This is a genomic window from Citrobacter sp. W9 (assembly GCF_026719375.1).
GTDB lineage: Bacteria > Pseudomonadota > Gammaproteobacteria > Enterobacterales > Enterobacteriaceae > Citrobacter > Citrobacter werkmanii.
The window spans coordinates 287,827-335,701 of record NZ_JAPPTE010000004.1; the positions used below are offsets into that span (position 1 = coordinate 287,827).

At 51.5% G+C, this 47,875-nt stretch carries 44 protein-coding genes and 2 pseudogenes (1 of these 46 cut by a window edge); 17 read left to right on the top strand and 29 right to left on the bottom strand.

The window, feature by feature from the left end:
- The 6 genes from yjiA to symE form a co-directional block, all read left to right on the top strand.
- Nucleotides 1-3, top strand: partial view of a GTPase gene (yjiA, locus tag OOJ59_RS09405; RefSeq protein ID WP_160955839.1) — the end only. Its footprint begins 954 nt before the window's first position; the window shows 3 of its 957 coding nt (coding positions 955-957); the start codon falls outside the window, past its left edge; it ends in the stop codon at nt 1-3.
- Nucleotides 4-185: 182 nt separating this feature from the next.
- Entirely contained in the window at nt 186-1,352 is a 1,167-nt protein-coding gene (locus OOJ59_RS09410) for a restriction endonuclease (protein ID WP_160955840.1), read from the top strand.
- A 95-nt stretch (nt 1,353-1,447) separates the two neighbouring features.
- A complete protein-coding gene (hsdR, locus tag OOJ59_RS09415; RefSeq protein WP_160955841.1) occupies nt 1,448-3,877 on the top strand; it encodes an EcoAI/FtnUII family type I restriction enzme subunit R in 2,430 nt (809 codons plus the stop codon).
- A gap of 74 nt (nt 3,878-3,951) precedes the next feature.
- Nucleotides 3,952-5,421, top strand: a complete 1,470-nt coding sequence (locus tag OOJ59_RS09420; protein ID WP_160955842.1) for an N-6 DNA methylase — start codon at nt 3,952-3,954, stop codon at nt 5,419-5,421.
- Complete coding sequence (locus OOJ59_RS09425) at nt 5,421-7,160, top strand: restriction endonuclease subunit S (protein WP_160955843.1); 1,740 nt, start codon at nt 5,421-5,423, stop codon at nt 7,158-7,160. The genes OOJ59_RS09420 and OOJ59_RS09425 overlap by 1 nt, the downstream gene beginning before the upstream one ends.
- A 215-nt stretch (nt 7,161-7,375) precedes the next feature.
- The gene (gene symE, locus OOJ59_RS09430) at nt 7,376-7,720 is read left to right on the top strand and encodes an endoribonuclease SymE (RefSeq protein ID WP_160955844.1); all 345 of its coding nucleotides are present in this window, start codon (nt 7,376-7,378) and stop codon (nt 7,718-7,720) included.
- 94 nt (nt 7,721-7,814) lie between these two features.
- On the opposite strand, the gene tssD is transcribed toward symE, so the two are convergent.
- The 7 genes from tssD to OOJ59_RS09465 all read right to left on the bottom strand — a co-directional run bounded on the left by tssD (nt 7,815) and on the right by OOJ59_RS09465 (nt 12,359).
- Nucleotides 7,815-8,306: a type VI secretion system tube protein TssD gene (gene tssD, locus OOJ59_RS09435; protein ID WP_121529962.1), complete on the bottom strand. Its 492-nt coding sequence runs from the start codon at nt 8,304-8,306 to the stop codon at nt 7,815-7,817.
- On the bottom strand, nt 8,307-8,813 hold the full coding sequence (locus OOJ59_RS09440; RefSeq protein WP_087857425.1) for a hypothetical protein: 507 nt from the start codon (nt 8,811-8,813) through the stop codon (nt 8,307-8,309).
- On the bottom strand, nt 8,813-9,175 hold the full coding sequence (locus OOJ59_RS09445) for a tlde1 domain-containing protein (protein WP_087857426.1): 363 nt from the start codon (nt 9,173-9,175) through the stop codon (nt 8,813-8,815). Before OOJ59_RS09445 ends, OOJ59_RS09440 begins: the two co-directional genes overlap by 1 nt.
- 278 nt (nt 9,176-9,453) lie before the next feature.
- Entirely contained in the window at nt 9,454-10,518 is a 1,065-nt protein-coding gene (locus OOJ59_RS09450) for a DUF2955 domain-containing protein (RefSeq protein WP_069324120.1), read from the bottom strand.
- The gene (locus tag OOJ59_RS09455; protein WP_160955845.1) at nt 10,508-11,575 is read right to left on the bottom strand and encodes an HlyD family secretion protein; all 1,068 of its coding nucleotides are present in this window, start codon (nt 11,573-11,575) and stop codon (nt 10,508-10,510) included. The genes OOJ59_RS09450 and OOJ59_RS09455 overlap by 11 nt, the downstream gene beginning before the upstream one ends.
- A gap of 6 nt (nt 11,576-11,581) precedes the next feature.
- Nucleotides 11,582-12,046 (bottom strand): MarR family winged helix-turn-helix transcriptional regulator, encoded by a 465-nt coding sequence (locus OOJ59_RS09460; protein WP_137346800.1) that lies wholly within the window; start codon nt 12,044-12,046, stop codon nt 11,582-11,584.
- Between the two features lie 148 nt (nt 12,047-12,194).
- Nucleotides 12,195-12,359, bottom strand: a complete 165-nt coding sequence (locus OOJ59_RS09465; protein ID WP_069324123.1) for a DUF1127 domain-containing protein — start codon at nt 12,357-12,359, stop codon at nt 12,195-12,197.
- 176 nt (nt 12,360-12,535) lie between these two features.
- On the opposite strand from OOJ59_RS09465, the gene OOJ59_RS09470 reads away from it, so the two are divergent.
- Complete coding sequence (locus OOJ59_RS09470) at nt 12,536-13,948, top strand: aminotransferase-like domain-containing protein (RefSeq protein WP_069324124.1); 1,413 nt, start codon at nt 12,536-12,538, stop codon at nt 13,946-13,948.
- Between the two features lie 26 nt (nt 13,949-13,974).
- Here the strand turns inward: OOJ59_RS09470 and OOJ59_RS09475 are convergent, their stop codons facing one another.
- A complete protein-coding gene (locus tag OOJ59_RS09475) occupies nt 13,975-14,937 on the bottom strand; it encodes an Rpn family recombination-promoting nuclease/putative transposase (protein WP_160955846.1) in 963 nt (320 codons plus the stop codon).
- A 230-nt stretch (nt 14,938-15,167) separates the two neighbouring features.
- Between OOJ59_RS09475 and OOJ59_RS09480 the strand changes: the two genes are divergently transcribed.
- The 3 genes from OOJ59_RS09480 (at nt 15,168) to mdtM (ending at nt 18,249) form a co-directional block, all read left to right on the top strand.
- Complete coding sequence (locus tag OOJ59_RS09480; RefSeq protein ID WP_038636922.1) at nt 15,168-15,983, top strand: AraC family transcriptional regulator; 816 nt, start codon at nt 15,168-15,170, stop codon at nt 15,981-15,983.
- Between the two features lie 48 nt (nt 15,984-16,031).
- Nucleotides 16,032-16,682, top strand: a complete 651-nt coding sequence (locus OOJ59_RS09485) for a LysE family translocator (protein WP_085048372.1) — start codon at nt 16,032-16,034, stop codon at nt 16,680-16,682.
- A gap of 325 nt (nt 16,683-17,007) precedes the next feature.
- Nucleotides 17,008-18,249, top strand: coding sequence for a multidrug efflux MFS transporter MdtM (mdtM, locus tag OOJ59_RS09490; RefSeq protein ID WP_038636916.1), 1,242 nt, complete (start codon nt 17,008-17,010; stop codon nt 18,247-18,249).
- 84 nt (nt 18,250-18,333) lie between these two features.
- On the opposite strand, the gene OOJ59_RS09495 is transcribed toward mdtM, so the two are convergent.
- From OOJ59_RS09495 to OOJ59_RS09505, 3 genes are all read right to left on the bottom strand, one after another.
- On the bottom strand, nt 18,334-18,894 hold the full coding sequence (locus OOJ59_RS09495; RefSeq protein ID WP_038636914.1) for a YagU family protein: 561 nt from the start codon (nt 18,892-18,894) through the stop codon (nt 18,334-18,336).
- A 239-nt stretch (nt 18,895-19,133) separates the two neighbouring features.
- Complete coding sequence (gene metC, locus OOJ59_RS09500) at nt 19,134-20,324, bottom strand: cystathionine beta-lyase (RefSeq protein ID WP_038636913.1); 1,191 nt, start codon at nt 20,322-20,324, stop codon at nt 19,134-19,136.
- A 31-nt stretch (nt 20,325-20,355) separates the two neighbouring features.
- Nucleotides 20,356-21,588, bottom strand: a complete 1,233-nt coding sequence (locus tag OOJ59_RS09505; RefSeq protein ID WP_038636908.1) for a dicarboxylate/amino acid:cation symporter — start codon at nt 21,586-21,588, stop codon at nt 20,356-20,358.
- A 219-nt stretch (nt 21,589-21,807) separates the two neighbouring features.
- Between OOJ59_RS09505 and OOJ59_RS09510 the strand changes: the two genes are divergently transcribed.
- From OOJ59_RS09510 to OOJ59_RS09520, 3 genes and pseudogenes are all read left to right on the top strand, one after another.
- Nucleotides 21,808-22,734, top strand: coding sequence for a LysR family transcriptional regulator (locus tag OOJ59_RS09510; RefSeq protein WP_069324129.1), 927 nt, complete (start codon nt 21,808-21,810; stop codon nt 22,732-22,734).
- 75 nt (nt 22,735-22,809) lie between these two features.
- Nucleotides 22,810-24,090, top strand: a complete 1,281-nt coding sequence (locus OOJ59_RS09515) for a DUF445 domain-containing protein (RefSeq protein WP_160955847.1) — start codon at nt 22,810-22,812, stop codon at nt 24,088-24,090.
- Nucleotides 24,086-24,244, top strand: a pseudogene (locus OOJ59_RS09520) (MFS transporter); the annotation flags it as partial. The gene OOJ59_RS09515 and the pseudogene OOJ59_RS09520, both read left to right, overlap by 5 nt.
- A 325-nt stretch (nt 24,245-24,569) precedes the next feature.
- Here OOJ59_RS09520 and OOJ59_RS09525 read toward each other — a convergent pair.
- The 5 genes from OOJ59_RS09525 to uxuA form a co-directional block, all read right to left on the bottom strand.
- Nucleotides 24,570-25,577: a porin gene (locus tag OOJ59_RS09525; protein WP_069324131.1), complete on the bottom strand. Its 1,008-nt coding sequence runs from the start codon at nt 25,575-25,577 to the stop codon at nt 24,570-24,572.
- A gap of 188 nt (nt 25,578-25,765) precedes the next feature.
- Nucleotides 25,766-25,978 (bottom strand): hypothetical protein, encoded by a 213-nt coding sequence (locus OOJ59_RS09530; RefSeq protein WP_370602398.1) that lies wholly within the window; start codon nt 25,976-25,978, stop codon nt 25,766-25,768.
- Nucleotides 25,979-26,605: 627 nt separating this feature from the next.
- Nucleotides 26,606-27,379, bottom strand: coding sequence for a Uxu operon transcriptional regulator (gene uxuR, locus OOJ59_RS09535; protein ID WP_160955318.1), 774 nt, complete (start codon nt 27,377-27,379; stop codon nt 26,606-26,608).
- A gap of 133 nt (nt 27,380-27,512) precedes the next feature.
- Nucleotides 27,513-28,988, bottom strand: coding sequence for a fructuronate reductase (locus OOJ59_RS09540; RefSeq protein WP_160955317.1), 1,476 nt, complete (start codon nt 28,986-28,988; stop codon nt 27,513-27,515).
- Nucleotides 28,989-29,068: 80 nt separating this feature from the next.
- On the bottom strand, nt 29,069-30,253 hold the full coding sequence (gene uxuA, locus OOJ59_RS09545) for a mannonate dehydratase (RefSeq protein WP_085048378.1): 1,185 nt from the start codon (nt 30,251-30,253) through the stop codon (nt 29,069-29,071).
- Nucleotides 30,254-30,514: 261 nt separating this feature from the next.
- Here uxuA and gntP point away from each other — a divergent pair, with 261 nt between their 5' ends.
- A complete protein-coding gene (gene gntP, locus OOJ59_RS09550; RefSeq protein ID WP_038636883.1) occupies nt 30,515-31,858 on the top strand; it encodes a gluconate permease GntP in 1,344 nt (447 codons plus the stop codon).
- Nucleotides 31,859-31,907: 49 nt separating this feature from the next.
- Here gntP and OOJ59_RS09555 read toward each other — a convergent pair whose 3' ends face one another.
- From OOJ59_RS09555 to OOJ59_RS09565, 3 genes are read right to left on the bottom strand one after another with little or no spacing between them, the layout of a single operon-like run.
- The gene (locus OOJ59_RS09555) at nt 31,908-32,603 is read right to left on the bottom strand and encodes a LutC/YkgG family protein (RefSeq protein WP_087857437.1); all 696 of its coding nucleotides are present in this window, start codon (nt 32,601-32,603) and stop codon (nt 31,908-31,910) included.
- Nucleotides 32,596-34,023, bottom strand: a complete 1,428-nt coding sequence (locus tag OOJ59_RS09560) for a LutB/LldF family L-lactate oxidation iron-sulfur protein (RefSeq protein ID WP_038636879.1) — start codon at nt 34,021-34,023, stop codon at nt 32,596-32,598. The genes OOJ59_RS09555 and OOJ59_RS09560 overlap by 8 nt, the downstream gene beginning before the upstream one ends.
- A 10-nt stretch (nt 34,024-34,033) precedes the next feature.
- On the bottom strand, nt 34,034-34,753 hold the full coding sequence (locus OOJ59_RS09565) for a (Fe-S)-binding protein (protein ID WP_160955316.1): 720 nt from the start codon (nt 34,751-34,753) through the stop codon (nt 34,034-34,036).
- Nucleotides 34,754-35,333: 580 nt separating this feature from the next.
- Here OOJ59_RS09565 and OOJ59_RS09570 point away from each other — a divergent pair.
- A complete protein-coding gene (locus OOJ59_RS09570) occupies nt 35,334-36,887 on the top strand; it encodes an L-lactate permease (protein ID WP_160955315.1) in 1,554 nt (517 codons plus the stop codon).
- A gap of 423 nt (nt 36,888-37,310) precedes the next feature.
- On the opposite strand, the gene pdxY is transcribed toward OOJ59_RS09570, so the two are convergent.
- The 3 genes from pdxY to OOJ59_RS09585 all read right to left on the bottom strand — a co-directional run bounded on the left by pdxY (nt 37,311) and on the right by OOJ59_RS09585 (nt 41,005).
- Entirely contained in the window at nt 37,311-38,168 is an 858-nt protein-coding gene (pdxY, locus tag OOJ59_RS09575; RefSeq protein WP_137346797.1) for a pyridoxal kinase PdxY, read from the bottom strand.
- Between the two features lie 11 nt (nt 38,169-38,179).
- Entirely contained in the window at nt 38,180-39,445 is a 1,266-nt protein-coding gene (locus OOJ59_RS09580) for an aromatic amino acid transporter (RefSeq protein ID WP_038636871.1), read from the bottom strand.
- Nucleotides 39,446-39,634: 189 nt separating this feature from the next.
- Nucleotides 39,635-41,005 carry a tyrosine phenol-lyase gene (locus OOJ59_RS09585; RefSeq protein WP_038636869.1) on the bottom strand — a complete coding sequence of 457 codons (1,371 nt, stop codon included), beginning with the start codon at nt 41,003-41,005 and terminating at the stop codon, nt 39,635-39,637.
- A gap of 834 nt (nt 41,006-41,839) precedes the next feature.
- On the opposite strand from OOJ59_RS09585, the pseudogene OOJ59_RS09590 reads away from it, so the two are divergent.
- A pseudogene (locus OOJ59_RS09590) lies at nt 41,840-41,965 on the top strand (hypothetical protein); the annotation flags it as partial.
- Between the two features lie 46 nt (nt 41,966-42,011).
- On the opposite strand, the gene OOJ59_RS09595 reads toward OOJ59_RS09590, so the two are convergent.
- Nucleotides 42,012-42,647: an HNH endonuclease gene (locus tag OOJ59_RS09595; protein ID WP_160955314.1), complete on the bottom strand. Its 636-nt coding sequence runs from the start codon at nt 42,645-42,647 to the stop codon at nt 42,012-42,014.
- Between the two features lie 140 nt (nt 42,648-42,787).
- Here OOJ59_RS09595 and OOJ59_RS09600 point away from each other — a divergent pair, with 140 nt between their 5' ends.
- On the top strand, nt 42,788-43,660 hold the full coding sequence (locus tag OOJ59_RS09600) for a phosphorothioated DNA-binding restriction endonuclease (RefSeq protein WP_160955313.1): 873 nt from the start codon (nt 42,788-42,790) through the stop codon (nt 43,658-43,660).
- Nucleotides 43,661-43,840: 180 nt separating this feature from the next.
- Here the strand turns inward: OOJ59_RS09600 and OOJ59_RS09605 are convergent, their stop codons facing one another.
- From OOJ59_RS09605 to OOJ59_RS09630, 6 genes are all read right to left on the bottom strand, one after another.
- A complete protein-coding gene (locus tag OOJ59_RS09605; RefSeq protein WP_044864458.1) occupies nt 43,841-44,848 on the bottom strand; it encodes a restriction endonuclease in 1,008 nt (335 codons plus the stop codon).
- Between the two features lie 258 nt (nt 44,849-45,106).
- A complete protein-coding gene (locus tag OOJ59_RS09610) occupies nt 45,107-45,448 on the bottom strand; it encodes a TA system toxin CbtA family protein (RefSeq protein ID WP_040196446.1) in 342 nt (113 codons plus the stop codon).
- 20 nt (nt 45,449-45,468) lie between these two features.
- A complete protein-coding gene (locus OOJ59_RS09615) occupies nt 45,469-45,810 on the bottom strand; it encodes a type IV toxin-antitoxin system YeeU family antitoxin (protein ID WP_044864456.1) in 342 nt (113 codons plus the stop codon).
- A gap of 10 nt (nt 45,811-45,820) precedes the next feature.
- Nucleotides 45,821-46,363 (bottom strand): RadC family protein, encoded by a 543-nt coding sequence (gene radC / locus OOJ59_RS09620; protein ID WP_044864455.1) that lies wholly within the window; start codon nt 46,361-46,363, stop codon nt 45,821-45,823.
- A 12-nt stretch (nt 46,364-46,375) separates the two neighbouring features.
- Nucleotides 46,376-46,816 carry an antirestriction protein gene (locus OOJ59_RS09625; protein WP_023329298.1) on the bottom strand — a complete coding sequence of 147 codons (441 nt, stop codon included), beginning with the start codon at nt 46,814-46,816 and terminating at the stop codon, nt 46,376-46,378.
- 30 nt (nt 46,817-46,846) lie between these two features.
- Entirely contained in the window at nt 46,847-47,668 is an 822-nt protein-coding gene (locus tag OOJ59_RS09630) for a DUF932 domain-containing protein (protein WP_023329299.1), read from the bottom strand.
- Nucleotides 47,669-47,875: the final 207 nt, after the last annotated feature.

Consider the following 47,875-nt stretch of genomic DNA (forward strand, 5'->3'; position numbering starts at 1 on the left):
TAATCCCCTGCTGAATTGCCCGGTGACGTGATGTGACCGGGCCTGAAAATCCCGCTCCTTGTAGGCCGGATAAGGCGCAGCCGCCATCCGGCACTGGCCGTTTTCATTCCGATAAATGATTCACCCCATGGAATTTTTCACCTGGTATGGCAAGCTATTGTCATTGCACTCGTTAAGGGATCAACGTGAAAAATTACAAAGTGATTACCCCGCTTTTTCCGACCTACGCCCAGGTTAAAGCGATGATGAAAGCCATTTCAGGCTATTCCCTGAAATCGGTACGCAGCATGATTACCGCCATCTTTGAACAAACCGGTACCCCGCAAAACCCGGTCGACTGGTCAGAACCTGATTTATGGATCAACGAGCGCTTAAGCGGCGAAGATGCCGAAATTGCGCTACGTATCTGGCAAACCGACAATCATATTCTGAACCCACGCCACAGCTACGGCTGCTACCTGTTCCTCAACTACCCGCTGTTTGATCTGATGGCAAGCACCGCCGATGACATCTGGGCACCGACCGCTCGCGGCGAACGTTTTCTGCAAGACGACGACGAAACGCTGCGCTGGCTGGACGACCAAGAAGGGCTGATACAACTGCTGGAACTGCTTGCCGGTCGTGAAATGTCGCGCCGTGGGGATCTGCTACCAGAATGGCTGGCGTTTTTGCATCAGCATTCTAAATTTGCCTCCGACCGCTCGGCAAAAAGCACGCTCTACTCGCGCCTGTATAACCTGATTGACCGCCAGCTGGCGACCAGAGAAGGGATGAGCTACCGCATTACTGACACAGGTCGCCAGTGGCTGACACAAGCGCTGCCAACCAAAAAGACGGACCCGCGTAAGGCGCTGCTCGATGCGGTAAAACGCTACAACGAGCAGCAAAAAGAGGTACTACGCGAACAGCTTTCTACCATGAACCCCTACAAGTTCGAGCATCTTGTGGCGCAGCTTCTTGAAGCGATGGGCTATGAAGAGGTCGAGGTCACCAAAGCCTCTGGCGATAAAGGCGTGGATGTGATTGGTAAGGTGCAGGTGGGCATCACCACCATTACCGAAGTGGTGCAGGTGAAGCGGATGCAGAACACCATTACCCGCCCGTATATCGATCAACTGCGCGGCGCACTGCCTTATCACAAAGCCATTCGCGGCACGCTGATCACCACCGGCAAGTTTGCTGCTAAATGCGCGGAAGCGGCGCTGTTTCCGGGAGCCGCCCCTATCACGCTGATTGACGGCGATCGCCTGCTGGAAATGTTGATAGAAAATAACGTTGGCATTCGACGCAGCAATGCTGTCGAGCTGCTGGATGTCGATTTACAGCTGTTTGATGAGCTGGAGATTGAGTAACGTGCAAAGCGCGGTAGCAAAGCTATTTCTGTTCATGGCTTGCATAACAATATTGTGTAAAATCAGAGCAATCCCATTATCGGTAGAGAACGGACATGGCTGACCTGAACCTGAGTACCCTGACGGAAGCAGACATCATCACCAAACGCGTTATGCCCGCCATCCTTGATGCTGGCTGGAACGACGCAACGCAAATCAGACAAGAGGTCAAACTCCGGGACGGTAAGGTCATCGTGCGCGGCAAAGTCGCGGCGCGTAGAACGGTGAAATCCGCCGATATCGTGCTGTATTACAAGCCGGGCATTCCGCTGGCAGTGATTGAAGCCAAAGCCAACAAGCATGAAATCGGCAAAGGGATGCAGCAGGGCATCGAGTACGCACGCCTGCTGGACGTTCCTTTTGTTTTTGCCACCAATGGCGATGGCTTTATCTTCCACGATGCCACAGTTGCTGACGGCGAACTAATGGAAAAACCGATTACCCTTGGCGAATTCCCATCTCCCTCAGAACTGTGGCAAAAATTATGCTTATCAAAAGGCTATACTGAAGCTCAGCTTCCGGTGATTACCCAGGACTACTACGACGACGGCAGCGGCAAAGCGCCGCGTTATTACCAGCTACAGGCCATCAATAAAACCATTGAAGCCGTTTCCGCCGGGCAGAACCGCGTTCTGCTGGTGATGGCAACCGGCACCGGGAAAACCTACACCGCCTTCCAGATTATCTGGCGCTTATGGAAAGCGAAAAGTAAGAAGCGGATCCTGTTCCTCGCCGATCGCAACATTCTGGTCGATCAGACCAAAAACAACGACTTCCTGCCGTTTGGCACGGCGATGACCAAGGTCACCGGGCGCACCATCGACCCGGCATTTGAAATCCATCTCGCGCTGTATCAGGCCATCACCGGCCCGGAAGAAGATCAAAAAGCCTTTAAACAGGTGGCCCCGGATTTCTTTGACCTGATTGTCATCGACGAATGCCATCGCGGCAGCGCTTCGGAAGACAGCGCGTGGCGCGAAATCCTCGACTATTTCAGCACCGCCACGCAGATTGGCTTAACCGCCACACCGAAAGAGACCCATGAAGTCTCCAGCACTGATTACTTCGGCGACCCGGTGTATATCTACTCGCTGAAAGAAGGCATCGAAGACGGCTTCCTTGCCCCTTATAAAGTGGTGCGCGTCGACATCGACGTTGATCTTCAGGGCTGGCGTCCCACCAAAGGCCAGACGGATAAAAACGGCGAGCTGATTGACGACCGCATCTACAACCAGAAAGATTTTGATCGCACGATGGTGATTGATGAACGCACCGAACTGGTGGCGAAAACCATTACCGATTACCTCAAACGCACCAATCCGATGGATAAAACCATCATCTTCTGTAACGACATCGATCACGCGGAGCGGATGCGCCGCGCGCTGGTCAATCTCAACCCGGAACAGGTCAAAAAGAACGACAAGTACGTGATGAAAATCACCGGCGATGACGACATTGGCAAAGCCCAACTGGATAACTTTATTAACCCCAAAAAGGCCTATCCGGTTATCGCCACCACCTCCGAACTGATGACCACCGGCGTGGATGCCAAAACCTGCAAACTGGTGGTGCTGGACCAGAACATTCAGTCGATGACCAAGTTCAAGCAGATCATCGGCCGCGGCACCCGCATCGATGAACGCTACGGCAAGCTATGGTTCACCATCCTCGACTTCAAAAAGGCCACCGAACTGTTTGCCGACGAACGCTTCGACGGCATCCCGGAAAAGGTGATGGATACCACGCCGGAAGATATCGCCGACCCGGACTCTGATTTTGAAGAGCAGTTCGACGAGCACGAAGAAGAGACTGAAGATGAAATCACCGGTGCTGATGAAGATCCCGCGCCGTATACCATCACCGGCTCAGACGATGTCGGCCCACTGCCGGAAGACGACGAGAACAAAGTGCGCAAGTTTCACGTCAACGGCGTCGCCGTGGGCGTGATTGCCCAGCGCGTGCAGTATTACGACGCCGACGGCAAGCTGGTCACTGAATCCTTCAAAGATTACACCCGCAAAACGCTGCTCAAAGAGTACGCCTCGCTGGATGATTTCACCCGCAAGTGGCAGGACGCCGAGCGCAAACAGGCCATCATCAAGGAACTGGAGCAGCAGGGGATCATCTGGGAAGTGCTGGCGGAAGAGGTCGGTAAAGAGCTCGACCCGTTCGACATGCTGTGCCACGTGGTGTATGGTCAGCCGCCGTTAACCCGCAAAGAGCGGGCGGAGAACGTGCGTAAGCGCAACTACTTCACCAAATACTCCGACGCCGCGCAGGCGGTGCTGAACACGCTGCTGGATAAATACGCCGACGCGGGCGTGCAGGAAATAGAGAGTATTCAGGTGCTGAAGCTCAAGCCGTTCGACAGCATGGGTACGCTGCCGGAGATCATTAAAAGCGGATTCGGCGACCGTAACGGGTATAATCAGGCCATCAGCGAGCTGGAGAGCGAAATCTACCACTTACCGCCCCGCTCCGCGTAACCACTCCCCTTTTGCGCCTTCTGCTGCCGCCGCGTAGCAGAAGGCCTTATTGTTAATGAAACACGGAACACATCATGTCGATCAGCTCGGTTATCAAATCATTACAGGACATTATGCGCAAAGACGCCGGCGTGGACGGCGATGCGCAGCGCCTCGGCCAGCTCTCCTGGCTGCTGTTTCTGAAAATCTTTGACGCCCAGGAAGAAGCGCTGGAACTGGAGCAGGATAACTATCAGTACCCGATCCCGCAGCGCTACCTGTGGCGCACCTGGGCGGCAAACGCGGAGGGCATTACCGGCGACGCCCTGCTGGAGTTCGTCAATGACGACCTGTTCCCAACGCTGAAAAACCTCACCGCCCCCATCGATAAAAACCCGCGCGGCTTTGTGGTCAGACAGGCGTTCAGCGATGCCTATAACTACATGAAAAACGGCACCCTGCTGCGTCAGGTGATCAACAAGCTCAACGAAATTGACTTCACCAGCGCCAGCGAACGCCACCTGTTCGGCGACATTTACGAACAGATCCTCAAAGATCTGCAATCGGCGGGCAATGCCGGTGAGTTTTATACCCCGCGCGCTGTCACCCGCTTTATGGTCGATCGCGTCGATCCGAAGCTCGGCGAGTCGATTATGGACCCGGCCTGCGGCACCGGCGGCTTCCTCGCCTGCGCGTTCGATCACGTAAAAAACAACTACGTGAAGAGCGTGGCCGATCACCAGACGCTGCAACAGCAGATCCACGGCGTGGAGAAAAAGCAGCTCCCGCACCTGCTGGCGACCACCAATATGCTGCTGCACGGTATCGAAGTGCCGGTGCAAATTCGTCACGACAACACCCTCAACAAGCCGCTGTCGTCATGGGATGAACAGCTTGATGTCATCGTCACCAACCCGCCGTTCGGCGGCACCGAAGAAGACGGCATCGAGAAGAACTTCCCGGCAGAGATGCAGACCCGCGAGACGGCGGATCTGTTCCTGCAATTGATTATTGAAGTGCTGGCGAAAAACGGCCGCGCGGCGGTGGTGCTGCCGGACGGCACGCTGTTTGGCGAAGGCGTGAAAACCAAAATCAAAAAGCTGCTCACCGAGGAGTGCAACCTGCACACCATCGTGCGTCTGCCGAACGGCGTGTTTAATCCGTACACCGGGATCAAAACCAACCTGCTGTTCTTTACCAAAGGCCAGCCGACCAAAGACATCTGGTTCTACGAGCATCCGTACCCGGCGGGCGTGAAGAACTACAGCAAAACCAAGCCGATGAAGTTTGAAGAATTCCAGGCCGAGATCGACTGGTGGGGCAACGAGGCCGACGGCTTCGCCAGCCGCGTCGAGAACGAGCAGGCGTGGAAGGTCAGCATCGACGAGGTGATTGCTCGCAACTTTAACCTCGATATCAAAAACCCGCACCAGGCGGAAACCGTCAGCCACGATCCGGACGAACTGCTGGCGCAATATGCCAAACAGCAGGAAGAAATTCAGACCCTGCGCCACCAGCTGCGCGATATTCTCGGCGCGGCGCTCTCCGGCAAGGAGGCTAACTGATGGCGGTGGAAAAACTGATTGTCGACCATATCGACACCTGGACCACGGCGCTGCAAACCCGCTCCACCGCCGGGCGCGGCAGCTCGGGTAAGATTGACCTGTATGGCATTAAGAAGCTGCGCGAGCTGATTCTGGAGCTGGCGGTGCGCGGCAAGCTGGTGCCACAGGATCCGAACGACGAACCGGCGTCTGAATTGCTGAAACGCATTGCGGCGGAAAAAGCCGAGCTGGTGAAGCAGGGGAAAATTAAAAAACAGAAGCCGCTGCCGGAGATTAGCGAAGAGGAGAAACCGTTTGAGCTGCCGGAAGGGTGGGAGTGGACGAGGTTAGGATTTATTTCAAACTATGGTTTTTGTGATAAAGCAGAACCTGAAGACGTAACACCTGAAACATGGATCCTTGAATTAGAGGATATAGAGAAAGTCACATCAAAGCTTCTCAATAAGGTAACTTTTGCAGAAAGACCATTTAAAAGCTCTAAGAATCGATTTTCACAAGGTGATGTACTTTATGGAAAATTACGTCCGTACCTGGATAAAGTGATCGTTGCTAATGAACCGGGTGTATGTACTACTGAAATTATCCCAATAACAAGCTATGGTAATATTTCCCCAGAATTCTTACGTTTATTGCTGAAAGCACCAAATTTCATTACTTACGCAAATAGCTCTACACATGGAATGAACTTGCCAAGGCTTGGTACAGAAAAAGCTCAGCATGCCGTCATCGAATTAGCTCCTATCCAGGAGCAACTGCGAATTGTTTCACGTGTTGATAAACTCATGTCCCTCTGCGACCAACTGGAACAGCACTCCCTGACCAGTCTGGACGCCCATCAGCAGTTGGTTGAAACCCTGCTAACCACGCTAACCGACAGCCAGAACGCCGATGAACTGACCGAAAACTGGGCGCGTATCAGCGAGCATTTCGACACGCTGTTTACCACCGAAGCCAGCATAGACGCCTTAAAGCAGACCATTCTGCAACTGGCAGTGATGGGCAAACTGGTGCCGCAGGATCCGAACGACGAACCGGCTTCTGAACTGCTCAAACGTATTGCGCAGGAAAAAGCGCAACTGGTGAAAGACGGGAAAATTAAAAAACAAAAACCGTTGCCACCGATTAGTGATGAGGAAAAGCCGTTTGAACTGCCTGAGGGGTGGGAATGGGCTCAATTACAAGATATTTGTCATAAAATCACCGACGGAGAACATTCAACGCCTCAACGTTCAACATCGGGACATTATTTACTTTCAGCAAGAAATGTTACAAACAACGGAATTATGCTAGATGATGTAGACTTTGTTCCTACATACGTTTTCAATAAAATCAGGGAGCGATGTGATCCTAATATTGGTGATATATTGATTTCGTGTTCTGGTAGCATTGGTCGAGTAGCCCTAGTGGATAGAGATGATGAATACTCAATGGTTAGAAGTGCGGCAATGATACGCCCAAATAAAAACCTTTATATTCATTTCATTGAGAACGTACTGAAATCACCATTATTACAGTATCAAATGGTTAATCGCTCAAAAAAATCAGCACAAGCCAATCTTTTCCTTGGTTCAATTAGTGCTCTTACAATACCAATCCCTCCATATTCAGAACAAGTAAAGATATGTGAAATAATTAGTGAACTGTTTTCTTATAGTGTTCAGCTTAGGACTAAAATAAGCACAGCCCAACAAACCCAGCTCCACCTTGCCGACGCCCTCACCGACGCAGCCATAAATTAACCCTCCCCCTGAAACCAATAAAGCGGCTAAATAGCCGCTTTATTCCTATCACCAGAAATAATCCATCCCCGCATCCACACCCTTATTTTCATTCATTTTCAGCTGGACTTTCCTTCTATTCCCTGATGATATGTACAGGTATTTAACGCAAGACGCCCGTGCTGCAACACGAGCGCCTCGCTAATCACAATCCCTATTGAAAAGGAATAGAGACCATGACTACCCCGCATTCTATTGCAGAATTCACCGATCCAGAAGTCTCCCCGGCAAATAATCGTCTGGGCACCGTCACTTATGCGAGTCGTTATCTGGATTACACGCATGTTCCGGCAATTATTATGAAAGGCCAGTGGCTGGAAGCCGCCGGTTTTAACACTGGCTGCAAATTCGATGTCAGAGTGATGCCTGGCTGCATTGTGCTGACGACAAAGCTACCGGAGCCGGAAGAACCCGCGCTATTGCAGTCGCTGCGTCGGGTGTGCAAGCTGTCCGCGCGTAAGCAACAGCAGGTACAGGAGTTTATCGAGGTAATTTCGGCGAAGCCGCGCAAGCAGGGATAACTTCTAAGATGCCAGACGGCGCTCAGGAGTATAAGCGCCGTGTATTGATTGCATTACGGCTCAGGGTGACATCATTTTATCCAGAGCCATTTACTCAAGACCCTAAGCGATAATCCCAATCATCAGAGTGGACTATATTCCCATCATGATAGTGCCAGGTAATCTTCTTGTAGCGGAACTGAGCAAGTTCAAGATGGGTCTGTTTTTCGTAATAAGGATCTTTAACATCGTGCATCAGTGAAAAAATCGTAACGACTTTCACATCTTCCAGGGTTATCGTGAAATAGACCTCTTCCTGACCAGCATCATTTATTCGATAGAGATCAATAGCCGCTTTCCTTAATGTTTGTCCGGTACTTAATGCTTTATACAAAAACACACTAGAAGCATCAATTTCTTTTTCAATTAAAAATGGACGATGTTGACGTTTACTCAACACCCTTCCATTATGCAAGTCAGAGTTGTAACTCACATTATGATACAAACCTAAAACCTCGATCTGATTTTCACGGTCTTTTACCATCACACTACCTTTGATAACATTACCAGCATCATCGATTAGTGACATATATCCAGGGATAGCCATTTATAAATCCTTATTAAAGGGAACAGAATTTTCAACAGTATTGATCATAACCGCAATACACCGTTTCCCTTCTGCCGTTTTGATCTTATACATTTCCCTGATGGAGTTAACAAATAGCTTATTCATTTCTTCTTCTGACTCAGGGAAAGAGGCAAATGCACATATCTGCTCAATAGTCAGCAATGGTCTCTTATCGTTGAGAATAGCCAGAACACCGGCGGGGTTATGTGGAATGGCTTCAGATACCGCCCCCTGCAAATCTTCCGCAGTACTGGCATCAACTCCGGGTTCCAAAGCACTTGCCACCGTTAACCAGTCATTATTACCTTTGCTAATTTCAGGAATAATATGGCTCCACCATTCTGATTCATTGTCATTATAAAGTGTGTGTACAACAGCATTTGCTCCTTTTTCATTTATCATCTGCAGAAGCTGAGGTGCAGTATGCTCTGCAGCGCAGGAGGCACCCGAAAGCATAAACAGAAAGAAGATAATAATAAATTTCATTATCTTACCACCAAAATTGTATCACCCGAATCGTAAATGGTTTGGCGCTTATCTTGTCCATTCATAATGATACACCCTGCAGATGCCGTTCCCGGTGGCTGCCCTTTTTTATCGCCATGAATTTCGAAATGATCTCTGCCAAAAGTATTGGTCCCTGCAATAGGTTCAAGGATGATAGCGGAGGGGCTTTTGTGATTATTCCATCCTGCAATAAAATAAATACCTCGAGGAATGGGGCCCTTGTTACGTATGTGTTCACAGTTCGGTTTATCCTTTGATTCACCGGCACCACTGTAGCAATAAGCAATTAACTCACCGTTATGGCTCAATATACCTGTCGATACTTTATATTCCCATGTCATGTGATTTTACCCCCCTTTAAAATATAATAATCATACTTATCATATTTAATCGTAAAATTAAATTTGTTCATAAGGTCACAATTATTAAAATTCAGAATATTTATAATTTATATGTTTTTATTTCTCGAACAAATAAACCATATTCTGAATAATTAGATAAAGGTGAAACAGCAGGTAATCTGAAAAACGCCCGGTGGCGCTGCGCTTACCGGGCCTACAAACCTTCTTCTGTAGGCCGGATAAGGCGTTTACGCCGCCATCCGGCACTTCCCCCCCACTCACTCGGTGATCACAAACCGCGTCGCGGCAAAGCAGTTCAACACCCGGTGCACCAGAAATACCATGGTTAGCGTTGCCACCAGCGCGACGGTGACGGAGGTGATGCGGTACAGATCGCTGAATACCAGGTCCTGATCCGGGTGCAGGTTCTGGCCAAACATAATGCCGATGGTGGTGATGCTGGCAAACCCCACGCCCGCGCCGACTTTTTCCATTACGTGCAGGCGGGCACTGAATGCCAGCCCGAGGCCGATCAGCGGCATCATCAGCACCATATGGTTGCTGAAATCGTAGATAAGCAGCTGCACCAGCAGAATATACAGACAGGCCAGCACCACGCCGACCACACGCCAGATCGAGCTGATCACCGCCCCGCGATAGTGCATCGGGAACAGGATCAAAATGCCCGCCATCAGCGCCGACAGCGAATCACTCAAATCGCAGATCTGGAAGACCACAAAAATCATCGTCGCCACCGTGCCGGAAAGCAGCGACTCGTGGCGCACCCGGGCGGCATCTTTTTCAATGCGCGGCGGCGGCTGGCGGGGTTCCACGTCCGGGATCAGATAATGCAGCAGCGCGCTCAGCGCCACCGCCATGACGCAGGCCTCCATATTGGAGAACATCAGCGTATGCCAGTTGGTGGTGGGATAGCTCATAAAATTGAGCATCGTGCTCTGGCATACCACGCCCATCGAACCGAGCAGAAACAGTGGCCCTTTGCTCATAAAACGAAAACGCATCACGTACAGGCCGAACACCACCAGCGTCATGATCAGCGGCCACTGTGAGAGATAGCCGACGATCAGCACCATTTCAACACAGTTTACCGCCGCGCTGAACACAAACTGTTTTGCCACATGGCGGTTGAATACCGGCACCAGCGACAGCAGCATCAGCGGATAAACCACAAAGAACACGCCGTACTGCACGTTGTAGAAGGTTGAGATGCTCAGCGCGATTGTCCCGGCAACGGAGATACGCAGGGTCTGGCGAAAATCATTGGCGGTGTAGACAATATTCCCGTGCGGCGTAAAGACATGGGCCAGCGTGTTAATAGACATAATGCAGCCAGCTAACGAGGTGGATTTGCGCCCCGGCAAAGGTACGGGCGAACATCCCCTCGCTGTTATACAGCTGTACCGTGGCGCGCGCGCCGGTCGGTAACGGCGTGTCGAGCGGTTCGTTCAGCGCCACATGAATACGCATACGCTGGGCATCGCGCACCCAACGGGTTGACTGTTCAGGCTGCGACAGCTGGCCGTTAACCTGCTCCTGGCCCGCCAGAATACCGGCATCGCTGCTGGTAACGCGGGCAGAAAAAACCTTGCCCGGCATGGCGTCGAACACCACGGCGGCATCGGTATCCACGCGAGTGTGGCGCAGGCTTTTCTCGCGAAAGTCGGCCACGATATCGGTCTGGTGGCTGACCAGCGCCAGCAGCGGCGTGGCGGCGGTGGCGTACAGTCCGGGGCTAAGCTGGAGATTGCTTACCGTGCCATCAGTTTCTGCATACACTTTGCTCCAGCCAAGGTTCAGTTGCGCCTCTTCCAGCGCGTTACGGTATTTTTGCAGCGTCACGTTGCGCTTGTCATCGCGCTCACCGCGCTGGATCAGCAGGTTCTGAATACTGGCATTCAGCCCCGCCACCGACTGCTCACTGGTCTGCCAGGCAGTGCGCACCTTGTCGAGATCGGGTTGCGAAACATTCTGCATGGCACTCAGGCGTTGATAGCGGTCAAAGGTGGTCTTATCGTTACGGGCGTTGAATTGCGCGGTGCGCAGATTAGCGCGCGCAGAGGCGATCTGCGCATCCAGCTGTTGGTTGCTCAGCTTCGCCTGCTCAAGGGCGATTTGCGCCGCTTCGACCTTATTGATAAACGGCGTCGGATCCAGCTCGTACAGCAAATCGCCCTTTTTCACCTGGCTATTGTTATGTACATGCACCTGCGAGACGTAGCCGGATACGCGTGAGGAAACGGGTGTTACCACGCGCATCACCGTGGAGTCCGGCGTCAGCGGGATCCAGATATCGGCAACGATAAACCAGGCGAATATTACCAGGAAAGCGGCAATACTCACCCTTACCCAACGGGCAAATTTTTGTTCTGGGGTCATCATAGTTTTTTAATGTTGATTGTCTTCTTCGCGGATTGTCCGCAAATTGCAGGCGATTTGATTTAACGTCGCGCTGAAGGCGGCAAGCTCCGCTTCAGGAATGGTACAGGTGACGCGATGCTGGTATGTCTCAATCACCCGGTTAAGTACTTCAAGCCTTGTGCGGCCCTGCGCGGTCAGCGTTAACAGTCGGATGCGTTTGTCATAAGGCGATGTGGAACGCAGCAGGTAGCCCTGCTTTTCCAGTAGCGTGAGGGTACGCATCAGCGGCGGCAGTTCAATGCCCTGCACCTGGGCCAGTTCACTGACCGAGACGTTGTCTCCCAGTTGATACAGCTGCATCAATACCGTCCAGCTTGATTGCGTCAGGCCTGTATCGGTGATGGCAGCATCAATAATGGCCCGCCACTGGCGTACCACCATCGCCATGCGCATCCCCATCGGACGGCGGGCAAACAGTTCATCTTCAGTCATGTTTCTTTTTCCTCATTGCTGAGAAGAAAATAATACTTATCAGGGTAAGTATCAAGAAACAGACTATCAACAAGCATAAATTGATAAACACCGTGAATATAAAAGAGGCCGAATGCGCTAACACCCGGCCTCTGTCGATAGAAAATAATTACTCCACCTGATCGCGTCGCAGCCCGACGTCACGCAGCCGCTCATCGCTCATCTGTTGCAACAGACACCGAGTTTGCGCCCGTAGCCGCCATGCTTTGTATGCCCGCCAGATCAGTACAAACCCAATGAACGGCTGCTTTGCTTTATTCTCATGAAATTCCATACCTTGCCTCCCGCCTTGCCAGAGGCTTTATCTTCACGGATTTGGGCCTGAACAATACAGACTCACAAAGTACTTTTATTTAACATACAGATTGGTTAAAAAGAGTTCTGCATCGCTTTTTTCACGCCAATCTGTACTGGTTTTTTTATCTGTATGGTACCCATGAGGGATACAGCATGACGCGTTACCAACATCTGGCCAATCTGCTGGCCGAACGCATTGAGCAGGGGCTGTATCGCCATGGCGAAAAATTGCCTTCGGTGCGCAGCCTGAGTCAGGAGCATGGGGTCAGTATCAGTACCGTCCAGCAGGCCTATCAGACGCTGGAACAACTACAGCTGATCACGCCGCAGCCGCGTTCCGGTTATTTTGTCGCGCCACAAAAAGCACAACCGCCGGTGCCGCCGATGTCGCGTCCGGTGCAGCGTCCGGTCGAGATAACCCAGTGGGATCAGGTGCTGGACATGCTGGCAGGTCATGCGGACAAATCGATAATCCCTTTTAGCAGTGGCGTGCCCGATATCAATCAACCCAGCCTGAAGCCACTGTGGCGCGAACTCAGCCGCGTGGCGCAGCATAATCTCAAGGCAGTTCTGGGCTACGATGAATTACCTGGTTGTCGGGAATTGCGTCAACAGATTGCCCGGCTCATGCTGGACGGCGGTTCGATCGTCAATGCGGATGATATTGTGATCACTAATGGCAGCCAGAGCGGAATGTCGCTGGCGCTGCTAACGGTCTGCCAGCCTGGAGATATTGTCGCCGTTGAATCTCCCGCCTACTACGGCACAATGCAGCTGCTGCGCGGATTAGGGATCAAAGTTATTGAGATCCCGACCGATCCAGATGCCGGGATCAGCATTGAAGCGCTGGAACTGGCGCTGGATCAGTGGCCGATTAAAGGGGTGATCCTGGTTCCTAACTGCAACAACCCGCTCGGCTTTATTATGCCGGATGCGCGTAAACGCGCTGTGCTCGCCCTCGCCCAGCAGCACGATATTGTTATTTTTGAAGATGATGTGTACGGAGAGCTGGCTACAGAATATCCACGTCCGCGCACAATCCATTCCTGGGACAGCGACGGTCGGGTGCTACTGTGCAGCTCATTTACCAAATCCGTGGCGCCGGGATTGCGCGTCGGTTGGGTTATTCCCGGTCGTTATCATGATAAATTTCTGCACATGAAATATGCCGTCATCGGCACTAACGTTCCTGCTACACAGCTGGCGGCCGCCACCTTCGTGCGCGAGGGGCATTATCATCGTCATGTTCGCCGTATGCGTCAGATCTACCAGCGGAATATGGAGATCTATACCTGCTGGGTACGGGAATATTTCCCCTGTGGGATCTGCGTCACCCGGCCGAAAGGTGGCTTTATGCTGTGGGTTGAATTACCACAGCAGGTCGATATGGTCTGCGTCGCCAAACAGCTCTGTCGCCTGAAAATCCAGGTCGCGCCTGGCTCGCTATTCTCCGCATCCGGTAAATACCGCAACTGCGTACGCATCAATTGTGCGTTGCCGCCAGACGAGAAGCATCGGGAAGTCATGCAAAAGCTCGGCGAGGCGGTAAAGGTGGCGATAGAGTAAGTCGGTATACCCGGCTTCGCCTCTGTCTAGTGGCTTAACCCCTGGATATCCTCAGCGGAAAGTCGGGTAATTTTTTGTACCGTGCTGATATCGATGCCACCTGCCAGCATGGTGCAAGCAATACGGAGCGCCTCAGTTCGCTGCCCCTCTATCAGCCCTTCTTGTTTACCTTCCTGTTTACCTTCTTGTTTACCTTCCTGCAGACCTTTTAGCCATCCTTTTTGAAAACCTGCCTCATGCAATCTTTCCGCGATCGTCATCAAATGCTCCTTATGCTGCGGTGAACGTTCAGCGACCCCACGAATAAACTCACTGAATCGAGGTGCATCGCCAGTTTGCAAAATATAATTAAACAGCGTCTTTATCTGGCTGTCATTAGTCAGTCCAGTAAGTAGCAGGGAAACAATTTGTTCAACAAGCCCCATAAGATCGCGCTGACGGATGTGTTTTTGAATTAACTCCAGCAGTGCCATACGCCGATGCTGTACAATTTCATCATCCGGTATGACTGTAATATCCACCAGTGGAAACGCCGCAGTATACAGCTGACGCGCCAACTTCGGGTTCGCAAACTCGTCCAGCCAGCACAGCGTCCAGGGGTATGGACTTTTAGCGCCGTGATAAAACAGCATCGGCACCACCAGCGGCAATTGCTGGTGCCCGGCATCTAAGTGTTTCTGCATGGCCGCAACCGCATAGCGCATCAACCGGAATGCCATATGTGCATCCGGTGTGCTCTGGTGTTCAATCACTACATAAATATATCCATCCCCTTCCGTCGTTTTCACCGACCAAAGCACGTCGGAATAGGACGCGCGTAAATTCTCTTCAATGAAACTATCGGACTCGAGTTTCAGCGTCTGAAGGTCACAAAGTTCGCATAGTGAAACAGGAAGATGTATTTGCAGAAAATCCCGTGCGGTCTCTGGATGACGTAAAAACGTTTTAAAGACCGCATCATGCGGGGTAGAAGTCGTTGCTTTACTCATGGCGATCCGTCACCTGGGAATAAGATGCCGTGAATGTAGCGCTGGTAAACCACACCCTCACCTGCAACTTTCTCTCTTTGCGAGGCGATTTCAGAGATAAAAACGTCCCTTTGTAACGTCCGCATTTATCTGGAACGTATCACGCAGAATCACGACCTCAATATACATTCCCGCTTTTTCATCGCACGCCCTGTGCTATAACAAATCATCACTTTCATGGAGGGCGAGATGTGACGCATACCCGGGATATTCCACAATCGTTCTGGCGTGACGCGCAGTTGCCGTGGCTGGAACTGCGCAGCACCTGGCGTAGTCATCAAGCCTATAAACGTCATCATCATTCTCAGCTCTCGGTTGGAGCGATTCTTGAAGGTGAGACGTGCTGCCAGTGTGATGGCAAAGAATACCTCCTGAGCTCAGGCGACCTCATTGTGATCCCATCGCTGGCACCTCACAGCTGTAACCCTGTGAATGGGCGGTTTCGCAGTTACCATATGCTCTATCTTGATGCCCGATGGTGTCTGGCCCATCTGCCTGCGCTGAGCAGCAATCAGCAGCTTTACCCACGCACTCCCGTTATCCGCGATCCGCAATTATTCCAGCGCTATTTGCGCCTCGTGGCGCTCATGCAGCGGCAACAAACGACACAGATAACCGATGCCGCGCAGGCACTGCTGCGCTCGCTGCCGTTGCAATCGGTAAAAGCGGAAAACCTTAGCGCTGCCAGCGCGTATCTGCGTGAACGGTTGCAGTCCTGTTTGTTTGCGCCCCCCTCGCTGGACGATCTGGCTTATGAATGCCACATGCGTAAAGAGACGCTGATCCGTAACTTTAAGCAGGACACCGGCCTGACGCCGGGGAGTTATCTGAATATCCTGAGAGTTAACTATGCCCGCCAGCGGCTGCGGGCCGGGGACGAAATTGCGGATGTTGGCTACCAGAGCGGGTTTGCCGACCAGAGCCATTTCCATCGCACTTTTGTGCGCTACACCGCGGCTACACCGCGTCAGTATGCATTAGGACGATCAATATCAGACAATAATTAGCGCGGCATTAGGCGTAGGGTGAACTCGGATTCCTTCTCTGAGGTCACTATGTCACTGCTTGCTGAACTTTTTCCGTCTGCGTTTCCCGCGCTGGCGCTGGCGCATTTTGTCGCACTCCTTAGCCCGGGTCCGGACTTCTTTTTACTGGTGGGCTATGCCGTACGTTACCGGATGCGCGGCAGCGCCGGGCTGTGCGTGGGGATCGCCATCGGCAACGGGCTGTATATCCTGCTGGCGATTATCGGTTGGGGGATCCTGCGTCAGCTTCCTCTGCTGTTTACAGTTATTGAGCTATTGGGCGCACTCTATTTATTGTGGATTGGCAGCCTGCTGATACGCAGCCGCCCACAAACACTGACCGGAGCAGACGCCCAGTCGACCTGTCCAGGGTTTGGCAAACAGCTGCTGCTGGGGTTAGCTTCGTCACTACTCAACCCTAAAAATGCGTTGTTTTATCTGGCGCTAATGACCGCCCTGCTCGGCCCGTCGGTGACGTTGCTGCAACAAAGCATGAGCGGGATATGGATGACCAGCGTGGTGCTGTTCTGGGATCTGCTGATCGTCATGTTCATCGGTTTACCGCAGATCCAGCGACGCTTAACCAGAGGGATATTGTGGGTAGAGCGTATCGCCGGTGGCGTACTGATCATCTTCGGTTGTGCCATCGCGCTGCGTTTTTTGCAAAACATCTTACTCTGATAAACGTGGCGATTTTCTGCAAATAAACCGGATAAACTCGTTTAATTAATATCCAATCCACATTACACTGCAAATGGTTGCTACCCGTTCAACTTACTCTTCTTGAGGTGCGATGTGCTGATTGTTACCTGTAATCGTTACGCTTTCTGACCCTGCGTTAGTGAGCGTTTCTCCTGTTTGCGCTTCACGCCGACAGCGTTTTTGATTACATGAAATTCAGTACATTTGCAGTCTGCTTTTATTCTGTCATCGGCCTGACGTCTTAAAGACGGTATTGAATTTCGTTATTCCCGTTGAGGGTTTTCTCCCGACAAGGAGCTGTTTTATGCAACGGATTCTCGCGTTTTTCTCCCAACGCGCTACGACGCTATTTTTTCCTATTGCGTTGATTTTGTATGATTTCGCCGCCTATCTGTCGACGGACTTGATCCAGCCCGGCATCATTAATGTCGTACGCGATTTCAACGCCGATGTCAGTCTGGCGCCCGCAGCGGTCAGTCTCTATCTGGCTGGTGGTATGGCGCTGCAATGGTTGTTAGGACCGCTTTCCGATCGGATTGGCCGCCGTCCGGTACTGATTGCGGGAGCGCTAATTTTTACGCTCGCCTGCGCTGCCACATTGTTCACCACCTCGATGACGCAATTTCTGGTCGCCCGTTTTGTGCAGGGCACCAGCATCTGTTTTATCGCCACCGTCGGCTATGTCACGGTGCAGGAGGCATTTGGGCAAACAAAGGCTATTAAGCTGATGGCGGTAATCACCTCCATTGTGCTGGTGGCGCCGGTTATCGGCCCGCTTTCCGGAGCCGCGCTGATGCATTTTGTACACTGGAAGATCTTGTTTGCCATTATCGCCGTCATGGGGCTTATCGCACTCATTGGACTCACGTTAGCAATGCCAGAAACCGTCCAGCGTGGCGCGGTGCCGTTCAGTGCGCGCAGCGTCTTACGTGATTTTCGCGACGTTTTCCGCAACCGGGTGTTCCTGTTTGGCGCAGCCACGCTGTCGTTGAGCTATATCCCGATGATGAGTTGGGTGGCAGTCTCACCGGTGATCCTCATTGATGCTGGCGGCATGACCACATCCCAGTTTGCCTGGGCGCAGGCGCCGGTGTTTGGCGCGGTGATCGTCGCCAATATGGTGGTCGTCCGCTTCGTGAAGGATCCGACCCGGCCACGCTTTATCTGGCGAGCGGTTCCCATTCAGTTGAGCGGGCTGGCGGTATTGATTGCTGGCAATTTACTGTGGCCGCACGTGTGGTTGTGGTCAGTACTGGGGACCAGCCTGTATGCGTTTGGCATTGGAATGATCTTCCCAACGTTATTCCGCTTTACACTATTTTCCAACAACTTACCGAAGGGTACGGTTTCGGCGTCGTTGAATATGGTGATCCTGACGGTGATGGCGGTTTCTGTCGAAATTGGGCGTTGGTTATGGTTCAACGGCGGCAGGATTTCGTTTCATCTGCTGGCGGTGGTGGCAGGTATTGCCGTCGTGTTCACGCTGGCAGGCTTACTGAAGCGCGTACGTCAGCATGAGGCAACCGCATTAGCCGCAGAGAGTTAACCTTCTACGAACTGCCCCCATTCGTGAACACTGATATTGTGTTTAGCGGTCGGGGGCAATCCATCATAGTGCATCTACTTTTAATCATCTGACGAGAGATAACGGAACTTCCGCATCGGGTTCATGCGTGATCCGATTACGCAGGTCGCGGCGAATCATTTCAATGACCCAAAACCAGAAAATATGCCCAATAATTTCCGACACATATTCATCAAATGGCAGCTGAGACAAGGGCGGCGAAAGATGTAGTGCGGGAATGAAGATGCCATGAACTGCCACCGTCACGATTAAACCTGCCAGTACCCCCTGCCAAAGTTTAACTTTTGGAAAAATTTCAGCTGCAACGCAATACCCGACTGCAAACACTAATGAAAATATGATGTGCGTAACCATAACCGGATTAATCACATGTTCAGAAAAGGTATAGACCGTTTGCGTGGGATCAATCCCCAAATAGTCTCTGAGAAAAAGGTACGGAGGATTAAACTCATTTCTTCCCAGAGAAAATGTCCTGGGTGGAAGTGGAACTTCGGCCCCCCACTTAACAAATGCAGAAAGTACGCCAGACACGATGCCGACTAACACGGCAACGCCATAATGGCGGCGTTCAGTTGGTGTCCTCGTGAATAAATCTTTCAGCTTCATAACTCATCATCCCCTCTGTGCCAGTAACCCTAAAAATCAGTAACTATGCTATCCAGGAGTGATGATAAAAATTGTGATTAAGATTATCTTTGATAAAAAATGATCTAAAATGACTAATTATGAGTTAATTTGATTGTAAATATAACGTCACCGCGTATGTCATGCAGGCGTTTTATCCGGCCTACTGGCTTACGTAGGCCGGATAAGGATCAACGCCATCCGGCAGCGAGTCTGTCACCTCACGCGATGCGCGCAAACCCCGCTTCCAGATCGGCAATCAGATCGTCAACATCTTCCAGACCAATATGCACCCTGACCAGCGTGCCGCTGAAATCAACCTCTCCGGCCGGGCGAATGCTGTTCAGCTCTTCCGGTTGATTCGCCAGAATGAGTGACTCAAAACCGCCCCAAGAATAGGCCATATGGAACAGCGAGAAATTATCGAGGAAATTCGCCATCTGCTCGTCGGTCAGTCTCTTTTTCAGCACAAACGAGAACAGGCCTGAGCTTCCGGCAAAGTCACGTTGAAAATACTCGTGTCCCGGACATTCCGCTAATGCAGGATGATTCACCCGCGCCACTTCCGGCCTTGCCGACAGCCAGCGAGCAATGTGAATACTGCTCTCCTGATGCTGCTTCAGACGTACCGCCAGCGTACGTAATCCGCGGCTACCGTTGTAGGCTGTGTCGGCATCCAGCGTTTGCCCCATCAGATAGGAGTTCTCTCGCAAACGGTCCCAGCAGCGGGCGTTAGACACCGCCGTTCCCAGCATGCCATCCGAATGGCCTATGGTGTACTTGGTTCCTGCCTGAATGGAAATATCCACCCCGAAATCCAGTGCTTTGAAGAGAACACCCGCTGCCCAGGTATTGTCGATCATAATGACAATCTCCGGATTCACCGCGCGGATAGCCTTCACCATTCCCGGTACATCCTGGACTTCCATCGTGATAGAACTTGGTGATTCGAGGAACACCACCTTCGTTTCCGGACGCAGAAGATCAACGATCCCAGCCCCAATCAACGGATCGTAATACGTTGTTTCCACGTTAAATTTACTCAGGATCTTATTGCAAAAATCCTGAGTTGGCTCGTAGGCTGCGCCCGTCATCAAAATATGATCGCCGCTTTGGACGAACGCCAGAATCGCATTGGTCACCGCTGCTGCTCCACACGGATACAGCGCGCAGCCGACACCGCCTTCCAGCTCACTCATGGCTTTCTGAAAGGCAAAATGCGTATAGGTTCCGCGACGACCGTAAAACAGTTCGCCGTTAGCACGGTTGGCGGTGGCAAATTTCTTATCCTTCACGGTATCGAACACCAGCGAAGAGGCGCGTTGGATCACCGGATTCACCGCTCCCTGGGTATAGCGTTTGTCGCGACCAGCAACGACCAGATGCGTTTCAAGCTTCATAGCGTCTTTCATAACTTCTCCTGTTCTTAATCCGTGTGAAAACCTATACCACCGCAGCAGTAGAGTTTATTTCAGTGTTGGTCTGCTTTTTTCCAGCGAACCGTTCGACAATCTGTGCCGCATTCAAATCATGGATGACGTTAATCAATGTAGCTGGCGCATCGGTAATGGTGCCCAGTACCACCAGCATCGGGATCGCTTCCATCGGCAGACCCAACGTGGTGACGATAAAGATCTCGCCAAGGAACGCCCCACCGGGTACGCCGCCGACGATAATGGCGGAGAGCACCGCAATCAGCATCGTCAGGAAGAAGGTTTCGGTGGTGAACTCCATACCCAGCACGGAATAGATAAAGACAATTTTCAGTGCGGCTATCATCGCCACGCCGCCTTTATTCAGGTTCACCAGCAGCGGAATGGAGACATCAACGATTTCCGGGTTGATCCCCATCGCTTTACCGGCGCGCAGCGTCACCGGGAGCGTACCCAGCGAAGAACAGGTCCCCAGCGCGGTTGCAGAGGGTTCAATCGCGTTACGCCAAAAGGCTTTCACCGCCGGAATACCGCCGCCAATGTACGAATAGAGAATAGAGCCAAAAACAAAGTAGACCAGCGTAGCAACCATAAACAGGCCAATGGCGCGGGCAAAGGTTAGCAGCAGAGCAGAGTCCTGGCTGGCCATGGTGGCGGCGAAGTAGCAGCCCAGACCAATCGGCGCAACCTTCATGATGATTGAGACGATCTTCATGATCACCGTGTTGGCATCTTCCAGCAGTGAGGCAATGCGTTTCCCAGCCTGATCCGATTGGCCAATCGCCACACCCGCAATGATCGCCATCACGATCAGCGCCAGGATATTGGACTTAGAAAACAGTCCAATAAAGTCGCTGGTGGTAATCATGCTCACAAAATCCATCTTGCCGCTGCCCGCCTGCACGGACTGCGAGAGATCGATAGTGACGCCCTGCGCCGGGTTATACCAGAGCGCCAGCGCGACGATCCCGGCCGCCGGAATAAAGGCCATCGCGATCGAAACAATAAAGATAATCGCCATAATGCGTCCCAGCCTTTTCAGGTCGGTCATACTGGCGATCGAAGACATAACGCTGATCCCCACCAGCGGCACAATAATCATAAATAACAGGTTTAAGAATATCTGACCTATTGGCTGGAGTTTACCTGCTAACGATGGGGCATAAATACCTAATAAGCCGCCAATCACCAGAGCAACTAATAAAATAATCGACGATCTGTAGGGTTCGAGTCGTGACCACATAATCGGTACCTTTAGAATAATAATTAATGAGATTAAATTCACAATGTGATGAGTTGCCGTTGCGCCTCCTGTTATTTTGTGACGTAACTCACCTAAGTTGTTATTTTTTCATTTTGCCAGTAAGTTGTTTCCTGTGATTCAATAGTTGCATGTTTAAAAGCCGAATGTAACGGCCTATTCGTACCGTTTTTGCAAATCACTTGTGAATTAAAGGAAACTATGAGTACGCCGATTTCACTCAAGCATCTGGAATTTTTTACGAAAATCGTCGATTGCGGGGGGCTGTCAGAAGCCGCGGCGCAGCTCAATGTCTCGCCGTCTGCGGTCAGTAAAAGCCTGGCCGCGATGGAAGACACGCTGGGGACGACGTTAATTAAACGCACCACCCGCAGTATTACCCTGACCGACGCCGGGCAATATCTCTTCAACCGCGCTAATAAGCTTTTGAAAGAATTCGATGAAACGCTGAATACCACTTCCGGTTATTACCACAGTCCACAGGGTGAATTACGTATAACCTGCTCAATTGCGTTTGGTTATTCCCGACTGGTGAACCTGGTGGATAAATATCGCGCTCAGTTCCCGGATGTGAATTTATATATCGATCTCAACGATAACTTCGTGAATCTGAACGAAACGGATTTCGACATCGCTCTGCGCATTTCTACCGCGCCGCCGCAGAACTATGCCATGCGCAAGTTGGTGCCTGTACGCTGGGCGTACTGCGCCTCACCCGGCTACCTTGCCAAAAAAGGCATGCCCCAGCGCCGCAGCGATCTGGTCAACCATGATTGCCTGGTGTATCCGGGTCTCACGCCAGTGCTGAAAGTGGCTGATGAACAGGATCGTCTGCATCAGCTCAAACTGCATATGCCGATCCAGGCCAATAGCAGTCTGGTATTGCTGAAGTCGGTACTGGAAGATCAGGGCGTGGCGTATTTGCCGACCTACCTGATTGGCGACCATATTCAAAAAGAAGAGATAACGCCGCTGATGCTCGACGGCACCATCACCTGCGAAACTCACGCCCTGTACGCGCTGTACTTTCCCAGCAAGTACAGCAATCCGAAGGTGCGATCGTTTATCGATTTTCTGGTAGCGGAACTCGGTCCCTTACCTGCCTGGGACAACTGGATCCCGGAGTAAGATCTGGTCGCCTAAAAACGAGGGCCGCACCACATTTTTTGCACGATCCTGTCGTCTGGCTCTATTCTTAAGCCTATGAATAAAATTGCTGAACTCAAACGCGCCAAACGACTGGCGCTCTCATTGCTGCTGATTGCCGCCGCCACTTTCGTTATCACGCTGTTTCTGCCGCCTAACTTCTGGGTGCTCGGAATCAAAGCGATCGCTGAAGCGGCGATGGTCGGCGCACTGGCGGACTGGTTTGCCGTGGTGGCGCTTTTTCGCCGGGTGCCGATCCCTTTTATCTCGCAACATACGGCGATTATCCCGCGCAATAAGGATCGGATCGGGGAAAATCTCGGTCAGTTTGTGCAGGAAAAATTTCTCGACACTCAGTCCCTGGTCGCGCTGATCCGCCGCCATGAACCGGCGCTGTTGATCGGGAACTGGTTCAGCCAGCCGGAAAACGCCCGACGTATCGGCCAGCACCTGCTGCAAATTATGAGCGGTTTTCTCGAACTGACCGACGACGCCCGCATTCAGCGGCTGATCAAGCGGGCAGTGCACAAGGCCATCGATAAAATTGATCTCTCTGAAACCAGCGCATTGATGCTGGAAAGCATGACCAAAAACAATCGCCATCAGGTGCTGCTCGACACGCTGATCGCCCAACTGATCTCTCTGTTACAACGCGATAGCTCGCGGGCATTTATCGCCCGGCAGATCGTGCACTGGCTGGAGACCGAACATCCGCTGAAAGCGAAGATCCTGCCGACCGAATGGCTGGGCGAGCACAGCGCCGAACTGGTTTCTGACGCCGTAAATTCTTTGCTGGATGACATCAGCCACGATCGCGCCCATCAGATCCGCCGCGCCTTCGATCGCGCGACGTTTAAGCTCATCGATAAGCTCAAACACGATCCGGAAATGGCCGTGCGAGCGGAAAGCCTCAAAAGCTATCTGAAAGAAGACGAAGCCTTCAACCGTTATCTCGGCGAGCTGTGGGCAGACCTGCGTCAGTGGCTGAAAACCGATATCAACGCCGATGATTCTCGCGTGAAGCAGCGCATTGCCAATGCCGGGCAGTGGTTCGGTGAAACGCTGGTTGCCGACAGCGCCCTGCGCGCTTCATTGAATGGGCATCTGGAGCAGGCCGCGCATAAGGTTGCGCCGGAGTTCGCCGCCTTCCTGACGCGCCACATTAGCGACACGGTGAAAAGCTGGGATGCGCGCGATATGTCACAGCAAATTGAGCTAAACATTGGCAAAGATTTGCAGTTTATTCGCGTCAACGGCACGCTGGTCGGCGGTTCTATTGGGCTGCTGTTATATCTGCTGTCGCAAATTCCTTCCCTGCTGACGCTGGCGAATCTTTAAGGGGACCACCTCGCTGGTGGTGCCCCTCGCCCGTCAACTTAGCGTGCCGCGCAATATTAATCTGCTGGGAAGCGGCGCTCAGGCCATCATTAACGCCACGCTGCGTGGTGCCGTTGTGTTGGTTATTGCTGCGATTATCAGCCTCACGCAATGATATAAACAGCGATTCGCTAACCCTAAAAGGGTATAAATTCATTACCAGGTCTATTCAAACCAGTCCGTTATTTAATGTCAACATTTAATAAATGCATAAATAACCAACAATATACTCATCAGGAAATTTATAAACTCACTTTAAAATGCGTAAAAATGGACATGTTAATTCAACATCAACACCATCTTCAGAAAACACATATATTCTGGTTTAAAAAAATCACGCGTATTAATAATCCTGATCGGTTTAATTTGCTCCTTTAAAAGCAGGCAGATGTAAAAAAGGCGTCTTACAAAAGACGCCTTTTACATATTATCACAACAAATTAGAACTGATAGGTCAGACCCGCAACAACCTGGTTGTCGCCGTCAGCGCCATCAAGCAGGTTAATTTTATAACCTACATCAGCAACCATATTTTTGTTGAAGTAGTAGTCCGTACCCAGCGCCACATATTCGGTCAGGTCATTATTATTGTTGTCACGCGTATGGACATAAGCCACGTTCGGACGCAGACCAAAATCAAACACATACGCAGCCATCGCTTCAAAGTGCTCAGCTTTGTCCGCATCCTGAATCAGGTTGTGGGACTCACCATACATCGTCGCTACGTAGATGGCGTTAGCATCATACTTCAGGCCAGCACCCCAGAACTCTGCGTTTTCGCCATCCCAACCATTCTGTTTCTGCTGAGCAGTCACAGAACTGGTGGTGTAGGCCGCAATCGCAGACACGCCGGAATCGGCGATATTATCGTAGCCCAGGGAGAAGCCGTAGCCATTGCCATGCTGTTTCGTTGGATCCTTATCGGTATCATCCTGACCCTGATATTGCGCGCCAAGGCTCAGGCCATCAACGGCACCAAACAGATTTTTGGTGCGGAGTGTTGCAACGCCAGAAGTGCGTGTAGTAAGGAAGCGGTCAGTATTTTCATAGGAGTCACCGCCGAACTCTGAAAGAGTGTCAGTGTAAGCTCCCACGTCGTAAGCGATACCGTAGTTACGACCGTAGTCAAAGCTAACGTCATGGCCATAATCCAGACCAGCAAACGCCAGACGTGTATTAACACCATTCTGAGAACCTTCTGCTTTAGCGGCATCAAACTGACTTTCAAACTGACCATAGCCAGTCAGTTGATCGTTGATTTGAGTCTCACCGCGAAAACCCAGACGTGCGTAGGTGCCGTCAGCATCGGTGCCGTCAGTCCAGGAGTGGACCGCTTTTACTTTGCCGTACAAATCAAGTTTGTTGCCATCTTTATTATAAATTTCCGCTGCATGAGCGGAAGTGATGCCTAATGCCATCACTGCTAATACCACTGCTGACTTTTTCATATTTTTACTCACTTTTAATTGTGAATTTTGCTATCAACTTTGTTATGAAGGCAGAAAGTCCTCATAAAAAAGCCCCCTGAATACCAAGGGGAGAAATCAAAAACACACCAATAAAGGCAATAATGAAGTGGCAATAAATAATTCACTACTCAGATTTCATTCAAAATCCGGAATAAGGTCAGCCAGGTTTACTCTTGATTCTCGCCCTGGTTAATAGAGCGATGTAGCATTAACGCCTCAGCGATAATATCTTGTTTACTTTTTCGCGTTTCAAATGCCAGCGTTCGGACATATTCCCACAGAGAATTATCAACACGGGCACTTAAAAGAACCATATCTTTAGATCGGGTACCCCTGGCTTTTCGGATATCGGGATAATCTCGAGAAGGCATCGTCATCATCTCCTGAACGCAATAAGACGCTTATGGCGATGAAATATGCAGTCAGTGTAAAAACATGTCAACGGTAAAAAATATTCACAATCGTAATAAAACTGTTAATAAAGCGAGGTAAAATGGAACGATATTTCAAGTGAAAGATAACTTGTTTATAGAATAATGTGTAATTTTAACTTTACATATATTCATTTTTATTCATTTGATTAAAAACGCATGAAGCATTGACACGAATTATTACACTCAATCAAAACATCATTACAGCCAATAAGTTACATACCGTTATTAATGTCTACTTTTATGCGAACTGCTTGTTTTTATGTACTGTTATGCAAAGCGGTTCTACCCAAACCACTGCCGGAATCACTTTGATTCTCACTTAATGCTGACCTGTTTTGTCTAAAAATAAGCACGAAAAGGTAAAAATAAGGTAAATAACCCATTTTTTCGCATGCAAAATTAAGTTGTTTTTAATTGATATAAATCAATTTACGCCGTGTAAAGACGGCGAAAAAATCCCGGCTGAGGCGCCAGACAAAATTTTTATGTCCAATTCAGCACGATAAAAGGGGAATAATCACGAGGGAAAGTACCACACGGACCGAAGCTGTCCGTGTGGCTGAAGAAGCGAAATTAGGCGTTAACTTTATCCAGCGGCCAGGACTCGAACAGATAGCCATCAAAGTCGATATCATCGACATTTGAAAATTCCAACAGCCGTTGTTTGACGTTTTCCAGATGCTGCCACATTGCCAGCTTCGCCGCGCGGGCGTCCTTTTTAATTAACGCCGCCAGGATCTGCTTGTGGTCGACCATCCACTCTTTACGGTAATGAGTATCATCGAGGTGGCTATGAAGCTGGATCCACATCGGGTTGTTCTCACGCCACTGCCATGACTGGCGAAATAACTCCACCAGCATGCTGTTATGCGTGGCTTCAGCAATCGCCAGATGAAACTGCATGTCACCGCTTTCTGATCCATTCGGTTCGCTGGAGGCCAGCTCACGCTCTTCCAGTTGCAACGCCTGACGCATTTTGACGATGTCTTCGCGAGTGGCCTGCAGCGCGGCAAATTCAGCGATGTTGCTTTCCAGCAACTGGCGCGCCTGCAGCAGTTCAAACGGACCGGCATCGTTGCAGTGATTTACATCCGTACTGTCGATACTCTGCGCATCCGTATTGTCGAGCACGTAGATTCCGGCGCCACGACGCACGTCCACCAGTCCTTTAATTTCCAGCATGATTAATGCTTCGCGCACCACCGTACGAGTGACATTAAGCATTTCAGCAATTTCACGCTCCGGCGGCAAACGCTCACCGGGCTGGTACGGCGTCTGGACAATCAGATCGCGGATCATGGCACCCACTTCCTGGTAGGGTCTTTGTTGAGAAGTGTTCGATTTCATCGTGTTATGTCCGTCAGAAGCGTGTAATCAGATACGGTGAATAGGTATCGAACTATAGCATTTGCGGCAAGTCAAAAACAGAAAACGGGTCAACCAAATCAGTATTTTGATTGACCCGTCATAGTTCGGGGAATTAAGCGTCAGCGCTTAGCGCGGCAACACACTCACGCGCGCCCAGCTCGCACAGTTGTTGATACATGGCGATAACCGTCTCAACAAAGTCGGCGTTTTCCGCTAAATCATGGCCAAAAATCCCGCTCAGCCCCAGCAGCGCCGTCACACGTTCAGCCCCCTGGTACTGTTGGTTAATACGCTGGAATTCAGCCAGCATTGGGTCAACAACATCAATGGCCTGCCCCTGCTCATCCACGCCGTGGGTATAACGCATCCAGCCCGCGACGCCAAGCGCCAGGTGACGCCAGTCGCTGCCGTTTTGCAGGTGCAGACGCACCGGATCCAGCAGGCGCTGCGGCAGTTTCTGGCTGCCATCCATCGCAATTTGCCAGGTGCGGTGGCGCAGAGACGGGTTGCTAAAACGTTCGATCAGCAGCGTCGCATAGGCGTTGAGATCGGTGCCTTCCGGCATAGCCAGCGTCGGCGCCTGTTCCTGCATCATCAGCGCAAACGCCGCTTTGCGATACGCGGGATTGGTCATGGTATCGGCGATAGTTTCATACCCGCCAAGATAGCCCAGATACGCGAGGAAAGAGTGGCTGCCGTTAAGCATGCGCAATTTCATCATTTCAAACGGCACTACATCGGCAACGAACTGCGCGCCGACTTTATCCCAGTCCGGGCGACCGTTGACGAAGTTGTCTTCAATCACCCACTGACGGAACGGCTCACAGGCGATAGCACATGGATCGTAAACGCCCAACTGGTCGGCAATTTCCTGCAACGTTTCTGGCGTCGCTGCCGGAACAATGCGGTCTACCATGGTGCATGGGAAGGTGGCGTTAGCTGCAATCCACTCCGCTAACTGCGGTTCGCGCGCCTGCGCCAGGCCCAGCACCGCGACTTTCGCCACATGACCATTTTCACGCACGTTATCGCAAGACATCACGGTAAAGGCCGCCAGCCCCTGCTCGCGACGCAGATGCAACGCCTGTACGATGTACCCAATCGCCGATTTCGGCGCGGTCGGGTTCGCCAGATCGTGCTTAATCAGTGGGTTATTGAGATCTAACTGGCCGCTGGCAGCGTCGGTGCAGTACCCTTTTTCCGTGACCGTCAGCGAGACAATCGCCGTCTGCGGGCGCGCCATGGCCTGTAAAATACCGTCGCAACCGTCAAGATCCGGGTGCAGCGCTTCTTTCATCGAGCCAATCACTTTCAGCACGGTGTTGTCCGCGCCCTTTTCCGCCACGGTATACAGCAGTTGCTGCTTGCGCAGATTTTCAATCAGTACGCAGTCGTTACCCGGCATCAGGTTAACTTCACAGATACCCCAGTCGCTGTCGGTGGTTTCTAAGAGATGGTGGGTGTACAGCGCCTGATGTGCGCGGTGAAAAGCCCCGCATCCCAGGTGAACAATACGGGATTGCAGGCGAGAACTGTCCCACGCCGGACGCGCAACCGGCAGGTTGCTACTGGCAATTGTCGTTGTCATCGTGAACTCCAGAAGCCGTTGGAATACCAACGGAAGAGAAAAGGAAAAAGCCGGCCAGACAGGTGACCGGCAAATCTGCTTTAACGGCTGAAGAAAGCGCGCTGGATAGCCATTTCAACTCCACGCACTTCCGCCAGCCCTTTCAGGCGACCAATCGCGGAGTAACCGGGGTTGGTTTTCTTTTTCAGATCGTCAAGCATCTGATGACCGTGATCCGGTCGCATGGGGATCAGATCCTCTTTGCCCTCAGCTTTACGACGTTGCTCTTCTTCGACGATCGCTTTCACCACTTCGTACATGTCAACGTCGCCGTTAAGATGCGCCGCTTCATGGAAGGTTTTCGGGTTATCTTCACGCAGCGTGGAGCGCAGATGGGTGAAGTAAATGCGCGGACCAAACTGTTTGATCATGTCAACCAGGTCGTTGTCCGCACGAACGCCGTAGGAGCCGGTGCACATGGTAAAACCGTTCGCCATGCTGCTGACCGTATCCACCATCCACTGCATATCTTCCACGGTGGAAACAATACGCGGCAGGCCGAGGATCGGGCGCGGCGGATCGTCCGGGTGTACCGCCATACGCACACCAGCTTCTTCTGCCACCGGAATGATCGCTTTCAGGAAGACGGCAAAATTCTCGCGCAGCGCGGCTTTATCGATATCTTTGTAACGCTCAAGATGCTGACGGAACTGATCGAGGGTATAGCCTTCTTCCGCGCCCGGCAGACCGGCGATGATATTGCGGGTCAAACGCGCTTTGTCTTCATCGCTCATGGTTGCGAAGCGTTCACTGGCCTGAGCAATCTCTTCGGCGGTGTAGTCTGCTTCCGCGCCCGGACGTTTGAGGATATGCAGCTCAAAGGCGGCAAATTCAATCTGGTCAAAACGCAACGCTTTGGAGCCGTCCGGCAGGACGTATTCCAGATCGGTACGGGTCCAGTCGAGAACCGGCATAAAGTTGTAGCACACGGTACGAATACCGCACTGGGCCAGGTTACGCAGGCTCTGCTGGTAATTGGCGATCCACTGCTGATAGTTGCCAGAACGGGTTTTAATGTCTTCGTGGATCGGCACGCTTTCGACGACCGACCAGACCAGGCCCGCCTGCTCAATAATCGCTTTGCGCTTTAGGATCTCATCAACCGTCCACACTTCCCCGTTCGGGATATGGTGCAAAGCGGTGACAACGCCCGTGGCACCCGCCTGACGCACATCCGCTAAGGTGACCGGATCGTTAGGGCCATACCAGCGCCATGTCTGTTCCATGTTTTGTTCCTCGTTTACATTATGGACTCGACGATATGGCGCATAAATTCCTCCTTTTGGTATTACATGTCAACCTAAACAGCAAAATTGGTTAACCAAATCACAATGAAAGCCGTTTTGATCCTATATTCGGCGCAAAAATACACGGTAAATATGTAAACATGTAACGCAATGTGACATCTATCGCATCAATGGTTAACCAATATATGTAACATCTCAACCAAAATCATAATGGTTCAACCAAAAGAAGGTAGACGTTTTATGCACGTTCTCAATATTCTGTGGGTCGTATTCGGCATCGGTCTGATGCTGGTACTTAATCTAAGATTCAAAATAAACTCGATGGTCGCCCTGCTGCTGGCGGCGCTCTCGGTCGGCATGCTGGCGGGTATGGATTTAATGGAGCTGCTGCACACCATGAAATCCGGTTTCGGCAGTACGCTGGGAGAGCTGGCGATTATCGTGGTATTTGGGGCGGTCATCGGTAAGCTGATGGTTGATTCCGGGGCGGCGCATCAGATTGCCCATACGCTCCTGGCGCGCCTCGGCCTGCGCTATGTGCAGTTGTCGGTGATCATTATTGGTCTGATCTTCGGCCTGGCGATGTTCTATGAAGTAGCGTTTATTATGCTGGCGCCGCTGGTGATCGTTATTGCTGCGGAAGCGAAGATCCCGTTCCTCAAGCTGGCGATCCCCGCCGTTGCCGCCGCCACCACCGCGCACTCCCTGTTCCCGCCGCAGCCTGGCCCGGTGGCGCTGGTTAATGCCTACGGCGCTGACATGGGCATGGTCTACATCTACGGTATTCTGGTAACCATTCCGAGCGTAATCTGCGCCGGACTTATCCTGCCGAAATTCCTCGGCAACCTCGATCGTCCGACGCCGTCATTCATGAAAGCCGACGTCCCGGTTGACCAGAACAATCTGCCGTCATTCGGCGTGTCTATTCTGGTGCCGCTGATCCCGGCGATCATCATGATCTCCACCACCATCGCCAACATCTGGCTGGTAAAAGGGACACAAGCATGGGAAGTGGTCAACTTCCTCGGCTCTTCACCGATTGCGATGTTCATCGCCATGATTGTTGCCTTCGTGCTGTTTGGTACCGCGCGTGGTCATGATATGCAATGGGTCATGAACGCCTTTGAAAACGCGGTGAAAAGTATCGCGATGGTGATCCTGATCATCGGCGCGGGCGGCGTACTGAAGCAGACCATCATCGATACCGGCATTGGCGATACCATCGGTATGTTGATGTCGCACGGCAATATTTCCCCGTACATCATGGCGTGGTTGATAACCGTATTAATTCGTCTGGCAACCGGTCAGGGCGTGGTCTCAGCCATGACGGCGGCGGGAATTATCAGCGCAGCCATCCTCGACCCGGCAACCGGTCAACTGGTGGGCGTCGATCCGGCGTTACTGGTGCTGGCAACGGCGGCAGGCTCCAACACCCTGACCCACATCAACGATGCCTCGTTCTGGCTGTTCAAAGGCTACTTTGACCTGTCGGTGAAGGATACGCTGAAAACCTGGGGTCTGCTGGAACTGGTAAACTCCGTGGTGGGTTTGATAATCGTGTTGATCATCAGCATGATTGCATAAAGTCTGTCCCGCTCTGGCCAGTAGCGCCAGAGCGGTTTTCCATCCTGTCTTAGCAATCCTCAATAATCAGATACACTGCCTTCACCGGGCCATGCACCCCAACCACCTTGATAAGCTCAATATCCGCCGTCGAACTGGGTCCACTGATAATGTTAATGCACGACGGCATCCGCTCACCGGCCTGCGCTTTCTGATGCAGTTTTTCCGCCAGCTGCGCTACGCGCGGCAGGATGGTGCTTTTACGCAGCACGAAAATCGACGACTCCGGCAACAGGCTCAGGGAACGCCCGCGCTCCGGCGCGGAAAACAGCACCACACCGCCGGACTCGGTCAGGCCATACTCGGCATAGACCACGCCGACTTTCGCCTGCTCGGCCTGGGTAATATTTTCGCTACCGCGCGCCGGGTCCCAGACCACAGCGTTGCATGCCTGCTGTAAGCGTTCGGTAATGCCCAGTTCCACCAGCCGACTGTCGCCGCTCAGTACCACCGGTTGTGGCCCCAGTTCCTCACACAGGCGGAGCGCCGCGTCTGCGGCCTGATCCTCGCGGGTCAGTTCGCAGCGGGCCAGCATCACCTCGCTGGCAAACTGGATAAACGCCTCGCAGCGCTGCCCGGGGCTCAGTTCGGTCAGGCGCTCGTTGGCATAGTTGTTAACCGGCGCGGCATCCGCGTGCGGTTCGAAACGCAGCGGGCGACCCAACGCCTGGGCGACGGTGTTTAAAAATGCGGTACGGTTATCCATTTTTTTTCTCCTGCGCCTGATGTTTCTTAAACCAACTGCGGAAACTCTCGCCGTCAGCATCAGGCAGATCGCGCGCCTCCATCCAGTCTCCAATCGCGCCAACCTTAAGCGGCGTTTTACCGCCATTGATAAACCAGCTCGCCGCGTGGGCCCCGGCCATCATGCCGACCTTCCACAGCCCTGGATGGCTGTTAGCATAAGCGAACATTTTGATCGCCCGTCGCTCGGCTTTCGGGGTAATGCCCTCCTCGGCCATCACCCGGCGATGCCGCAGGATCAGTTTTGACAGCGGGATCCGCACCGGACAGACGCTGTCACAGGCCGTGCACAGTGAACAGGCATACGGCAGGTCTTTAAAATCTTTATAGCCGCCGAGCAGCGGAGAGATCACTGCGCCGATGGGACCTGGATAGATGGAGCCATAGCCATGCCCGCCGATATGACGATACGCCGGACAGGTGTTCATACAGGCTCCGCAGCGGATGCAGCGCAGCACATCACGAAACGCTGAGCCCAGCACCTGCGAGCGCCCGTTATCGACAATCACCAGATGAAATTCTTCCGGTCCGTCAACGTTATCCGCCTCACGCGGGCCGGTCAGCCAGGTGTTGTAGCCCGTCAGGCGTGCGCCCACGGCGCTGCGCGCCAGCATAGTGATCAGCACATCCACATCGGCAAACGTCGGGGCGATACGCTCCATACCCATCACCGCAATGTGCGTTTTCGGCAGCGTGGTGCACATGCGCGCGTTGCCTTCGTTGGTCACCAGACACACCGAGCCGGTTTCCGCCACGGCAAAGTTGCAGCCGGTAATGCCGATTTCGGCACTCAGGAAATCTTCGCGGATCTTCTGGCGAATGAATAAGGTCATGGCTTCCGGCGTTTCCGGGCCGTCGTAACCCAGACGTTCGTTCAGCACACGGCGAATCTGATAGCGATCTTTATGAATGGCCGGGACCACGACGTGCGAAGGCGGATCCTGATCCAGTTGCAGGATGTATTCGCCGAGATCGGTTTCGATCACCTGAATTCCGGCATCCTGCAGCACATGATTGACGCCGATCTCTTCGGTCACCATCGACTTGGACTTCACCACCTTCTTCGCATTTTTATTCTGTGCGACCTGCAGAATGTAGCGGGTAGCCTCTTCTTTGGTTTTGGCGAAATAGACGTGCCCGCCGTTTTGCGTCACTTTCTCGGAGAGTTGATACAGGTAAGCGTCGAGATTGCTCAGAACGTGATCGCGGATCTGGCTGGCACGATCGCGCCAGTCTTCCCAGTGGCCTAACTCCTCGACCATTTTCTGTCGATTCGCGCCGATACGCTCCTGCGCATTGGCCACGGCTTTGCGCATGATTGGGTCTTCAATCTGCTGACGAATGCGCAGTTTAAATTCTACATCGCTGGTTTTTATCGACATTTCTTTCCCCTCAGCGGCTCATCAGCACTTCAGCAATATGCATCACTTTGACCGGCTGACCTTCCCGTTGCAGTCGACCGCCAATGTTCAGCAGGCAGCTGACATCTGCGCCAATCAAGTATTCCGGCTTCGCATCCATCAGATGGAAAACTTTCTCTTTCACCATCTCGCCGGATATTTCAGCCATTTTGACCGAGAATGTTCCGCCAAAGCCGCAGCAGGTGTCCTGATCGGCAAACGTCAGCAGCTCCAATCCGCGCACGTTTTTCAGCAGTGTGAGCGGCTCTTCCTTCACACCCAGCTTGCGGGTCAGGCTACAGGAGGGGTGATATACGGCGCGGCCATGCAGACTGGCGCCGACATCCACCACGCTCAGTTTGTTGACGATAAAGGAAGTGAGATCCTGCATACGCGCGGCAACGTTCTCAGCACGGATCGCCCACTCAGGTTCATCGGCCAGATAGGTCGGGTAGCTTTTTACCGCATAGGTGCAGGAGCCTGCCGGAGAGATAATCGGATCGTCGTTGTCTTCCAGCGCAGCGATCAGGTTTTTCATCCCGGGGATCGCTTCTTTGATGTAACCGCTGTTGATGGCTGGCTGACCGCAACACCCTTGCTTCTCGGGGAAATTCACGCGACAACCCAGTTTTTCCAGCAGCAATACGGAGTCTCGTGCCATCCGTGATTTCAGTGCGTCACCAATGCAGGTAACAAAGAAATTTACATTCACAATAACCACTCCATTGCTTCATTTCTGTTTATTGCGCTTGATATTGCTATATCAAGCAAAGGTTCAATCGTGATTCACACCCAGTTTTTCGGTTTGCTCGTTTTACTAATGCCTGGGTTCATAATGTTGCTCAGATCGTTTTCCTTTGATGGCGACTCTCCGTCTCTTATATCAGGACAATCGCAAATGTCTGTATTTTCATTTGTATGACAAAACAAAATAATCCCCTAATCGACTCGAACATGCAATACCCAGGTTTATTTATTTCGGCATCGCTCACATTTTTATATTTAAAACCACAGCATTATTAACACCTTAAAAATAGTTTCAGGAGATAACTATTCTCGTCACCACCATTATCAAACATGTTGTTAAATAACTATTTATAGGTATTTCGCTTACTCTTAAGTATATTTATTCGGTATTAAATTTTAATTAAAAGATTACAATAGTTACAAAACCAAAAATCATAATTACTTTATCCACTGAAGCGATTCAGTTTACAGCTTTTATTAATCCAGCAATGTAGCCTCCCCGCCATAAATATAAATCAGGTTTAATAAACCAATCGGGAATAGCAATGAACGAATATTTTATGTTTGCCCTGGCACTCTCTCCGTTACTACTGATGGTATTTTTAATATTAAAACTAAAAATGGCCATCCATTATTCCGTGCTAATCTCTTTAGTTTTCACCGCCGCGTTATCAGCACTATTCTGGGAAATGCCCGTACAGAATCTGAAAGCCGCAATAGGCTATGGCGCACTGAAGGGATTATGGCCGATCGTGATAGTGATCCTCGGCGCTATCTTCAGTTATAACGTCATGCAGGCGACCAAAGCGCTGGATATTCTGCGCGATATTCTCGCCAGCATTAGCGAAGATAAGCGTATTCAGGTGCTGCTGATTTCATGGTGCTTTGGCGGATTCCTTGAAGCTGCGGCGGGTTATGGTACGGCGGTCGCCATTCCAATCGGCATTCTTATTGCACTCGGATTCAACCCGCTGAAGGCGGCGATCGCCTCTCTGGTTGCAAATACCGTTCCCACCGCATTCGGCGCGGTCGGGATCCCGGTTTCTATTCTGGCGGAACAGGTTAATCTGCCGGTTTATGCCTTAGGCGGAACTATTATTCTGCAACTGGCGCTGTTTAATATCCTGCTGCCGTTTGTCATTGTCTGCATAATTGGCGGCGGCCTGAAAGCCATTCGCGGCGTATTTCTGATCACGCTGATGTGCGGCATCACCACGCTGGTTCCGCAATATTTTGTCGCTATCCATCTTGGCGCGGAATTGCCTGCCTTTGCCGGGAGCCTGGTCAGCCTGTTTGCCGTCGCGATAGTCAGCCGCCTGCGCAAAGGAAAAACCGATCCCGAATGGCGCATTGAGGTCAGCCATACCCGCGAAACCACGCCGCGCTCGGCAAAAGTGTTGTTCCGCGTGGGCTCTATCTATCTGTTTATTTTTGTCTTTATCCTGCTGTGTTCACCGCTGTTCCCGACGATAAAAGCCGCGGCGTCCCAACTGGCCTCGGTACTGCATTTCACGCTCGCCGACGGCAAAACCCTGGCGCTGAAAGTGGAATGGGTGACCACGCCGGGGATGCTGATCATCTTTGCGACCATTATCGGCGGTTTTATTCAGGGGGCTTCGGCACGTGGGATGCTGGAAGTGTTTATCAAAACCATTTTCCAGCTTAAAAATTCCATTGTGGCGATTATGGCGATCGTCGCGCTGGCCACGGTGATGGATCTCAGCGGAATTATTTCCACGCTGGCCCAGTCGATTGTCGATCTGACCGGCAGCTCATACGTCTTCCTCGCCCCGGTGATTGGCGCGCTGGGCACGTTTGTGACCGGCAGCGATACCAACTCGAACATTCTGTTCGGTAAGCTGCAAACTATTGCCGCCAGTAAGCTGCATATCGATCCTAACTGGCTGGCGGCGGCCAATACCTCCGGCGCAACGGGCGGAAAAATGATTTCGCCGCAGAGCATCGCCATCGCAGTTTCAGCCACCAAAATGGACGGTCAGGCCAACCAGATAATGTCTGGCACCATGAAATACTGCTGCGCCTACATTGTGATCCTCGGCCTGAAAGTTGGTCTCTTTTATTACTGGTTTATGGCGTAACCCGTTGTCAACCCCGCCAAATTCGCGGCAATCGTATTTGACGACGCGGTGACCATAAAGGTTTACACCGCCCCGGGATCGGAACGAGGTGACAGGCTTTACGATTTGTCGGCGCTGACTAAAATAGCGCCGATGTTTCAAATCGAGGATTGTTGTTATGTTGTTCTGGAAAAAGATGGTGAAGAAGTTCGACGCCTTTTCTGCGTTGATCCCACCACGCTACTTCCGCGTGTAATGTCTGCGTTTCACGCTCATTTGTCGGCCGGATAAGGCGCAAGCGCCGCATCCGGCAACTGGCCCCCTTTCACTTGCGCAGCCCGCACGCTCTTAACACCCTGACCCACAGACGAAGCCACGCAAAACGGTAGACCAGCGGATGCTGAAATCGTAGTAATGTCAGAAACATAGAGCCTCCTTGCGGCGCTACAGTACCGTTGCCTGATAGCGAATCTGCGGCTCCATTATCTGGTGACGCGCGTCTATCAGCCGCAGTTCATACGAGTCGCGCTCTTTCGTTAGTCGCATCACCGCGTCAACAACACTGGTGGTCCGCTCCAGCGCCAGCTTGTCATCATAACCATTGAGCAGTGAGGCCAGCATCACGCTGCAAATCAGATCCCCAACGCCCACCGGCATTTTGGCAAAGCTATACAGCGGCCGGGCGATGTGTAACGTCTGTTCCGCCGTCACCAGCAGCATTTCAAACGCCTGTTTGTCACGCGAGCAGTCGCCGAGATGCTTCACCAGTACCTTCTTCACTCCCCATGCCACCAGCTGCTGCGCCGCTTCCACCACCTCGTCAAAACTACGCAGTTGTCTGCCCGTCAGCACGCCCAGCTCATAGAGATTCGGCCCCATTATGTCGGCCAGTTGAATGGCATCATCGACAAAAAAGGACTCCACGCCCTGCGCGACAATGCAGCCTTTTTGCGGGTCGCCCATTACTGGATCGCAAAAATAGAGCGCCTGCGGATTACGCTGGTGAATGGTGGTGACCGCGTGCTTGACCTCTTCGCAATGGCGTTTATCTCCAAGATACCCTGACAATACGGCATCACATTGCGCCAGCTTTTGCAGGTCATCCAGCCCGCTGATGATGGCGCTCAACTCGCCGTGCGGCATCGCCATGCCCTGCCACATCCCGTACTGGGTGTGGTTGGAAAACTGCACGGTGTAAAACGGCCAGACATCGATCCCCGAAAGCTGCATCGGCAACACGGCGGCTTTATTTCCGGCATAGCCATAAACGACTGACGACTGAACAGACAACACATTTTTCATTTTGACTCCGTCTAACGAAACGTTGGCAGCAGACCAAATACGTCCAGAACAACCGTCAGATAAACAATCGCCCCACAGACAATCACCAGATTGAGCACGGTGTTATTACACGGCGCGGTATAGCTGGCGGTCGGAAAACGTTTCCGCGCAGCTTTCACCAGGAACGGCGGCAGGATCACGCTCCAGATGGTAAAGGCCAGACCGGCGTAACCAATCGCGTGCACAAAACCGTTCGGGAAGAAGAAGCACACGGCGGCTGGCGGGAAGTAAGTCACCAGCGCGGTTTTCAGGCGGCCCATGCCGTCATCCGGGAAATGAAACAGATCGGCGATATAATCAAACAGGCCAAGCGTCGCTGCCAGCAGGGAACTGGCTACCGCGAAGTTGCCGAAGAAGGTCAGGATCAGATCCATATAACGGCTGGTGAACAGCCCACTGATGGCCTCGACAAACACGTCGATATTGCCGCCTTTGGCGATAATTGGCGGGAACGAGGAACGGCTAATGTTGCCCATCGTAACGGCTAACCAGAAGATATACAGCAACAGGGCAAACAGCGTGCCGATGATAATAGAGCGCGTAATATTCGAAATCCCGCTCGTGCCATACAGCTTGACCAGGCTCGGCACGTTACCGTGAAAACCAAATGAGATAATGCAGAACGGCAGCGTCATCAGGATATACGGCAGATACTGCGAATTGGGCAGCGCCACCGCCACGCTGTCGACGAGTTTTGCCACTTCGATATGGCCCACCAGTCCGGAGAAGGTGGCAAAGAACGCCACAAATTTACCGATAATCAGCACGGTAGTGATGCGTCCAACCAGCAAGGAACTGTACCAGGCAATTGCCCCAACCAGCATACTGACGATAATCACCGAGATATTTGCCGGAAAACGTACGCCGCTGTATTTGAATACGGTTTGCGCCATCACCGCCGATGAACCGGAGATATAGGCATAGGTCAGAATATACAGCACAAAGCCGAAAGCGATACCCACCACAATATTCCACTTACGCCCTAATAAATCCTGGGTAAAGGTATTAAAACTGGCACCAGCGCCATAATGCAGGTTAACTTCAACCAGCATCAGACCGGTTAATAACATCATGATGGCAATAAAGAGAAGAATAACCGACGCACCGGGGAACCATACGCCAGCCATCGCAATCGGCAGGGAAAACATTCCGCCACCCACTACGGTCGCGATAACCAACATGGTTCCGCTAATCAGTCCGGGGGTACTACTCTGTCGCTCAATGGCATTAATATCCATGATAAATGTTCCTGTAGACTATTCGTTATAATTACAGCTGTCATTTGTACATCATGCGGATAATAAAAATGTCGGAGTCAGGGTTTACTTTTTATAGTTCTGTCACGGTAACGGACACCGCAAAGGCTTCCTGTTCATGGAAAAAGAAGACAAAAAAGCCCCATCGCCAGATGGGGCCATAATGATTATTTAGATATAATCAAAGCGTGCGGTAAAGAAACGCAACTGCTTCGGCTCGTAAATAAACTTCAGCCCGCGAATATCTTCTTTGTGCTGGTAAAGTTTAATAATACCGTCGGCCACCACATCCATATGCGCGTAGGTATAAACGCGACGTGGAATCGTCAGACGCACGGTTTCCAGTTTCGGTCTGTGGTGTTCGCCGGTGACGTTATTACGACCCGCAGAGATAATTCCGCGCTCCATACTACGTACACCAGTTTCCACATAGATGCTGGCAGCCAGGCTTTGCGCCGGGAACTCGTCCTGCGTCAGATGCTCGCAGAAACGGCGCGCATCGAGGAATACCGCGTGACCGCCCACCGGTTCAACAATCGGTACGCCAGCAGCTTTCAGCTTGTCGCCCAGATAGCGCACCTGCTTCACGCGGTGCTCAATGTACTCATACTGCATGGCTTCGCGCAGGCCAATCGCCATGGCTTCCATGTCGCGTCCGGCCAGGCCGCCGTAGGATGGCATCCCTTCGTACACTACGACTAACTCTTTGGCAGCAGAGAACATTTCGTCATCATTCATGCACAGGAAACCGCCGATGTTTACCAGACAGTCTTTTTTACCACTCATGGTACAACCGTCGGCGTAGCTGAACATCTCATGCACGATCTCTGCGATGCTCTTGTTCTCAAAGCCCTGCTCTTGCTCTTTGATAAAGTAGGCGTTTTCTACGCAGCGGGTGGCGTCGTAGAACACTTTAATGCCGTGTGCTTTTGTCAGTTCACGTACCGCACGCATGTTTGCCATCGATACCGGCTGCCCGCCCGCGAGGTTAACCGTCACCGCCAGGCAGATATAGGCAATATTCTCGGCGCCTTTTTCATCAATCAGCTTTTGTAATTTTTTAAGATCGATATCACCTTTAAATGCAATATTCAGACCGGCATCGTGCGCTTCGTCACGAACGATATCGACAAACACCGCGCCATTTTTTTCCTGGTGATAACGGGTAGTGGTGAAATACATATTCCCGGCAACATATTGCCCAGGTTTAATAGCCAGCTGCGATAACAGGTTTTCAGCGCCGCGGCCCTGGTGAGTCGGAACAATATGTTTAAAGCCAAACAGTTCCTGAACCGTTCTTTCCAGATGGTAGAAGTTTTCGCTGCCCGCGTACGCTTCATCACCCATCATCATTCCGGCCCACTGCTTGTCGCTCATTGCGTTGGTGCCACTGTCGGTCAGCAGGTCAATATAAATATCTTTCGAATTTAACAGGAAAGTATTGTAACCCGCTTCCTGCATTTTCTTAAGGCGTTCATCACGCGGGATCATAGATACAGTTTCAACGCTTTTAATACGGAAGGGTTCTGCCGGATAATTCATTTTGTTTCTCCAGTAACAGTGGTCATGTACGTATTAATGTGAAGTAAAGCATACCTGGTTCATCAATAAAGTCTGATGAAATATAACTATTCGCCTCCTGAGCCAGGGGGAGAAATAATGTGGAGGCACTATGCAAGATTTAATTGATTATGGAAATAGCTCGAGCAACATTAATCACTGGCAATAATTCCAAAATCTGTAAATGTGAGTGATGCAAATCACACGTCATTTTTTTACCTATTCATATTCAACAAGTTTTTTTTTGCGTGTTGTTTTGTCGTTCGCTGTTGAACGTTACCTGCGACCGGAAATACTGAAAACTTAACTTTCCAGGCTGTTCTCATTTTGTATTGGTGAATGAGTACACCCCATTTTGTGAGAGTCGGATCACTTCGCGGGTTACTATTTGTGATACACATCACTAAAAGTGTAAAGCAAAGTGTACAAAACGGTGTTGTTTCAGAGTTTGCTATTTGCTTCAGTGAGTTAGATCGCATTTTTGACCAGATGGGAACAGGCGTTGTTTTCTGGAGCGCGGGGATATTCAGGCGCGTGGAAGGTAATGAATTTATACGCTGAATAATACCGGATTTATTGGGATGAAGGTGTTTTCTATTTATTCCAAAAGCGTGCTATTCGCGCTTATTTCATCTTATTTACATCTGGACTTCACCCAAGATACTGGGGGAATTTACAGGGGTTTTATTAGCGCGATGCGAAGGTGCGCCAACACCTGCGCATCGCTAATCACTGTCACTATTAAAGGGAATAGTCACCATAACTGATACGCATAGTATTGCAGTTTCATTTGATCCAGAAGTGCACGCCGCACGCACCGCCGAATCCGAAGAGTCAGAACTGATGAAATCCCTGCGCGCCGTGGAAAAGCTCTCCGCGCGCAAGCAAAAGCAGGTGCTGGAGTTTATCGGAGTGATTGCGGGGAAAGCGTCAAAGGGGTGAGAGTGTGATTGTCCTTGAGGCGCCTGCGGGGTGCCTTTTTGAGCATTTAGCACAGCATATTTTTCAGTTCTTCCGGGGTATACGGCGGGCAGCGCCGGTGCAGCATAGCATGACAATTTGGACACACAGGGATCAGGTCATTGATGGGATCAAGGCGGTAGTTTTCTTTTATTACCGATAAGGGTACCAGGTGATGTACATGAATAAACCCTTCAGCAATCTTACCGTAGACCTTTGACATATCCATGCCACACACTTTGCACTGATAGCCGTGGTGGTGAAGCGCTGCCTGTCGGGCATTGCGGTCGCGCTCATAGCGATTCACAGCAACCAGGGTCGCTGCCCCCTCGATATATTCAGTTTGCGCTTCGAGTTCTTCAGGAAAGATCGTGTCGCTCACCGCCGCAGCACGATTTTTATCCTGAACAATATGAAAACCTTGCTCAGTCAATAATCTGACGCATTTCGAACTGATACCGCCGGAGAAATCCTGCGGGGTAAACGCTTTGCCCGTCAAAAGCGTCGCCGCAATTCCGGCAATAGCTTTTGACGGATATCGACGCCCCTGAAATTCCAGCTCATAAAGCCGTGCCTCTTTGAAACGATGAGAGAAGCCCGAGTCATAGGCGTGAATGGCCTTGATGATGTACTCGCGCGGCAGCGTGTCAGGTAGTTCATTCATGGGGCTGGTTCCTTTAACCAAAGGCTTTCTGAAATAACGGCATGCGATAAAGTGACATCCATAGTGTATCGGTCTCACCCCCCTTGATCAGATGATATTTTGCGAGCATCATCGCAATTATTTACCTGATAATGAAATCAATGGCTTCCAGTAAAACCCTGCAACAGGCAATTGCCGACATTACCATCTGGCGTAAAGGCGAGCAGCGTGCGCCGCATAAGCCTCTGCTGCTGCTTCATGTGCTGGCGGGTTATCAGCAGGGTCATGGTCGCCTGTTTGACTACGGTTCGGAGGTTCGCGACCCGTTGCATAGCCTGCTGGAGCGATTTGGACCACAGCGCGCGCAGTACCGCCCGGATATGCCCTTCTGGCGCTTACAGGGAGATGGGTTCTGGGAGCTACAAAACGCCGAGCATTGTTCAACATCCGGCAGCAGCAAACAGCCCCCTGCCGGAGAACTGGTGACACATAACGTTGCCGGAGGCTTTGATGAACAACATTTTGCCTTGCTGAAAAAGAGCAAGAATCTTATTAATGTCCTGGCCCAGCAAATCCTCGAGGCGCACTTCACCGAAAGCATTCAGGAAGAGATCGCGGATGAACTGGGATTTGATATCCTGCAAATCCGCAAACAACGGGACCCATTGTTCCGCCAGCAGGTTCTGCGTGCTTATAACTATGAATGCGCCATCTGTGGCTTCAATATGCGCCACGACAGCACCTCTGTCGCCCTGGAAGCCGCCCATATCAAATGGAAACAGCACGGCGGCCCGTGCGAGATTTCAAACGGCCTGGCGCTGTGCGCAATCCACCATAAAGCCTTTGACAAAGGTTCGATTGGGCTGGATGAGAGTATGCGAGTTCAGGTGTCACCCGCAGTGAATGGCAGCGGTATGGTGGGCAGACTGTTCTGGGATTTCGACGGTAAATCGATAGCGCTGCCGATGATGCGCGAGAATTATCCAAAAGAAGGGTTTGTGGAGTGGCACAGGAAAGAGGTGTTTAGACGGTGAGTGCGAAGGCCGGACTCGAATTTCACACCCAATAGACTGATATCAATGTAGTTTATAAGCAGGAATAATTATTTATACCCGTACTTGTACCCACAAGTTAAAATTCGTATAAAAAATAGACATCGCGAGTGGATATAAAGCCATACAAGTAGAACACCGATATGGCTATCAAAGCAAGATTCAAGCAGGAAGGAAAGTTTTCTTCAGAGGCACTAAAAGTTTGGTCTCGATATCGACTTGCTCGTAGTTCTCAATGAGCGCACGGACGAGATCATCTAGCGTCCAGAGCGTCAGAGGTATCGTCGAACGATCAGCTTCATATCGAGCATCTTTTGTAAAACCACCGGTACTGACATAAAGCCCGCGGTCATCTTTATGGCGACCACCGATAAAGCTGCGTATCTGTTGGCTTCCCATCTGTTCCCTGCGGTGCTTTACCTCAACGATAATACGCGGATTTTCAAAACCGAATCCATCAGGTGAAGCAATGATATCTTTACCCCGATCGGCTCCTGCAGGTGAAACCTGCGTTTTATAGCCCATACTGCGTAAAACTCCGGCAACCAGATTTTGCATCTCATCCCAATCAAGAGAGTTGATGCGGTCTTTGATACCCTCAAACGCCAGCATTTCCATATCGCGGAGCGGATCAGAAACGACCTCATCTTCATCTATCACAATTGGATTCTGAGTAATTACATCTGCAGTGGGTTTCTTATCCTGTAAAAGCTCTTCTAGCGCATATTCTGGAAGCTGGAAAACTGTCAGCGTAGAACCCAATGTGTTTTTGGTAGCAACAGACAGTCTATCGCGGTCGATTTCTTGAGTATTCCATTTAACCTGCCGAGCGATCCCCATCCCCTCTTCAACCCATTCAGGATGATATTGGAAGTCTGAAGTGACTTTGCCTAGCAAATAAGTACGGTTGGCTGGCGAATAGGTAATAACCCAATCACCCTTTTGGATCTCATTCACAAAACGCCAGACCTGCGATGCACCAGAACGCGCAGTTCCCAGCTTTGTTAAGGGATCTGCCTCCTGGTATAAGGCGAGTAACTGGGCTCGGGACAGGCCGGGTTTGACTAATGGAGCCAGCTGAGACCAACCAATGCCTACAATTTGCTTATCGCGAAAATCGTCATAGAGCTTGCCGCCGTCACCACGGATCATCCACATTCTGTTGCCCATAGCCGTCCCTTCATGAGGAAAAGAAATTAAGCTGGATCATAAGCTTGTTCGCCGCATGCGTCAAAACCATCAACAACGATGGCCCAGCATTCCCGGATTGTACTTGTGGTGATGTGCCCAGTTAAAATTACAGCTTCTATTTGCATGATATTTCGTCCATATAAGTAAAAGCACCAACCAGCATCGGCAGGTGCTTTTTGGAATGAGTAAATAAGTAAGGAAAGCTGCAGTGTGAATCAGGAAGGCTATTCCCAATGTTCACTGAGCCGCGCTAATACGATTTCTTTTCAATAAACCAGTTGCCTGCCGCGCCCGCAGAATATCGACTGCCCGCAGATATGGGGACTGTTCTTGCCAGTTGAATCCCCTACGATCAATACGAACCAGTTCGTACTTTTCCACCAGAAAATTAACGGCATCGGCCAAAGATATACCGGCATCGATATGTTCCTGAATTACCGTTTCATCACTGAATGGTGTGTCGTTGAGTGTCAGGCCATAATGTTGTTCCAGCAGGCGTGCAAGCAGCATTTGCCACACTGCCACGGGCGACAGACATAGCGTCACCGCCTGCGGCGTTGTTGCAGGTAGAGTTTTCATATTTGCTCTTGTGGAGTTAGTTAACGTTGAGTGGGGTAAATGGCGATGTATACGTAGCCGTAACTGCCAAGGGTATCGGCTTCGCAGGTGAAACCATTGTGGTACAGGGTGACACAGTGGGCATGGCGAGGATTCATTTCACCAGTAGTCAACATCGACTCCATCTGGCTGATAAAATGTGGGAATACTTCATCCAACTTCAAAGATTCTGCGTTACTGAAGTCACCGGTAATGCTGGCCCGGTCAATCAGATAGTGCAGCCGGTTTCCCTCCTGTACCAAACGAGCGCCAAAGCAAGGCGTCACATTACGATTCAGCCCCCACTGGAGAAATGAATCGTTCTCTGAGTCAGTAGATTTCATTGAAGTACCCTCATATCCAGCCTCGCTCTGCAAACGACACAATGCCATCTGAACCGACAACCAGATGATCGAGTATGTTCACATCAACCAGTGCCAGGGCTTCTTTGAGCCTGCCCGTAATGTTGCGATCACATTGGCTGGGCTCCGGATCACCGGATGGATGGTTATGCGCCAGCACGACAGCTGCAGCATTGAAGCGAAGCGCTGACTTCACTACCTCTCGAGGATGGACCTGGACATGGTTAATCGAACCGGCAAATAGCGTTTCACTCTCCAGTAAACGGTGCTGGTTATCGAGATAGAGCACCATAAACACTTCCCGTTCTTGTCCTGCCAGATGTAACCGAAGCCAGTCACGGGCAGCAGTACTAGAGGTAAAGGATATACCGGGCTGGCGCAGATATTTATCCAGCAGGTTGATGGCACGACGAATGGTGCGTTGGGCATAGGGGGTTAATCCGGAGGTCGCGGGGAGCAAACAACCATGCTGGGCCATAATCGCCAGTGGAAAGAGTTCAGGCTGAGATGACAGCGGGGATAATGCGGTATTCATGTCAGGCATTCCTCAGTCGATGAGATGCATAATGGCGCTGCACTCTGGATGGTGTAGCGCGAAGTCACGTAAGTGATAATAGTGTTCAGTCATCGCGTCACACTCGGTGCGACAGGCATGGTGGCTGTATGCCATCAGGCAGACGACTATCCCTGCCGCTTCGCCAGTAAGTTCCGCGCCGTTGCCGTTCATGCTGTTGAACAACGTCCACTTCTCACCGTCGGGCTCCGGAGCCATAAATGCGCCGCCGTTGCTGAGTGTGTAAAAGCTCCAGACGCCGCCGCTGTAATCAGCGCACAGACGATCCATCCAGCCAAATATTTGGGGCTCAAGGGTTATCCATTGTGGGATAGATCCAAAGTGCTTCGGCCAGAAGCCGATACGTAACTCGTCAGGGACTACCGAGGCAGTAATTGCTGCCTGCTCAGCGAACTCAAGGTTTTGTGTATCCATTAAACTATCTCCTTATGCTGGTGTTGTTGTTTAACGCCCGAAAAACTCGAGCATGTTTTCTGCCATCACCCACAGGGCGCGATTAAGCTTCACATCGCCGTCAATGCCGGTAACAGCACGGGTGCGACTGCTTTTCCCCTGAGCGGTTCGCCCTGACAGACCTCCTTTCATCAGGTTCTCCTGCACGCGCTGGTAGACGGTCCACAGGTCATCGCTGTAGTCCTCCCGACGACGCGGAGTCAGCAACTGTGATACCGTGACCGGCTGGTGGTCTTCACCAAAGCGATACCTCAATGCGGCATCTGCCAGCGCGTGACGTGCCGGGGCTGGCAGCGCCAGCGACTGCATTGCATCGCGTTTCTCATCCACCCGGTCAAACACCCCAAGCACTTCGTAAGCCCCTTCAATCACCTTCTCGACGACATTACCTTTATGCGGGACCCGCACTTCGCCGAATGACTGGCCGCAGACCAGACCATTGGTACAGACGCCACGAAACAACCCCGGCAGCATCTGGTAGCTCGAGGAGCCGTCATGACTGTTGAGCAAAATGATTTCCGGTACCTGATGCCCGGTCAGTTGACCAGCACGACGCAGGCGCAGCATGTGCTTGGTGTGCTCCCGCTTGCCCAGGTCACGGACCTTCGTCTGGCAGGCAAAGAACGGCTCAAAGCCTTCACGCTGCAGGCTTTCGAGAATGGTAATGGTAGGGATGTAGGTGTAACGGTCTGAACGAGATTCATGCTTGTCACTCCCGAACACGCTGGGGACATGGCTCATCAGCTCTTCATGGGTCAGAGGCCTGTCACGGCGTATCTGGTTTATACGGCCAAAGCGGCTGGCTAATCGCATGGCTAATTCCTTATCTGATAATGAAATAAAAACAAAAAGGCCATGTTCCCGAAGGAGCATGGCCTGTTGCTATCTGGTGTTGTTACCAACGGTGCAAAACTGATCCACCCCAGCGGTTGAAAATTGATCCAGGGGTTAATCTGCTCCTCTGAATACAGGGGAGCTTATGATCACTTTTGAGATTCGTATGGAAATTAAAGTCCTGCA

Excerpts from the sequence above, each read along its gene's own strand:
- OOJ59_RS09510 (WP_069324129.1), top strand. The coding sequence starts at position 21,808 with ATGAGTACGCCGATTTCACTCAAGCATCTGGAATTTTTTACGAAAATC.
- OOJ59_RS09485 (WP_085048372.1), top strand. The coding sequence starts at position 16,032 with ATGTCACTGCTTGCTGAACTTTTTCCGTCTGCGTTTCCCGCGCTGGCG.
- OOJ59_RS09625 (WP_023329298.1), bottom strand. The coding sequence starts at position 46,816 with ATGGATACACAAAACCTTGAGTTCGCTGAGCAGGCAGCAATTACTGCC.
- OOJ59_RS09595 (WP_160955314.1), bottom strand. The coding sequence starts at position 42,647 with ATGAATGAACTACCTGACACGCTGCCGCGCGAGTACATCATCAAGGCC.
- uxuR (WP_160955318.1), bottom strand. The coding sequence starts at position 27,379 with ATGAAATCGAACACTTCTCAACAAAGACCCTACCAGGAAGTGGGTGCC.
- uxuA (WP_085048378.1), bottom strand. The coding sequence starts at position 30,253 with ATGGAACAGACATGGCGCTGGTATGGCCCTAACGATCCGGTCACCTTA.
- OOJ59_RS09570 (WP_160955315.1), top strand. The coding sequence starts at position 35,334 with ATGAACGAATATTTTATGTTTGCCCTGGCACTCTCTCCGTTACTACTG.
- metC (WP_038636913.1), bottom strand. The coding sequence starts at position 20,324 with ATGAAAGACGCTATGAAGCTTGAAACGCATCTGGTCGTTGCTGGTCGC.
- OOJ59_RS09610 (WP_040196446.1), bottom strand. The coding sequence starts at position 45,448 with ATGAAAACTCTACCTGCAACAACGCCGCAGGCGGTGACGCTATGTCTG.
- OOJ59_RS09470 (WP_069324124.1), top strand. The coding sequence starts at position 12,536 with ATGACGCGTTACCAACATCTGGCCAATCTGCTGGCCGAACGCATTGAG.
- OOJ59_RS09555 (WP_087857437.1), bottom strand. The coding sequence starts at position 32,603 with ATGGATAACCGTACCGCATTTTTAAACACCGTCGCCCAGGCGTTGGGT.
- gntP (WP_038636883.1), top strand. The coding sequence starts at position 30,515 with ATGCACGTTCTCAATATTCTGTGGGTCGTATTCGGCATCGGTCTGATG.
- OOJ59_RS09460 (WP_137346800.1), bottom strand. The coding sequence starts at position 12,046 with ATGACTGAAGATGAACTGTTTGCCCGCCGTCCGATGGGGATGCGCATG.
- OOJ59_RS09455 (WP_160955845.1), bottom strand. The coding sequence starts at position 11,575 with ATGATGACCCCAGAACAAAAATTTGCCCGTTGGGTAAGGGTGAGTATT.
- OOJ59_RS09605 (WP_044864458.1), bottom strand. The coding sequence starts at position 44,848 with ATGGGCAACAGAATGTGGATGATCCGTGGTGACGGCGGCAAGCTCTAT.
- OOJ59_RS09475 (WP_160955846.1), bottom strand. The coding sequence starts at position 14,937 with ATGAGTAAAGCAACGACTTCTACCCCGCATGATGCGGTCTTTAAAACG.
- mdtM (WP_038636916.1), top strand. The coding sequence starts at position 17,008 with ATGCAACGGATTCTCGCGTTTTTCTCCCAACGCGCTACGACGCTATTT.
- radC (WP_044864455.1), bottom strand. The coding sequence starts at position 46,363 with ATGAATACCGCATTATCCCCGCTGTCATCTCAGCCTGAACTCTTTCCA.
- OOJ59_RS09530 (WP_370602398.1), bottom strand. The coding sequence starts at position 25,978 with ATGATGACGATGCCTTCTCGAGATTATCCCGATATCCGAAAAGCCAGG.
- OOJ59_RS09630 (WP_023329299.1), bottom strand. The coding sequence starts at position 47,668 with ATGCGATTAGCCAGCCGCTTTGGCCGTATAAACCAGATACGCCGTGAC.
- OOJ59_RS09420 (WP_160955842.1), top strand. The coding sequence starts at position 3,952 with ATGTCGATCAGCTCGGTTATCAAATCATTACAGGACATTATGCGCAAA.
- OOJ59_RS09600 (WP_160955313.1), top strand. The coding sequence starts at position 42,788 with ATGGCTTCCAGTAAAACCCTGCAACAGGCAATTGCCGACATTACCATC.
- hsdR (WP_160955841.1), top strand. The coding sequence starts at position 1,448 with ATGGCTGACCTGAACCTGAGTACCCTGACGGAAGCAGACATCATCACC.
- OOJ59_RS09585 (WP_038636869.1), bottom strand. The coding sequence starts at position 41,005 with ATGAATTATCCGGCAGAACCCTTCCGTATTAAAAGCGTTGAAACTGTA.
- OOJ59_RS09440 (WP_087857425.1), bottom strand. The coding sequence starts at position 8,813 with ATGAAATTTATTATTATCTTCTTTCTGTTTATGCTTTCGGGTGCCTCC.
- pdxY (WP_137346797.1), bottom strand. The coding sequence starts at position 38,168 with ATGAAAAATGTGTTGTCTGTTCAGTCGTCAGTCGTTTATGGCTATGCC.
- OOJ59_RS09465 (WP_069324123.1), bottom strand. The coding sequence starts at position 12,359 with ATGGAATTTCATGAGAATAAAGCAAAGCAGCCGTTCATTGGGTTTGTA.
- OOJ59_RS09525 (WP_069324131.1), bottom strand. The coding sequence starts at position 25,577 with ATGAAAAAGTCAGCAGTGGTATTAGCAGTGATGGCATTAGGCATCACT.
- OOJ59_RS09615 (WP_044864456.1), bottom strand. The coding sequence starts at position 45,810 with ATGAAATCTACTGACTCAGAGAACGATTCATTTCTCCAGTGGGGGCTG.
- OOJ59_RS09495 (WP_038636914.1), bottom strand. The coding sequence starts at position 18,894 with ATGAAGCTGAAAGATTTATTCACGAGGACACCAACTGAACGCCGCCAT.
- symE (WP_160955844.1), top strand. The coding sequence starts at position 7,376 with ATGACTACCCCGCATTCTATTGCAGAATTCACCGATCCAGAAGTCTCC.
- OOJ59_RS09505 (WP_038636908.1), bottom strand. The coding sequence starts at position 21,588 with ATGTGGTCACGACTCGAACCCTACAGATCGTCGATTATTTTATTAGTT.
- OOJ59_RS09515 (WP_160955847.1), top strand. The coding sequence starts at position 22,810 with ATGAATAAAATTGCTGAACTCAAACGCGCCAAACGACTGGCGCTCTCA.
- OOJ59_RS09425 (WP_160955843.1), top strand. The coding sequence starts at position 5,421 with ATGGCGGTGGAAAAACTGATTGTCGACCATATCGACACCTGGACCACG.
- OOJ59_RS09445 (WP_087857426.1), bottom strand. The coding sequence starts at position 9,175 with ATGACATGGGAATATAAAGTATCGACAGGTATATTGAGCCATAACGGT.
- OOJ59_RS09580 (WP_038636871.1), bottom strand. The coding sequence starts at position 39,445 with ATGGATATTAATGCCATTGAGCGACAGAGTAGTACCCCCGGACTGATT.
- OOJ59_RS09560 (WP_038636879.1), bottom strand. The coding sequence starts at position 34,023 with ATGTCGATAAAAACCAGCGATGTAGAATTTAAACTGCGCATTCGTCAG.
- OOJ59_RS09540 (WP_160955317.1), bottom strand. The coding sequence starts at position 28,988 with ATGACAACGACAATTGCCAGTAGCAACCTGCCGGTTGCGCGTCCGGCG.
- tssD (WP_121529962.1), bottom strand. The coding sequence starts at position 8,306 with ATGGCTATCCCTGGATATATGTCACTAATCGATGATGCTGGTAATGTT.
- OOJ59_RS09450 (WP_069324120.1), bottom strand. The coding sequence starts at position 10,518 with ATGTCTATTAACACGCTGGCCCATGTCTTTACGCCGCACGGGAATATT.